The organism is Brevibacillus sp. AG (assembly GCF_028369215.1).
GTDB classification, from domain to species: Bacteria; Bacillota; Bacilli; order Brevibacillales; family Brevibacillaceae; genus Brevibacillus; species Brevibacillus porteri.
Window position 1 is genome coordinate 57,672 of sequence record NZ_JAQMYO010000007.1, and the last position, 57,671, is coordinate 115,342.

Genomic DNA, 57,671 nt, shown 5'->3' on the forward strand with positions numbered 1-57,671 from the left:
GCTTTTTTTCTTTTCCAAAAGCTTGCCAGAGCCTTTTTAGCGTAGCCGCAAAATTCTTGGGCTTACTCACTGGACCTCTGGCAGCACCATGTCCAAAGCCTCGTCCAGGTCTCGGTGAAAAGACAGGTTGTTGTTTCTGTTGACTCACCTTATTTCACCTCCCGACCGATTTGTGACTGAAAGATTTCCTGATAGACCTGACAAGAGGTCATCAACTCGTCATGCGTACCGATGCCAGCGACTTCCCCATTGTCGAGCACGATGATTTTATCCGCATCCATGACAGACGTGATCTGCTGTGCGATCAAGATGCAGGTAAGGCCAGCCGCATAGGCTCGAAGTGCATCCTTAATCTTTCCTTCTGTCGCCACATCTACCGCACTTGTACTGTCGTCGAGAATGAGGATGTCCGGCTTTTTCACCAATGCTCTGGCTATGGAAATACGCTGCTTCTGTCCTCCAGAGAAGTTGACTCCTCCCTGCCCTACCCGTGTCTCATAGCCTTCAGGAGTGGTGGAGATGAAATCGTGAGCCTGCGCCATACGTGCCGCTTGCTCGACCTCCTCGTAGGTCGCCTCTGCCTTGCCCCAACGAATGTTTTCCATCACCGTGCCTGTAAACAGCATGGTTTTTTGCGGCACGATCGCCATTTTTTCACGTAATCGCTTGGGCTCGATGTCTCGTACATCCATGTCATCTACCCGAATCGTGCCTTCCGTTACATCATAAAACCGTGGAATCAAGCCAACCAAACTGCTTTTTCCAGCGCCTGTCGACCCGATAATCCCGACGGTCTCTCCAGGCAGACAAGTAAACGAAATCTGCTTGAGTACCGGCAGTCCGCTCCCACCGTCATACGAGAAGCTAACCTGCTCGAAGTCGATGCGTCCCCTTTTGCTTGGAAGCTCATGAGGTTGTTCCTCTTTCCAGCTCATTTGGTTTTCTTCAGCAAATACTTCTCCGATGCGTCCCGCTGATGCTTTGGCCCGCACAAACATGTTAAATACCAAGGAAATCATCATGAGTGAAAACAAAATTTGCGTCATGTAGTTCGTAAACGCGATGATATGTCCGACTTCGATGCTTCCTCGTTCTACGCCAAGCCCCCCAAGCCAGAGGACCGCGACAATTCCGAGGTTCATCGTCAGCATGATCGCGGGACTGAAGATGGACATCACTCGCGTAGCCGATACCGATTTGGATTGCAGCTCTTCGTTTGCCCGTGTAAACTTGCCACGCTCAAAATCAAAGCGATTGAATGCCTTAACGACTCGTACGCCAGATAAATACTCACGCATCGTACCATTCACCCGGTCAAGTGCTTGTTGCACCTTCAGAAAAAAAGGAAAACCAATTTTCATATTCAAGAAAATAAACAATCCCACAATGGGTACGACAATTGCGAGAATCACAGCCAAATCCACGTTCAATTGGGTTGCCATAAACAACCCGCCGATGCACATCAACGGCGCTTTGACGAATATTCGCATCATGCCATTCACAAACATCTGCACTTGATTGACGTCATTGGTCAGACGTGTCACGAGCGAGGCTCTGTCGAACTTATTCAAGTTTTCAAAGGATAAGGACTGCACTTTTGAAAACAAATCTGCGCGCAGCTGCGCACCAAAGTTTTGCGAGACGTATGTAGCCAGCACGTTGCGGATCGATGCCGCGACTGCCCCCAACGCCGTAACGAGCAGCATCAGCCCGCCTGTCTTGAGCACGTAGTCCATATCCCGGTTTGCTATACCCGTATCGATAATGTGTGAAAGGAACGTCGGCTGCAAAAGATCACATACCGCCTCCAAAGCTAAGAAAAACATGGAAATCCCGGCGACTACGCCGTATTTTTTTATGTAGGTTGTATAGAAGCGCATCCGTTCACCCCATCTTTGTTTCTACGTACAAGATAACGCGTAGCTAGCGAAATGTCACGAGAGATTGTCAAAAGGAAAGTGTGGGGGCTTACAGGTTTTTTCTGTCCTCATCGTCGAAATCATAAGCGATCAATTTTTGCTCGAATGGGAGATGAAATGATGGCTCAATCGCTGTTAAAAGGTATGGAAGGAGTTTTTATACCTGTGACGGACCCGAGTGCGTCTGCAAAATGGTATAAAGAAAAGCTTGGGTGCAGTCCTTTGTTTGTGGAAGCGGAGGCGGTCACGATGCGGATTTCCGAGGAATCGAACACTGTCATCTGTCTCGTCCGCGTAGAGAACCATCAGCCGATGACATTTCCGGAAAATCGTTTTGGTGTCGGCAAATACTATAATTTTCTCCCCGCAGATATTGAGGCGGCACATCAACTGTTAACAGAGCGTGGAGTAAGGGTAACCCCGATTGATGAATTTGGGTCTACGAAGGTGCTGACGTTTTTTGACCCAGACGGGAATCCACTTGGGATGTGCCAGTATTGACAAAAAGGGCAAAAAGCTGGAATCCCTCTTCGATCCCATGCTTTTTGCCCTCAGTTCTTTTACTCCGTCTTTTATTCCTGTGGAACAGCGCCTTGATCCATATGCAAGAACTCCCACAGATGTCCGTCCAAATCTTGAAAGCTCCAGCTATACATGAAGCCGTGGTCAATCGGATCTTTCGATGGAGTTGCCCCCGCGTTTAATGCTTTATTTACAATCTCATCGACTTGCGCTCTGCTGTCCGCCGACAACGCGACAATCACCTCGGTGCTTCTCGTTGCATCTGTCAGTTCTTTTTTCGTAAACGTTTGGAAAAACTCTTCGACGAGCAGCATGGCAAAAATGTTTTCGCTGATCACTAGGCATGCTGCATTTTGATCCGTAAATTGCGGGTTGAATTCATAGCCGATTGCTGTAAAGAAGTCGATGGATTTGTTGAGGTCTTTTACTGGTAAATTGACGAAAATCTGTTTGGATTGCAATGCCATGTGTACTTCCTCCTCAGGTTTGTTTTTCCTTGATGTCTATATCCTAGCATTTCCGATTGCACGAGGCTTCTTATGGATTGCTATTTTTCCATGTAGGTATGTGGCTTTCCAATTGTGCTTCTGTGCCGATGAACGCTCAGGATAAGACCAAGGGCAGCAAAATGAGCCAAAGCAGTTCCTATGTCACTATAGCTGAGAAAAGGAATCTCAAGATTCACGATTGGCAGCATGCCTGTTGACATCAACATTGGCCAGAAGAAGTACACAGAGAATAAAGGTACGATACTGACAACGAGATGCTTCCCATACGGCTCGTCCACATCCTTGACGACCCGAGCCAATCTCATCATAAATAAGGCAACGGCTATAAAGATCAAGATTCCCCCAAACCAGCCATATCTATGGATAAAATAGGTGAACTTGAAATCCGATTCTAATGAAGGCATGCTCGGTAAAGGAGCATGGAAGCCCTTGCCCCAAAAACTCGCAGAGCGGATCACTTCCATCGATTCTAGATAAAAATATCCCCTTCCAAGCGGATCTTTGGTCGGTTGCATCCAGCCTAGCACCCTTTCTAAAGCGTAGCTATCCAACAAACAAGTACCCACAAAAACAACACCCGACGCAATCACTATGAAGAGTTTTTCTTTCCGTACTGTCTGTGTGTACATCAAAAGTATCATAAATCCAAATAGATAAAGCATGAGATTCACATGCGATCCAGCGAGAAGAAAAAGGCTAGCGGGCAACAAAACAAATACAATCAGGTTAGAAGCTGTCCCACGGAATCGCCACGTCCTAATAAGAAGCATACCCGCAGCGCTTATGAGAAACATATACATGGACATTGACACAAAATCGATCGGAATGGAACGCCAAATTTTCATTACTACTTTCCCATTAAGTGTAGTGCCATCAGCAATAGTAAGCAAAACCACAATCACAGTCAGCACATACAAATGAAACGAATACGGTAAAAGCTTGCGATAATCTGTGAAGGTAAAGGTGAGCATCGCCCCGATACCAAATAAGGCATAGAACCAGTAGCTGTCCAGTTTAAACTCGATAAAACTGACCTGCATTCCATACATCGTAAACAGCCCAACAGCCAGAAAAGCCACCACATACACCAGAAGCCTCCACTCCACTCTGGGCTTATGAATCTGATGCAGCTGCTTCCCGACCGCAGTAGAATCGCCCATTTGCAAAATGGCTTGCCGTACCGCTTCCTCCTCTTTCACACCCTCTTCCATCTGCTCATCCATCAAATCTAGAAGGTGACTTTCCAGCTCATCCCGAATTCTGCGATGCATTTCCGTTGCCCGCACATGGCGACATACTTGATCGAGATAGTCTGCAATCAATGGATGTGTATTCGTCTGCTTCATGCTCTTCCCTCTCCCAGCACCCGATCAATCCCATCGCGGAACGTATGCCACTCGAGCTTTTTCTCCTTCAATTGCCCGCGACCTTCTGCCGTAATCCGATAGTATTTACGCTTCCTCCCATCCTTCTCATCCCAATACGCTTCCACATAACGCTCCGCTTCGAGTGCATGCAAGATCGGATACAACGTCCCTTCTTTTAGCGTAAACAGACCATTTGACTCCTTCTCGATGGCTTTCGCGATTTCATAGCCGTACATTTCCTTTCGATCCAGCATCGTCAAGATTAAAATCACGGTACTGCCCTTTAAGAGTTCCTTATTGATTTTCATAGTGCCTCCCGATTTAATCGCAAATACCTAGATTAACAATACATCATAAATCTATGCATATGATTCTATCATCCAAATCTTGTCATTATCAACTTTTTTCTCTATGTTTATTATGATCCCTATTTTTTAAATGAAAGGACGTTTTTCCATGGAGCCAACTGTTCTCTCCCGCGAGGAAACACACGTAATTGGTTTTACTTTTACGGCGAATGTGACAGAAGACTTGGAACAGAAACACTCCGCTAGTACGACTGAAGCTTTGCGAGCTAGAAAAAGCGAGATTCACAATCAAGTTGGTAAGGGCGAATACCTAATCCAAATCTATCCTGACAAAAATGACTTCGATGCAGCCGTTGATCCTTTTACCACCCTAATTGGCGTCGCAGTTTCCAGCCTCGCCGATATTCCTGAAGGGATGGTCAGTCACACGATTCCTGCAGGGAAATTTGCAAAAGTAACACACAAGGGACCTGAGACAAACTTAGGCGAAACATATGGTTTTCTTTACGGGTCTTGGCTCTGCGAATCGGGATATGATTATGCCGGATTTGATTTTGAATATTGGGACGAGCGTTACAAGCCAGAGCAAGAAGACAATGAAATTGATATTTACGTCCCGCTCTTCAAATAAGAGACATAGCGAAAAACCAGGGAATCCGCTCCCTGGTTTTTTTGTTGTTCCGATGTTACTATCTACGCACCCACTCCCCTGTCAGCGCATCTACCATATAAAGCGGGGTATCGTGATAATAAATATGATAGACGAGGCGCGCCTCTATTTTCCCTGTAGCTGGATTCTCCATCAGCTTGTAGACCAATCGCAGTGGACGATGGGTGACGTATACGTTAGTCGCGTCCTTCCGTGGCATTGCCTTGTTTTTATCAGGAAGCGCTTTAGACTCCTCTGCATACGGGGGAATGATTCCGATCACCTGTTTCCTGTCCACATCAAAATGAACCGTATATCCCCCCATAATCGGTACTCCTTGATGGGACTTGAAGAATTGATATGTTTCGATGTTGCCTTTTCTCGCGCTAGGACCAAGTAGCAGTTCTTTGGTGTCTAACGGAAGGTATTTCTGAAACTGTTTAGCTGCTTCTCGAATGTTTTCCAGCTTCGGGTGAGGGAGCTTCTCCTCTTTCTCATGGATATTTCCATACCGATAGTCGAGAATATCCCCTGTTTCTGTTTCCACAGTCAGTTCCATTTTCTGTTTGGTTCGCGTCTCTACTTTGTACGTATGTACGCCCGAGCCTTGATGAACCACGAAGGAAAACGGAGGCTCGAATCCCCACTCCCGAAAAAGTCTATCTGCCTCTTTAATGTCCGGAGCTACCAGCTTTATACCTCCTGGTTTCACAGGAATTGGCGGTATTTCTACGAGACTGTAATCGGGATGATAGCGTTCTGTGGGATAAATTTCTCCTGTGATGGCATCGATATCACCTGAAAATGGAAACTCGTATTGCAACCGCCCTTCCCCCTCTGAATAGAGGAGCCGGGCACTTTGCCCAAAAATTTGCTCAGCCTGTTTCACTGGCATTGCCTTTTGGGGATCAGGAAAGACCATGCGTGTCGTATCGTTTGTCTGTATCTCTTTTATATGATGCCTGCCCGCCTTGTCTATCGTAAATATGTATTGGTCTTCCAGAACCGGAATGTTGTTAACCGTCTTGTTCATCACGACATGACCTATTTCTGTATTGGACAGCATGCCGTTTACCGCATATTGACTCGCATCTCGACCTGCCAATTCTTGCAGCAGCTTCTTCGCCTGCTCGTATACAGGATGGGCGGGTAGCTGCGGACTACTTGTTGCCGTCACCTGAGGGTCCACGCGTTCGTTTTGCCCCAACCCGGCCATGATGTACAGCCCAAAGCCAGAAGCGATCACGACTGCTGTCATCCCCGCTGTCAACGGATTCATGAACAGGCGTCTCCTCTTGCCGACCCGACTTGTTTCTTGTTCCAGCACTGTACGTAAACTCTCTACAAACTCCTTACGTGGGGGTGTACTTTTTTGCAGAGTCGCTAACCGTTCCAGCATATCTCGTTCATTTTGCCAATCCACTGTACAACTCCCCCTTCTTCGTATGCGACAGTTTGCCATGCAACAGCTTCAGTGCCCGATGCATCGTCGTTTTCACTTTTGATTCTGAACAATCCAGTATTTCGGCTGTCTCTTTGACGCTGTACTCTTTAATGCCACGCAGTATGACAACCATGCGGTAATGCGGTGGCAGTCCCTTAATCGCGGCAATCAATTCCTGCTCGTCCTCCCGGCTTTCCGCTTCCTGTGCCGGATTCCCTTCCGAGGCTGGCATCACGACAGACAGCCAGTCCCCTGACAACAGCTTTTGCCACTTGCGTTTTCGATAGTAATTCATCGCTGTATGCTTCGCGATCGCAAACAGCCATGTCTTCACGTCAGATCGCTCTTCAAATCGTTCAAGCGATCGAATCACTCGCAAAAAAACCTCCTGCGTCAAATCTTCTGCATCATTCTGACTGCCGGCAAAGTACAGCAAAAATTGATACACATCATGATAATGCCGCTCATAGATGGCCATGACCTGATGTTTCATTTCTTCATACAAAGAAGCTCCTCCATTCTCTTGCTGTCGGCTGATCGACTACTTTCCTATAGCGAAAATTTTCTCGGATACCAATTAGTGTCTTGAGTAGGAAAAAGGTTACAGCAGAATGTTTGAAAATGTTCAGGAATGCAACAGCGACGGATGGATCGGGTAGCCTATAATTTACATGAGTCCTGCTACTTTCCTGATAACACAAGAAGTAAGAACGGAGTGACCTGTATGTATAAACGGCTATTAGCTATCCCGATTGCCGCTTTGCTCCTCGTCCTGTCAGCCTGCGGCAATGGTGGACAAACGGGCGATTCAGCGGCATCGAAACCGACCAGATCGATCAATTACTTGGGCAACACTTATACAATTCCGGCCAGAACCAAAGATATTGTTTTCGTAGGCTTCCCTGCTTCGTATGAAGATTCTTTCTTGCTGGGAATTCCGCCCGTCGCAGCAACCATGGATAAAAACGGAAAGTTCCCTGCGGAATATCAAGCCATGATCAGAAATGCCAAGCATCTCCCTTATAATATTGCAGATAATCTAGGTGAGCTGGTTGCCCTCGAACCTGACGTCATCATGACAACCGACAAGACCTCCAAGGAAGACGTGGCCAAATTGCAAACCGCTGCATCCGTCATTCCCGTCTCTACGAACGGAGCTCATTGGCAAGAGAACTTGCGTCTGCTCGCTGATGTTCGTGGAAAAGATGCCAATTTGGATACTTTTGTAGGTAAAGTGAAGCTAAACGCACAGGAACTCCGCGACAAGCTCGCCGCCCTTCCAGAAAAGAAAGTGCTGACGCTGTGGTTCCAAGAAGGCTCCTTCTACGTCTATCCGAAGGATGAACGGTACAATTACCTGTTATATACGGACTTGGCTCTGCCTGTCCCAGATGTCGTCGCGAATGTGCAGGAGCGTACCGCGCTCTCAATAGATGCTTTGGCAAAAGAAGATCCCAACTACTTGTTTGTGATGGTCAACAAAGAAGACCAGCCCGCTTTCAAGCAGTTGCAAGAGCAGCCTGCATGGAAAAATCTAAGCGCAGTCAAAGCGGATCAAATGTATATGAATGCAGTTGAACCAGGATTAGCTGGTGGCACTGCCTACAGCAACCAATCGTTCTTAAATGCAATTCGAAAACAGATGCTAAAAATGAGTGAATAAAAAGATGGGCTTTGCTCATACTATACTCATCGAGCTCGGTGGTGTGTTCTCAATCAGGCTGTAGTCCTTTACGGAGGCGATGTGCCATGGATGATTTACACGATCACCTAGTGAGTAAGGAAAACCGCACACTGCTTTAAGCTTCTAACTTCATACTGGAGGTAGATGCGTCGCACGTGATGATCGGTAACACCTCAAAACTAACGAGCTCGATATATGCCGTCTCCTTTATGGGGGCGGTTTTATTTTTTTAAAAACCCTTTGTCGGGCTGTGTGGTGGGGAGGAAACAGGAGAAAACGCTCAGCTTCTTGTCCCACCCCCAGGGTAGCGTAAGCTGCCCGGCTCCATGAAAAAAAGCGAAACCCGCGTCCAAAGTCGTCCATTCAAGAGGTGTCTCAGAGGTGGACGCTAAAAGCTTGTTTCTCTTTTTTTTCATTGCGCCTCGGTCGGTGTACCAAAGATCTTCGCTTATTTCTCCTGTTTCCTCTACGAGCTTTCCGTGTTATCCATTTTTTTAAATCCTTAAAAGAATAAAGAACCTCATCTGTCACGACAGAGAAGAATATTTCCAGACGTAGCGACTTGTGGAGTCCTACCGAGCGGAGAAGGGATTTGCGGGCAAAAGAAACGCAACGTGCCCACGCGACGAAGCGGCTACCACTTTTGCGTTTCCCCGCGAATCCCTTCGGAGCGGACAGTCTTATCCCTCAGCAGGACGGAGCCTGGAGCCTAGACTGGAAATATTCTTCTCTTCACCGCAGCCACATACATAGGAATCTTTAGTTGTTGCTGTAGTGCCGGGATTGAGAGTAGAAAAGGCACTTCATCGGAAGCGCCTAAGATAAAATTACTTCATTGATTCTATTACTTCTAACAAATCTGCCTCATTGATGGAAGGAAGCTCATCCGCCTTAGTTATATTTTCAAATTCAGTGTCTGACTGATTTGATCGTAAGCCTTTGGAACTGGTCATTTTAAATAATTGATTAGGTGTGTTTGGAATATAAGTATATTTCTTCAATTCTTCATCATATTCTCCGCTCAAAAATAACAGATACTCACCTTTCTCTAACTCGTGATAGTCCGCGTCAACTACGTTAGCAAGCTCTTTATTGTCACCTAAATCTAGACCTATAAGGCGATAAAGTTCGATGCTTTCACCTTCAGTTATCTTGGCGTCAGAAAGGTTGCTATATAATTTATCTACTTGTACTTCGTACACATTATAAACAACAGTCCCCACTTTTTCTTGCCTAAACTCAGATGGTACTTTTCCTTTTATGATTACATTAGCTTTTTTGACTATTTCTTCTGTAGAGCTAAATGTTCTAGATAGAGCAACGCTATGAGAGTTTGAATGATTGAATTCTTTATACATCAGTGCAGAACCAACACCAGCAATTACAGCTGTCACAGACACAATCGCAATCAATTTTTTCAATGTTCACACACTCCTTTCTATTAATTAGTTGTTATCGTAGAGACCTCTAAGTTCTTTTTTGTCATACTTTGTAGGACCATGGATATCCCAGTCAAATACATCTTTGTTATCCATTATGGAATCTACACTTGTATCTTCAGGATGGGCAAGACCAAGTGTATGACCGAATTCATGAGTCATCGTTTTTATCGTATCATCCGTGTCTAGATCGTCACACATTGACTTTACAATTATTATATTGGCTGACGCATATGGAGACCGGTTCATCCGGCCTCTATCATCATAGGGTATTCCAAGTCCATATGTCCCAAGCCTATAAAGTTCCTTTTCGGTTCTTGAATCTGGGTGTTCAACAGAAATATAACCAGTTTCATTAGTGTCTGGTGGAGAAAGGTTTATATTGCTGATTGCGTTCCACTCGTCAGCAGCAGACCAAAGTAAATCCGAGTATTTTTCATCTAAGTTGATATCTGCGACTTGTGGAGTCCTACCAAGCGGAGAAGGATTTGCGGGCAAAAGAAACTTAGGCGTGCCCGTGCTACGAAGCGGCTACTACTTTTGCGTTTCCCCGTTAATCTCTTCGGAGCGGACAGTCTTAGCACCCAGCAGGACGGAGCCTGGAGCCTAGACTGGAAATATTCTTCTCTTCACCGCAGCCACATACATAGGAATCTTTAGTTGTTACTGTAGTGCTGGGAGGAAACAGGAGAAAACGCTCAACTTCTTGTCCCACCCGCTGGAGGATTGACTGCCCGACTCCATGTAAAAAGCGAAACCGCGTCCAAAGTGGTCCTTTCAGGATGCCTTTTCAGAGGTGGACGCTAAAGGGCGTGTTTCGCTTTTTGCATTCCGTCTCGGTCGGTGTACCAAAGATCTTCGCTTATTTCTCCTGTTTCCTCAACGAGCTTTCCGTGTTAGACGGGTTTTAAAAGCCTTAAAAGATGGAAGAATGCATTCTGCAACGACAGAGAAGAATATTTCCAGACGTAGCGACTTGTGGAGTCCTACCAAGCGGAGAAGGGATTAGCGGGCAACAGAAACGCAACGTGCCCTTACGACGAAGCGGCTACCACTTTTGCGTTTCCCCGTTAATCCCTTCGGAGCGGACAGTCTTAGCCCCCAGCAGGACGGAGCCTGGAGCCTAGACTGGAAATATTCTTCTCTCCTCTACAGCCACATAGAAAAAGACCCTTGTCCTAAAACAAAGGTCTTCTCCATTGAAAACATTATTCACCTAAATCAACGTTATGGTACACCTGCTGCACATCGTCCAGGTCTTCCAAAGCATCGATCAGCTTTTCAAATTGAGCTTGTACATCTTCTGTCAGCGTTACTTCGTTTTGTGGCAGCATGGTCAGTTCAGCTACTGTAAACTCATTAACGCCACCATTTTTGAGTGCTTCTTGTACAGCATGGAACTGTTCTGCATCTGCGTAAACAATGACAGCACCGTCTTCATCCAAAATGTCGCGCACGTCTACATCCGCTTCCATCAAGATTTCCAGCACTTCATCAGAAGTTTTGCCTTCCAAGCCAAATACCGCTGTTGGGTCAAACATATAAGCAACCGAACCGGATACGCCCATGTTACCGCCGTTTTTGTTGAAAGCGGCACGCACTTCAGGAGCTGTGCGGTTTACGTTGTTGGTCAGTGCATCCACGATGATCATGGAACCGTTTGGCCCGAAGCCTTCATAGCGCAGATCGCTAAACGTTTCATCAGAGCCGCCCTTTGCTTTATCAATCGCGCGGTCGATAATCGCTTTCGGTACGCTGTACGTTTTGGCACGCTCCAGGACGACCTTCAGAGCACGGTTGGACTCTGGGTCCGGCTCGCCTTGCTTTGCCGCTACGTAAATTTCCTTTCCGAACCTCGCGTAAATACGACTGGTGCTCGCGTCTTTAGAAGCTTTCTTCTCTTTAATATTGTTCCACTTACGACCCATAATCCCACTCTCTTTCAATATGGCAGATTAAAAATGATTACTCCGGATTCCTTTTACACACTAGCCTATTATACCTCAATCTTATGAAATATGTTAAGCAGTGGAAGAATTTAAAAGCACAGCCCCTGATTAGGAGAGCTGTGCTTTGCTTTTACGAATCTTACTTCTTGGTCAATCCTTCGTAAATCGTCTTGATATTCCATTCCATCATTTTGATGTACGTATCGCCATCTTCTCCCGGCTTTCCGAGAGAGTCCGTAAATACTTTGCCGACAATCGGTACACCAGTTTCATTCGATACCATCTCCATGCTGCGCGGATCGATACTCGTCTCTACGAACAGGGCCGGGATTTTTTTCGCACGGATCGTATCGACCACCTGTGTGACCTGCTCTGGTGTTCCTTGGTTCTCCGAGTTGATTTCCCAAATGTATGCTGCTTCAAAATCGTAAGCTTCGCTGAAATATTTGAACGCTCCCTCGCTCGTCACAAGCATACGCTGTTCTTTCGGAATCTGGCTGTATTGCTTAACCGCGTCCTCGTGCAAAGCAGTCAGCTGTTCGATGTACTTCTTGGCGTTTTGCTCATACGTTTCCTTGTGCGCTGGGTCCACCTTGATCAAGGCATTTTTTGCATTCTCCGCATACTTGATGCCATTGCGTACATCCAGCCAAGCGTGCGGGTCTTCTTCGCTCTCTTTGCCTTTGGTTGTCAAGTGCTTAGCCGCTACACCCTCACTGAGTCGGAACACGGGTGCATCCGGACCTGATTTGCCTGCTGTGTTCATGAGATTATTGAACCAAGAGTTGCCCGCCTCCAGATTCAAGCCGTTGTAGAAAACCGCGTCTGCATCCGTCGTTTTTTGCACGTCAGCAGGCAATGGATCATATTCATGTGGATTGGAACCAATCGGAGCGAGACTATGGATCTCTACCCGATCTCCCCCAACGTTTTTCACGATGTCATACAGGATGGAATACGTGGTCACGACCTGCAGCTTGTCACTATCTGATTTCGTGGGCTCGTTCGCACTTTGCGGAGCACCACACGCTGCCATTAATACGGTTGATACTAGAAAAACGAAAAACAGATTCCATTTCTTCATTACGATATTCTCCTTTACTTTGAGAGCTCGACTCGTTTTTGTCGGGCTCGGATTGATTTCCATACCACCCCGTGTTTTCGGGAGAAGAGAAAGGCCAGGAAGAATAACACAGTTGCAACCACGACAATCGTGGCACCAGAGGCCAAATTATAGGTAAAGCTAAAATAAAGGCCGATAACCGAAGACAGCATCCCAAAACCGCCAGCCAAAAAGATCATGATCGACAAACGGTCCGTCAAAAGATAGGCAGTAGCAGCCGGTGTAATCAGCATGGCCACGACTAACACGATTCCTACGGTTTGCAAGGAAGCGACAGTTACCATCGTCAACAAGGTCATCAGCAAGTAATGAATGAGGTTGTTACGCAAGCCGTAGGCAGCAGCAATAGTCGGATCAAACGAAGTCAGTAACAGTTCTTTGAAAAAAGCGTAAACTGTCACGATGACGACGATCCCGATGCCAACCGTCACCCACATGTCCGACGAACGTACAGCCAATACATTCCCGAACAAAATGTGATACAGATCGGTACTGCTTTTCAGCATCGTAACCATGATAATCCCGAGCGCAAAGGCGGACGTGAACAAAATCCCAATCGCTGTGTCGTTCTTGATGCGGCTATTTTGGCTCACGTAGCCAATTCCAACCGCGGTGAGTACACCCGTTAAAACAGCGCCCACGAAGAAATTGATTCCAAAAGCATAGGAGAGGGCCACCCCAGGTAAAACAGCGTGTGAGATGGCATCCCCCATCAAGGACATCCCCCGCAAGATGATAAAGCTGCCAATGACGCCGCAGATTAACCCAACCACTACGGACGTAAACAATGCTTTTTGCAAAAACTCATACTGTCCAATTGCCATCAAGAAATCCATTATGCAAGCACCTCGGTCTTTTCGAGAAATGGTAGTTGATAGGAATATGCTCTCGACATAACTTCTCGATTCAGCACTTCATCGACCGTACCGAACTTGATCAATTCTTTATTCATTAGAAGAAGCTGATCAAAATACGCATATGCTTTGGACAAGTCATGATGGACGACGACAATCGTTTTGTCCTGAAACTGCAGCTCTTTTAAAATGCGAATGATGGTGTCCTCGCTCGCCACATCAATCCCCACAAACGGCTCGTCCAGAAGCAGTAGCTCCGGTTTTTGCGCAAGTGCCCTTGCGAGGAAGACACGCTGTTGCTGCCCGCCGGAGAGCTCCCCGATTTGCCTGTCGCGGAAATCCTCCAACCCTACTCTTCTCAAGCATTCCAACGCCCACACTTTTTCCTTTTTTTTCGGAAATTTGAACAGTCCGACACTTGGGTATGTCCCGATCAGCACTGTATCCATGACCGTGATCGGAAACGTCCAATCAATCATGCTCCGCTGTGGTACATAGGCAATTTTCTTCCGGAATTCATTTGTCTCTTTCCCAAAAATCCGCACATTCCCCTTATCTCTCGGAATGAGGTCCAAGAGCGCTTTGATCAGGGTTGACTTCCCTGCCCCGTTTGGACCGATGATTCCAACCATGCTCCCTACTTCAACTTCAAACGAAACATCCCGAACAACTTCATTCCCAAAATAAGAGACATGCAGGTCCCTTACCGTGATAGCAAATTCCATAATTCTTCCCTCCAATAATAGCCCGTTATATGTTCCCGTCCAAAAACCGATGGTGAAACGGGTAATTCCTCTATGCATATATGCCTACACACAACAATGTAGTCTTGTACCAATAATATTCACCCAAACAAACTAATATGCACCCGTATAAAAAAGTTGCCCTAATGCAAAATTAAATGATTTCCATTATCATGTCAATATATTCTTTTTTCTGAAATACAAAAAAAGTGCAGCCTCTGTTTAAAAGAGACAGCACTTCCAAAACATTCCTATTTCGTTCATAATGAAAAGCTTTTTTTCTATAAAAATAAATAAACATATGTGAAACAACAATAGTTATGTTAATATGAACATTATCTGTTTGATAGAAATCTAAAAATTAAAAACTAACTAAAAATAAGAAAGAGGTGGATCGTATGCAGGATCAAAACTTGGCGAGAGGTCTAAAAAACAGACACGTACAACTCATCGCGATCGGCGGTGCAATCGGAACAGGATTATTTTTGGGCGCAGGAAAATCGATTCATTTGGCCGGCCCATCCATCTTATTTGCTTACTTGATTACGGGCATCATCTGCTTTTTAATCATGCGCTCACTCGGGGAGCTCCTCTTGAGCAATTTGAATTACCATTCTTTTGTGGATTTCGTCAAAGACTATTTGGGGAACATGGCCGCATTTGTCACGGGCTGGACTTACTGGTTTTGCTGGATTTCCATCGCCATGGCCGACCTGACAGCTGTTGGTCTGTATACGCAATTCTGGTTTCCGGAAATACCGCAGTGGATGCCAGGCTTAATTGCCCTCGTGATTTTGTTAATCATGAACCTAGCTACGGTGAAGCTTTTTGGAGAAATGGAATTTTGGTTCGCGCTCGTAAAGGTCATCGCAATTCTCGCCCTGATTTTTGTCGGCGTCTTTATGATCATCAAGGGCTTTTCTACGAACGCAGGTGCGTCCAGCTTCACGAATCTCTGGAGTCATGGCGGTATGTTCCCGAACGGCTTCAATGGGTTCCTTCTCTCCTTCCAGATGGTTGTGTTCGCATTTGTTGGGATCGAGCTCGTCGGTCTAACAGCCGGTGAAACAGAGGACCCAAAACGAGTCATTCCAAAAGCAATTAACCAAATCCCGATTCGGATTTTGATTTTCTACGTTGGCGCTCTCATCGTCATCATGAGCATCTATCCTTGGAACGCGATCAACCCGTTGGAGAGTCCATTCGTGCAGGTCTTCGCAGCGATTGGTATTGCAGCCGCTGCCGGTATCGTCAACTTCGTTGTACTGACATCCGCTGCTTCCGCATGTAATAGCGCCATTTTTAGTACAAGCCGGATGGTTTACTCCCTTGCCAAAGAAAAGAACGCACCTGTGCCTCTTACCAAACTGACTGCCAACAAAGTCCCGGCAAATGCACTACTCTTTTCAACAGTTGTTATCCTTATCGCCGTTGTATTGAATTACGTCATGCCAGAAGGCGTATTTACGCTGATCACTAGCGTGTCAACCGTTTGTTTTATCTTTATTTGGGGAATTACCGTCATCTGTCATTTGAAATATCGCAAAACGAGACCAGATTTAGCAAAAGCGAATACATTTAAAATGCCGCTCTATCCTTTTGCCAACTACCTGATCCTGGCATTCCTTGCCTTCATTCTGGTCGTCCTTGCACTCGCGGAAGATACACGAGTCGCCTTGTTCATCACACCTGTATGGTTTATTCTGCTCGTCGTGATTTACAAACTGCGGAAAACGAAGACAAATGAAATAGAGGTAGCAGAACACTAAGCAGCGCCTCCTGTTTTCACTTTCAACATCGGTGAAAATAGGAGGTGTTTTATTTTGGTATGTCCTCGAGTTGTTCCCCTTCAAATACCCCTTCGATCACAAGCCCTTTCTTGCATTTGAGATAGTACATAAACGGAAAATAGGATACGAAGCCAAACAGAACTGCGCCCATCCCATACAGCAACGGTACAGAAAGCAAATGCAAGATTCCCGCTACCCATCCCTTTACCTGCATACTGAAGAGCAAAGCTTCCGAAGCGCTCAACTGCCCCATTACGAGTAAAAGTAGAAAACGGAAGGCCCCATCCAAAACCCCGATCGAAACCCCTGCTCCCACGCACAGCTTTAGGTAGGACGTTATTTTTATGTATTTGACCTTTACTCTCGTCATCCACTGCACCCCTTTTTCAAATTTTTTTCTAAAAGAAAACTAGCTTCCTTCCGCTTCGATGTGTACTATATGTAAAATACCAAATCCAGCATGAGGTGATAGTAAACATGACACAGCAGCATTCGTCCTATGCAAGACCTCCACTCGCAGATTGTATTCCTGATCTCGTTGCCTTTTCCAGAGGGGAGAAAAAAGCGACCCTCTTCATTCATAATGGCACGCTCGTCAATGTTCTCTCCGGTGAAATCTTGCCGAATATGTCCGTCGCTGTCGTTGGTACCCGTATCGCTTATGTCGGTCCTTATGTGGAAGGGATGACAGATGAATCCACCAAGATGATCGATGCAAAAGGAAAGTATATGGCACCTGGACTGTTGGACGGGCACTGTCATATCGAGAGCAGCATGCTGTCCGTGACGCAGTTCGCCAATGCGGTACTGCCGCTCGGAACGACAGGCGGCTTTTTCGACGCCCATGAGATCTCGAATGTTCTCGGTCTACCTGGTTTGCGAATCATGCTGGATGAGGCTAGACAAACACCGATGGCTGCTTACATGCAGGTCGCTTCCTGCGTGCCTTCGACGGATGCATCCTTTGAAACGGCTGGGGCAGAATTCGGACCAGCGGAGGTCGCAGAAGCATTGAGCTGGGGACCGGATATGATCGCACTCGGAGAAGTCATGAACTTCCCTGGCGTCGTGTACGGTGACCCGAAAATGATTGGAGAGATTCAAGCGACACTGCGGGCAGGAAAAGTAGTGGATGGTCACTATACATGGCCTTCAAGCGATCCGCGTCTGGCTGCTTATGCCGCTGCGGGTGTATCCGGTTGCCATGAGTGTGTGACCAGCGAAGATGTCGCACAGCGCGTACGCCTCGGCATGTATGCCAAAATGCGCCGCGGCTCTGCCTGGCACGATGTTGCAGCAACGATCAAAGCACACACCGAACAGGGAATTGACTCCCGCCGGATGATGCTCGTGTCCGATGACCGCATCTGCGATTCGTTGAAAGAAGAAGGACATATGAACTTCATCGTCCGACACGCGATCTCGCAAGGAGTGAAGCCCGTTACTGCCTTCCAGATGGCGACCATCAATACAGCAGAGCGATTCGGTGTCGCAAGAGATGTAGGCTCGATCGCACCAGGTATGATCGCCGATATCATTTTGCTCGACGGAAATCTGGCTGATGTGAATGTCGTGATGACGATCGCGCGCGGTGAAGTAGTAGCAGAGAATGGTGAAATGACGATCGAACTACCTCCGTTCCCTTACCCTGCGTTTGCTGTCAACTCAGTGAAAATCAAGGCTGATCTCTCGCCATCTGACTTCATCATCAAGACCCCTGTTCCATCTGGGTCGATCAAGACGCGCGTCGCAGTTGTCCGCGAAAATCATGTAGAGACGGATGAAGTAGTTGTGGATATAGCTGTCGCAAATGGTGAGCTTCAGATTACGCCAGAGAGCGCCTTGTGCAAAATGGCTATTTTCGAGCGTCATGGGAAAACTGGCGGCTCTGCCATCGGGATTGTCGGCAATGTCGGATTTAACCAGCCAGCAGCGATTGCCATGACTGTCGCCCATGACTGCCATAACGTACTTGTCATCGGAAACGACGATGAACGGATGGCACAAGCAGCAAATGCTGTGATCGGCATGCAAGGCGGTATCGCTGTCGTGACTGGAGACGGCAAAATCGTGGAGCTTCCGCTGCGTTTAGCCGGACTGATGTCGACTGAGCCTTATGAAACAGTTGTGAAGCAATCCATGGAGATTAGCCAAGCGTTAGTGAAGGCTGGCTGCACGATGAACTACGCCTTTATGACATTGTCTTTGCTTGCTCTGGTCGTCATACCGACCTTGCACATATCGGATACGGGCTTGATTCGCATTTCAGATGCGGGATTTGAGCGGGTATCACTGTTTGTGGAATAACGACGACATCCCCTCTTTTGCGAATGTGCAGGAGGGGGTTTTCTCTTTTGGCTACCTTATTCTTCGACCAGTTGAACCACTTTGCATAATTGATAGAAATAGAAAACCCCACGCATTTGTACGCGATTCATCTGATCTAGATAGCGCAACGTTTCCAAAGCGATGTTTCGCGCCTCTCTCACATCCTCTTCATTCATGTTCGCGATGGCTTCCTTTAGCTCCACAACCGATAAGGAATAGACAGCAGGTCGCAGCGTACGAAGCAGCATGATTTTGCGGATTTGCGAGCGATTGAAGAGACGGTAGCCATTTTTCTCATCACGGGAAGTCGCAATGAGCCCAACCTTTTCCCAGTGACGAATGGTTGAGCTGGGCAGTGAAGTCATGGCTGCTACCTCCCCAATCGTCATCCATTCGCTGTTTCCAGCTTCCTCGTACTTTCCTGCTCCACCGTCTTCGAGCATTGCCAAGTTTCGTTCGGCTAACTGCTTGTCCCTCTGTAGATTGGCCTGAGCCTGATTCACACGCCACAGAGCAGCCTGCAAATGTCTATCCTGGATCAGTCGCATGACCTGCGCCGTCTCTTCCATCCCAAAGCCGGGAGACATGGCTTGAATACAGGTAAAATAAGCGACATGTTCCTCCGTATACTTCCGGTAGCCACTCACTGACCGCTCCACAGGCGGAACCAGCCCATGTGCTTCGTAATTGCGCAAGGCGCTCGTGCTCAGCTTCAGCTTACGTGCAATATCAATGGGGCGCATGGCAACCACCAGCCTCCTACCCGACTTTCTTCGATAAAGATTAAAGCTTAGTTGTAAAGTTATTTCAATCTTAACCCGATTTATTCCTTTTTATTTGGCTAGACCTTCGAATTAGCACGAATGTTGTAAGATGAATGTGACAAGTGGAAGGAGGCGCATTACCCCATGCACAAAGCTGAATTCGAACGGCAACTGACAACGCTCATTCAAAAGGGCTATCCTGAAATGGCGGGCATGACAGCAGATGTGTTTAGGAAAAATCTGGCCCCGCTGCAATCACTGACAGAAGCTCTCCCCATTCCAGAAGACGATCAGAAAGAAGGCCTCGTCCCCTTTGTTCTCGTTGTGAAAGGCGATTGGTTCGACGGAGAAAAAGCGATGCAAGCCATTGAGCGGCAAAAGAAAGCTGGCTTCAGTGTCATGGATGCAGAAGAAATTCGGCGGTTTACACCCATCGAGGGCATCGAGATTCCTACAGGAATGGCTTACCTAATGACCGGAATTGATACAGGAAAAGAGACGTTGAATGTCACTCCGAATGACGCGATGCCCATCCTCTTGGAGCAACAGCGTTCTCCGCTCACGCTGGAGGAAGGGATTGCCCTGATCACTCACTTCCCGGATCTGGTAAAGAAAAACAACGGCTTTTCTCTACTCGGATCGCGTTGTGGCGACCGACGCGTAACGGCCATGTGGATCAGTGAAAATAAACCGAAGCTAGGTTGGTGCTGGAATGGCAATCCTCATACGTGGCTCGGATCGGCTTCCTGCCAAGCTCGTTTGGACGAAAAAAAACCTTGAAGCTCATTCAAGGTTTTTTCTTTCTTATTCTTTTTCATTCAACGTAACGCCATTTATTTTCAAATGAGCGCGAAACATTTCCAACATCGAAGGCATTGCCTCTTTTTCTGGCCATGAATCCGTTTTCCACAAGCTTGCTTGTTTAAATGCGCGCGGGCAATGGAGGAAGCACTCCTCTACCTTCACGATCACGCCGATGCCGCTTGTTTTACCCTTCCATTCTTGCGCGGCGAGTAGCTCTGCATCTTTTGTAATGCGAGCTGATCCGTTAATACGCAACACTTCTTCCAGACCTGGAATCAGGAAAATCATACCCACCTGCGGATTCGCAATGATATTCAGCAAAGAGTCGACCCGTCTGTTCCCCATTCGCTCGGGAAAGATAATATGGTGATCATCCAGCACTTTAACGAAACCCGGCTCGTCGCCTCGTGGGGAAACGTCACATCTGCCTGAAGCATCTGCTGTAGACAAGAAAAACAACGGCGACATAGACACATAATGGATCACATGCGACTCCACCTGCGCGATGCTTTTTTTCACAACCGCCTCGTGCGGTTCTCCTACCAGGCTTTTTAGTTCGTCTGCACTGGTTATGAGATCTTTTACTTCCAACGGATTCCACATAGGTTCTACTCTCCTCTCTCTGTGTATATCCCTGTGTATCATCATAAGTCCCTTGGGAATGGAAAATCAATGTTTGCAGCAGCAAGTTTTTAGTCTGCCGGTGTTTTGGCTGCTCGTTTACTGATGAAATCTTTGTAAGCAACAATCTTACGTTCTAGCATATCATCCACATCGATTAACGTTTTTATTTGTTGCTCAATATAGCGTTTATGTTCTTCTAAAAGACCCAATCGAGCTAAGGTCGTATGTTCTCCTTCTACAAATAGGGAAGCGTACTGCTTTATTTTTGAGATCGGCATTTGCGTTTCTTTTAACTTGATAACGAATTGCAGCCATCGAATATGTGAATCGTTATATCGCCTGCCACCGTTTTCATCACGATCAGGAATAATTATTTTTTCCTTTTCATAATAACGCAACGTATGTGTGCTTATCCCTAATAGCTGTGCCACTTCACCAATTGTGTACATAGGAAACCTCCGCATTGATCTAATACCCTTGACTTAGAGTTTACTCTAATCAGTATAATCAGCTCATCGTTACTTCTCAATGAAAGCTAGTGAATAAAATTCAGGAGGGATTTTCATGAAATATACGGTTATTACGGGAGCAAGTTCAGGAATTGGCTTTGAAACCGCTCTGGCATTTGCTGCTCGCGGAAAAAACTTAATTTTAGCAGCTCGTCGAACGGAGGAATTAGAAAAGTTACAATCAAAAGTGGCTGATATCAACGCAAAATTGGATGTCGTCATTCGAACCGTTGATTTGAGTGTGAGTGCAAATGTGCATGATTTTTACGACAGTCTAAAGGATTATGAGATTGAGACCTGGATCAACAATGCGGGGTTCGGAAACTTTGCTTCTGTTGGGGAACAAAACTTGAATAAAATTGAGTCTATGCTTCACTTGAATATCGAAGCTCTCACGATTCTATCTTCTCTTTATGTTCGTGACTATGCACATGTTGAAGGAACGCAAATCATCAATATTTCTTCAGGCGGAGGCTACAAGATTATTGCTGACGCCGTCACCTATTGCGCAACGAAGTTCTATGTAAGTGCCTTTACGGAAGGTCTCGCACAAGAATTGAGGGAGCATGGAGCAGCCATGCAAGCAAAAGTCTTGGCACCTGCTGCAACAGAGACCGAATTTGCGAAGCGTTCCTTTGATATTGATCAATTTGAATATGCTGGTGCAGTTCCCAAGTTCCATACAGCTACTCAAATGGCAGGTTTCTTGCTCGATTTATATGACAGTGAGAAGGTAGTAGGAATAGTGAATGGAGCGACATATGAGTTCGAGCTAAAGGATCCGATCTTTACGTATGTGTCGAAGTCAAGAAACTAGTCGAGACGTTATTTTCACAAAAAAAAAAAGAGGATGCGTAAGCCGCATCCTCTTTTTTTGAATTACACCATGACTTTGCAAATGTCGTTCGTAAACTCTACCGGGTCTTGAATCGGCAAGCCTTCGATCAAGAGAGCCTGATTGTACAGGAGAGCCGTATACAGATTAACCTTTTCCTTGTCTGTGTCAAATGCACCCTTCAACGACTGGAACACCGCATGGTTCACATTGATCTCCAGTACCTTGTCTGCCTTCACATTCGAATTGTTCGGCATCGCATTCAAGATTTTTTCCATTTCGATCGTCACTTCACCCTCAGTCGACAGGCAGACAGGGTGTGACTTCAAGCGTTTGGAAGCTTTCACCGCTTTGACTTTTCCTTCGAGCAGCGATGCCATATAGTCGAACAGCTCTTTGTTGTTCTCGTTTTCGGCTTCAGCTGCTTTTTCCTCTTCGCCCGGCTCGATTCCCAGATCCCCGCTCGATACGGATTTGAATTCCTTTTCCTTGTAGTTCATCATCATTTTGATCGCGAACTCATCGACGTCATCTGTGAAGTACAGGATTTCGTAACCTTTCTCGGATACGAGCTCTGTTTGCGGCAGCTTTTCGATTCGCTCGATCGACTCGCCAGATGCGTAGTAGATGTACTTTTGATCTTCTGGCATTCTCTCTACGTACTCTTCTAGCGTCACCAGCTTTTTCTCTTTGGAAGAGTAGAACATCAACAGGTCTTGCAAAGTTTCTTTATGTGCTCCGTAATCGCTGTACATGCCGTATTTTAACTGTCTGCCAAACGAATTGTAGAACAGCTCGTATTTTTCCCGCTCTGTTTTCAGCAAGCTTTGCAGCTGGCTTTTGATTTTGCTCGTGATGTTTTTCGCAATCAGCTTCAATTGACGGTCATGTTGCAGCATCTCACGAGAAATGTTGAGCGACAGGCTCTCGGAGTCAACCATCCCTTTGACAAAGCTGAAGTAGTCTGGTAGCAGGTCCGCACATTTGTTCATGATCAGTACGCCGTTCGCATACAGCTCCAGACCTTTTTCATACTCCTTCGAGTAGTAATCAAATGGCATGCTCTCCGGGATGTACAAAATCGCCTGATAAACAACGGCTCCATCTGCACTGATGTGGATGTGCTTGAGCGGCTTGTCGAAGCCGTAATGCTTGCTCGCATAAAACTGCTCGTAATCCTCAGTCGTCAGCTCGCTTTTATTTTTTCGCCAAATCGGAACCATGCTGTTCACGATTTGTTCTTCCGTCACTTGTTCGTACTCGTTTTCGCTGCCCTCTTTTGGCTTATGCTGCGTAACGTCCATTTTGATCGGGTAACGAATGAAGTCAGAGTACTTTTTGATAATCGCTTGTAAACGGTACTCTTCCAAGAAGTCGTCGTAATTCTCTTCTTCTGTATTCTCCTTGATTTCGAGAATGATCTCGGTCCCGACGGAATCTTTGTGATAAGGCTCGATCGTGTAGCCATCCGCACCACTGGACTCCCATTTGTACCCCGTGTCGCTGCCCAGTGCTTTACTGATGACCGTAACCTTGTCGGCAACCATGAAAGCCGAGTAGAAACCTACGCCGAATTGACCGATGATGTTGTAGCCATCTTTCGCGTCGTTTTCTTTTTTGAACGCCAACGAACCACTCTTCGCAATGACACCCAGATTGTTTTCCAGCTCATCCTGCGTCATCCCGATCCCTGTATCTGTCAGGGTCAGCGTTCTCGTGTCTTTGTTAACCGCTACTTTGATGTAATAGTTCTCTTTATCGAACACCAATTGATCATCGACGAGCGATTTGTAGTAAATTTTGTCAATCGCGTCACTCGAATTGGAGATCAACTCGCGCAAAAAGATTTCCTTTTGTGTGTAAATAGAATGGATCATCATTTCCAACAGACGTGTAGATTCTGCTTGAAACTGCTTTTTTTCCATGAAATACCCACCCTTCCGGACTTCTTATATATTCCTTTTTCAATGTTAGCACTCTCATCTCGCGAGTGCTATTCACTATTTTTATAACAGTCTTAGATTTTTCTGTCAATATGAACCAGCTAGAAAGAAAAACCGCCAGCGTGACGGTTTTCGAAAGACTGCGCCTATCCAGGAAGTAATCCAACTTTAACAAAATGGAATTTCATCTAGTCAACTTGGTAAAATGGTCGGGACATATTAGTAAAAAGCAGCATGGTAATAGTCTTGGTTTCACTCAAATTGAGGGTTAGAGGTACGCTTGACCAGTTGGATTAAGGAAACGAATTGCAATAGATGAAGAGCAGCTTTATGATGATAAAAAACAGAGGTGTCCATTCCATGTATTTCATACCATTTACTGATGAGTTAATCTCAGAGGCTGGGCAACTATTGTCCAAACGTCATAAACTAGATCGAGAAATCCTTTCGGTACTACCAATTGAATGTGAAGATGAAAATTATGCAACGACTGCTGTTAAAACGATATGGTCAAAACCAAACAGTAGCGGAGTCGCAGCAATTGAAGATGGTAAATTAATCGGATACCTAATTGGACAAAAGATTGAAAACCCTCTTCGAGATCGACATGTCTGGATGAATTTGGAGGGGCATGCAATTTCTCGCAATACCTCCGTTGAATTATATAGAGATCTTTATTCAGAGGCTTCTCAACAATGGGTAGATGAGGGATATTTCAGTCATTTTGCACTAATTCCTGCCAGTCAACCGGAATTACTTCATTCTTGGTTCCGTTTAGGATTTGGCTTTGAACAAACACATGCATTACTCTCATTACTTGATCGGGAATCTCCCCTTCCCTTGAGCATTCCAGAGGTTGAAATTCGCTTGGCATCCCCAGAAGACCGTAGTTTGGTAGAGGATATTGCAAATATTATTAGAACTCATCAAAATAAGGCACCCGTTTTTGGTTATTCTTTACGTGATGACCCTCAGGAATTACGTAAAGGCTATGCAGGTCTCCTTGATGATCATGATGTCGATTTCTGGATCGCCTTAAAAGATGGAAAAATTGTTTCTTTCCAAGGATATTTCCCCTTAGATAAAAGTGATGTAAATTTGAATGTACCGGATCGTTGTGTTGAATTAGGAGTTGCTGGTACTCTAGATCAATATCGCGGACAAGGTATCAATTATGCACTTACACTACATGGACTTGCCCATGCGAAGAAAAAAGGATATGTCTACTGCATGACAGATTGGAGAGAAACGAATTTACAATCTTCACGTTATTGGCCCCGTCAAGGCTTCCTTCCTGTTTCTTACAGAGTTTCTCGCCTTATTGATAGCAGAATAACTTCGGTGATAGAGTAATTTCAAATTCCCGTCCTCTCCTATTTTGAAATACGGTATTCAAATAATCGTTTCACGAATCCATCTAATTTTTTCAAATTTCCTTCTAAGCTGATCGGTACGGAGTGAAGTGATAATGAACCATCTCACGATCCCCAGATCGAGACAAAGAGAGAACGAAGAAGAAACCCTCGGGTCAATTGCCCAAGGGTCTCCTTTATATGCTGCTTATTATTTCACCGGAATATAGCCCGTTTTTTCTACTAATTCTTGTCCCTGTGGAGACAAAATCCATTCGATCAGTTTCTCTGCATTCGGATTGTCCGTCCCAGCTGTCACTGCGTAAAACTCGGCCGCAAACGGATACGCTCTGTTTTTTATCGTTTCCTTATTAGGCGCAACCCCATCAATTGCGAGTAGACGAATGTTTCCGTTTCGCACCATTTCAGTGGCATAAAACAAGAACGAGTAACCGATGGCATTCGAGTAATTTTTATAGTTGGCTGTTTGCTCGATGATTCCACCCATTCCTGTTACCACGTCTTCTTGTGGCGCGGTCATGAGCTCTTTATCCCCCATGATCTTCTGCAGCATCGTCTGACTCCCGCTATTTTCTGGACGCTGAAAGGCGCGAATGCGCTCATAGCCGCCCCCGACTTCATCCCAAGAACTGATGTCTCCCACATAGATGTCCTGAATTTGCTGGGTAGTGAGTCCTTGAACAGGATTCTCTGTATGGACGAAGAAGACAAAGGCTTCCCTACCGATTGGTGTCAGCTTAAGCTCTACTCCTTTTTCTTTTGCTGCTAGGAGCTGCTCCTCAGAAGGACCTGCTACAAAGATGACATCGACCTTGCCATCCAGTAAGTTTTCGTACGCTTTTGGCGTCTTACTTACCATGACTTCGCTGTCGTAGAGGTCGTATGTCTTGTCGGGATAAACAGCCTGCACAAAGGAGGCATAGAGAGGATACAAAGCCGTCGCCCCATCTATTTTGGGCAAATCAGACTGTAACGACAGTGTCGCAGGTTGATCAAGTTTATTGACCTTGGAATCTGCACCAAACGGTTTATACTGTTCCAGATCGACCTCTGCCTCACTGACCACAGGAATGCTGTTATGGTAATAGCTACTGATCTCATATCCTGCAACCGGCAGCGTACAAAAGAGAAAATAGACAAAGAGGGCTCGGTTCCATAGCCGACTCTTTTGCGGGGCGAACATTTGTCCGATGATGTAGATGATAAAAACGACCGTCGTGACAGCCACGAGAAGGGAATAAACTCTTCCCTGTGCGTTCAGGGCAATCATCACCACCGCCACGACTCCAATCACAGTGATGATCGCACCCAAAACGATGCATCCAAAGATTTTCCCTACCAATTCTTTGTTCATTCCTTCTCCTCCCAATTCTCCTACCGTTATTATAAATGATTGGAAGAGATTAGGAAGGAGAAGCATACCAAACTAGCCAATTCACTCGACACCTAACCATTCCTTGTAATTTGTCGCCCACTTTTGCAAATCATTGATGAACAGGCTGGCGTGATATCCATCACAAACCGCATGATGGACTTGCAAAGAAACAGGCAATAACGTTTTGCCTTCTTGTTCGAAATACTTTCCACTTGTAATGATTGGCAGCAAATATCGCCCATCTCCCGAAATATTCAGATTAAACCCACTGAAGCTAACCCAGGGAATACACGAGACAGGGAAAGTATAAGGCGGTTCCAATTCTTTCGCTACAAGACCTTTGTTGTCCCCGTACTGTTTCATATCCGCTACGTAATTTCGATAAAACACAGGGAACTCGTCAGCGAATTCCGTCCACATCGTAGAAAAAGTTTGATCGTCCTGGTGAAAAAAAGTATAGCTGGGTATCATGCTCTCCCAATAGCCCAAGTCGCCGTCGGTATGAAAGGAAGTCCGAAATTCACGATGCACATTGACAACATTCGTCACCATATACAGAAAAGCCGGGTACAGCTTCATCCCCTTTTGCCGTAGAGCGGGGAGCAACTCCGTTATATCAATATTGGCAGTCATACTGAAGGTGCAATTCACTCGGTTCAGATAATGCTCGAAATAAGGCTTTCTGCTCCAATTATCTAGATCAATTCGCTGAAATTTCATTGGATATCCCTCCTAAAATCGAAAACATGATGATTTTAGGAGGTGATTCTGCGTGTCCTTTTCATAACACCATCCCCTTCTTCACCCCTCCAGCATACCATTTGCATCTCTTTCTGACATCAGCCTGTGTATAGCTGAAATGTTTAAGCAGAAATAGTGAGAAGAAAAGGTGACACGAGTAAATAGCCCCTCATTTTGAAAGAGGAGCCTCCCATTTGGAAGGCTCCTTTTTAGCCACTTCATCCTTACTCCATCTACATTTTGCTCATATCCATATACAGCACATTCCACCGATGACCATCCAAATCAGCGAAGCCTGCCCCATACATTCCCGGACCATGCTCCCGCGGCTTACTGAAAACAGTGCCCCCAGCCTCTACCACTTGGCCCACCAATTTATCCACTTCTTCTCTGCTCTCGGCATCGATCGAAAACAACACTTCCGTGCCGCGATTCGTATCTGCCAGCTCATTTTGCGTAAATGATTGGAAAGTAACCTCAGGGAACAGCATAATCAGCATATTTTTTTCGCCGATGACCAAGCCTGCTACATCTCTGCTGTTCTCATGGCGAGGATGAAAAGAGAATCCGAGTGCGGCAAAAAACGATTTGGACTTTTCGAGATCCTTGACAGGCAAATTGATCCAAAGCTCTTTTGTCATGGGAATTTCTCCTTCGTGTTTTTAGTTGGAGGATACTTGTTATTCTCCTTTAAGAATAGCAGAATCATGCTCGAAGACTTCTTCCCGATTGCTATTTTTAGTCAAACCGTTCATTTGTATTATCCGATATTGACACTCGGAATTAGAACCGATAAAGTATTGGATAAACTTGGTTGTACAAGTGCGAAAATTCAAAAAATAAAAAACGAGGTGGGCACATGGCAAACGAGCTGATTCAAGCAATTACCCTGTTAAAACAAAAAGAATGGGTGGATCTCACGCACACATTCGGTCCGGAATCTCCGCACTTCCACGCCTTTGACGCCGCCGAATTCCAAACGCTGTTCACCCATGACGACGGCTTCTTTGCTCAGCGCTTCTCATTTCCTGGACAGTACGGTACGCACTTGGATGCACCGATTCACTTTGTGCGCAACAAGCGTTATCTGGACGAGATCGAACTGAAGGAACTCGTATTGCCACTTGTCGTCATCGACAAATCAAAAGAAGCCGAAGCCAACAACGACTATTCACTTTCCGTGGAAGACATTTTGCATTTTGAATCCGAGCATGGTCAAATCGAGAGCGGTTCCTTCGTCGCCTTGCGTACAGATTGGAGCAAGCGCTGGCCAGATGTGGAAGCCTTCAACAACAAGGATGCAGATGGCAACAATCACGCTCCTGGCTGGTCATTGGAGGCTTTGAAATTTTTGTTCGAGGAAAGACAAATCAAAGCAGTCGGTCACGAAACCTTCGATACAGATGCGACTATCGATTACCGAAAAAACGGAGCGCTTTTGGGTGAGTATTTCGTGCTCGATCAAGACACCTATCAAGTAGAGCTACTCAAAAATCTCGATAAGCTCCCGGCCAAAGGTGCTGTTATTGTAAATATTACACCGAAGCCTGAAAAAGCCTCAGGGTTTCCTGTTCGTTCGTTTGCGATTTTGCCTTAAATCGAAAGCCGAGGAAACGCCAGGTATCATCACCGATCGCCTGTCTTTCACTCGGCTTTTCCTCTGAAAATGCCCTACGTATCCAACGAGGATTTGCGGATAACCGCCACACTGGACTCCCTCACAATCAGTCGCGGCTCGAACTGTACGCGTTCGTACGCTCCTGCCCCCTGCTCTCGAATCCGTTTCAGCAAAAGCTCAGTCGCCAGTCGTGCCACCTCTTCTCCCATGATCGAAACAGAACTGATCTGCGGAGTCGTAATCGTCGTCCACACATTGTTGTCAATTCCCACGATCGCGACATCTTCTGGCACGCGGACTCCAAGCTCCTTGAACCGATTCACGATCCCGATTGCCACCATGTCATTGACCGCATAGATAGCGTCTGGCATGTTTTTCAGGCTATAAAAGTAATCAGCAGCACGAAGGCCCGTCTCAAACGAGAAGTCTTCACCAAAATACACCAGCGAAGGATCGACGTGCTGTAGCGACGCCTCATAGGCAAAATACCGCTCCTCGATCTTGTCCTTTGGCGCACCTGCGTAAGCGATTCGCGTACGGCCAATTTTGATCAGATGCTCCATGACGAGTCGACCTTCTTGACGGGCCATGCTGACCACATCTGCTTTCACATTGTCTTCGAGCTTTTTCCCATAGTTAATAATCGAAACCGGAACACTCGCTTTGTTAATCATCTGGACCAACGTCTTTGGATAGGCGAGCGGCATGATAATCAACCCGTCTACATGCAGCTTTTTGACCTCACGCACAGTCTCGAGCTCCATTCGGGCATTTCCTGCAGTATTTATTTGTACGACGCGGTAGCCATGCTGCTTGGCCGCTTGCTCGACCGACCAAGCGATATCTGGAATGATCGCATTGCGAATGTCAGGGACAGCCAGTGCGATTTGATAGGTTTGGCGCACCTTAAGACTTTGCGCAGAAGTGTTCGGAATAAACCCCAGCTCGTCGATCACCTGCAAAATCAACGCTTTCGTCTTCGGACTGATCCCCCCACTGTCATTGATGGCCCTCGATACCGTTGCGATTCCTACGCCCGCCTTCTTCGCTACGTCTTCTATTGTCACTTTATTTTTTGTATCCAACGCCTTGCTTTCCTTTCCATATCGGAATCGTTTTCTATGTTTCCGAGCTAAAATGTGTTTTCCTACCACTATTATAGCATACACAAAACCAATGGTAACGAGGCGTGAGCAAAACATGGCAGGCAACAACGCACCTGTTGCACAACACGTTACATCTTCTCAACTTTGCTAGAATCAGCATCCTTCCCTCAACCGATTGCACACCACCCACAACTCTTGCCTAGAAAATCAAATTGACAAGATGCCAAACTTATGACATATTATTTTTCGGAAACGTTTCCTATTTTACTCGCTGAATTTCATATAGAATCCAAATCAAACGAGGAGATGGCAGATATGAAAGCGTTACGTTGGCACGGTTTGAAAGACCTCCGTTTGGAAACCATTTCGGAACCGATTGCGTCCAAAGGTAAAGTAAAAATCAGAGTCGAGTGGTGCGGTATTTGCGGAAGCGACTTGCATGAATACGTTGCTGGCCCTATCTTCATCCCACAGGGAGCTGAACATCCGCTTACAGGCGAAAAAGCTCCTATTGTAATGGGGCATGAATTTTCCGGTCAAGTCGTGGAAATCGGGGAAGGCGTGAACACCATCAAGGTTGGTGATCGCGTCGTTGTCGAACCGGTTTTCGCATGCGGAACATGCGCTGCGTGCAGACAAGGCAAATACAATCTTTGTGAAAAAATGGGCTTCCTCGGTCTGGCCGGCGGTGGCGGTGGCTTCTCGGAATACGTGGCTTGCGATGAGCACATGGTCCACAAAATCCCAGACAGTCTCTCTTATGAGCAAGGCGCTCTTGTGGAGCCATCTGCCGTAGCCCTTTACGCTGTCCGTTCAAGTCAGTTGAAAGCTGGCGACAAAGCTGTCGTATTCGGTGCCGGTCCTATCGGCTTGCTTGTCATCGAAGCACTGAAAGCAGCAGGTGCGGCTGAGATTTATGCAGTGGAGCTGTCCCCCGAACGTAAAAACAAAGCAGCTGAGCTGGGAGCTATTGTCATCGATCCAAAAGAATACGACGTAGTTCAGGAAATTCACAACCGAACAAATGGCGGCGCAGATATCGCCTTTGAAGTCACAGGCGTGCCTCCTGTCCTCACGCAAGCCATCGAATCTACCAAAATCGCTGGACAAATCATGATCGTCAGCATCTTCGAAAGAGAAGCGTCAATCAAACCGAACCACATCGTCATGAAAGAGCGCAACATGACAGGCATCATCGGCTACCGCGACGTTTTCCCTGCTGTCATCAGCCTGATGGAAAAGGGCTTCTTCCCGGCAGACAAGCTGGTCACCCAGCGCATCAAGCTCGACGACATCGTGGAGCATGGCTTTGAAGCACTGCTAAAAGAGAAAAACCAGGTGAAAATTCTCGTTAGCCCGAGAGCATAAGCGAAAACGATTCCATAAATATTGTGCTGTTTCCTTCCACAGAAGGAAATACGCCATTCCGCTACAAAAAAACGGAGAGAAAGCAGGGTTACTTCCTGTTTTCCACTCCGTTTTTTCTCGTTACCCTCTTCGATTTTTAACCTTGGGGTACCACCAACAAAACGCGGATTTCGTACGTTATCAAGACCTAAATTATATAAAGTGATAAAAAATAAAGGATGTTACATATTAGTCATGTATAATATGTGACATCCTTTTACTTGTTGTTAAACAAACGCGCGCCCGATTGTTGAAGATCGTTATTGAACTAATGCCCCCGTTAGCTGAACAAGATAATTATATAAAGTACTGTTAACTTTTTTAATGAAAATCTCGGAACTGTAATATTTGATTTACTTCACCAATTTGTGGGTTCTACCATTCTTCTCTATCATGATTTTCCATATAAAATTGTTCAACAACACTGACAATCATAGTTAGCTAATTATTTATACAACAATAAAGAAATTCCATCCTATTAATAATGCAAATAATAAAGTTAACAAAGTAATTGTAAGAAAATAAAATACTTTACGTTTTTTAGAACTTACTATTTTTCTCATATATTTGATAGAGAAGAAGGCTGCAATAACTGTACATACGAGTAAAGGATAATTCAGTAAAAGATGAGGTTTGACCTCCGCAAAGGTACGGAATTTATTCATCATAATTCTAGTAATACATATTAGATTGTTTAAAACAGTTATTGTACCACATAATATTAACATTGAATAGTAGAAATTAATTCTTTTATCTTCTAATTCTAATTGTTTCTTTCTATTTTTAAATTTAAGAATGAATAAAATCATTGGTGCAATTAAGAAATACAGAGTTGTACTTAATAATACTAAAACACTAGCAATTAAAACTGGGATTGTTCTATCAGGTGGTAGTTCAGATAAATCCATACCATGTCCTACAATTATCTGTTTCACTTTGCCTTCTTCCATTTTGAATTGTAAAATGGGATACGCATTTCTAAAAACAGGGAAATTTTCTTTAACAAGTTCATAATAATATGGTTTCGTCTGTACATAAGTACCTTTATATTGCCCTAAACTCATTGTGATTTCATTTTTGTTCGTTGCACTAACAGTATATAAATTTTGATAATTTGCAAATTCTAAAAAATTCCCCTCTTGCCGTTGAAATGGAACATATTTTCCATCTACTTCATTTGAAGAAGGTAGTTTTAGATAAGGAACTTTACTCTCTGTATGCTTTTTACCAATTAACAATTCTTGTACTCCAAATAGAATGTCCATTTCAGCACTTGCATTTGTAAGGATTACAATTCCAAATCTTTCTTCAGGTACTATCGCAAATTGACTTGAAAATGTTGCAGTATTACCTCCATGACCAATAGTACGGTATTCTCCCACATATTCAAAAAAACCATGTGCCGTTCCAACCATTTCTCCATCTAAACTGTAACTTGGTGAAAACATAGTTTCTAATGTGTCTGAATTATCAAATAGTGGTGACTTTTGACCTTTTTCTGGAGTTATTGCAATTGCATATTTTGCCAAATCTTCTACCGTACCGTTTATAGAACCTGCTGGATAATGAGAAACATATGACCAATTACCAAGTATGAAACCTCCTTCTGGATTTGGTAAATATCCCTTTGCTTTTGTTTCTAAAAGTTTTTTATTATCATCAAATGTTGTATTTCCCGTTGTATTATTCATCTCAAGTACATTAAATAAATGTTCCCGTTCATAATCATGAAATGGCTGTTTACTTATACATTCCACTACATAACCAGCAAGAGATGCTCCATAGTTACTATACGAACTAGCTGTTCCCACTTTATAATACTGTTTAGATTTATCAAGTAGTAATGCTTCTTCAAGAGGGAATAATCCATCCTTTGAAAAAGCAATTGTATTAAAGGCGTAGTCTCCAAATCCAGCAGCATGATTCATAAGATCTCTCATTGTAACAGTTTGTTGGAAATTAAGTTTTTTTGCAAAGTCAGAAGGTAGATATGTTTTAATATCCTCATCTAAATCAAGTTTACCTTGTTCAACTAATTGCATTGCAGATGTCCAAGTGAATAATTTACTTATGGATCCCCATTCAAAAACTGTCTTTGATGGATCAACTGAAATTTGCTTTTCAACATCCGCATATCCATAGCCTTTTGAGAGAATAATTTGACCATCTTTCACAACTGCAATTGCAGCCCCTGGTGTTGTTTTGTCTAAATACTTCGATACATATTGATCTATCTTTTCTTCCATCTCATTCAATGGAATACCCGAAGGTGTTTCCCCGTTAATTTTCTTTAATTCCGCTGCAAAACTAAGTTTTGTACTTAGTCCAAAAACAGTCAAAAACATAATAATACTAACTGTTAATATCAATCCTATTCTTTTTATCATTTTCGTATCCCCTCTCATAAAAGTATTAGTCTTAGATTAACGCCCTTAGAGAAAAGCTATAAAATCAATATCTTTAAGAGCATTTAACTCTGCATAACCAAACTTTATTATCGTTATCGATAATGATAAAGTAAGAGTTGAATGATTGCAATAATTATTCTCATTATTTATAATAGGAATGAAAAATCGGATGAATAAGAGGGGATATTATGGTCAATAAAGTTGATGTTTTAATGCATCCCGTTAGAATGAAAATTTGCCAATCATTAATGAGAAATAAAGAAAATGGATTAACACCTTTAGAAATGGTCAAAATCATTAAAGATGTACCTCAAGCAACTCTATATAGACAGTTACAAATTATGATGGATTCTGGAATTATTCACGTTATTAAAGAAAAAAAAGTGAAATCAGTTTCTGAAAAATATTATGCTTTAAAAGAAGATGAGGCTAGAATCGATGCGGAGGAATGGAAAAAAGCATCGCAACAGCAGAAACTTGATTATGTTACTTACTACCAATTATCTCTTTTGTATCAATATCAAAGTTATCTTAAAAAATTAGAAGAGCAAAACAATTCAGAGGATAGTGCTACTTTTTCTTTAGCCGCGTTAACGTTAGATGATGAAAAATTCAAGCAATTCCAAAATGAATTAAACGAATTAATTATTAAGTACTACCATAATACAAGTGAAAATAATGCAGAAGATACTCCAGTTCGAACAGTTGCTATTACAATTATTCCAGATGCTTAAGAGACAATAATGCCTCTTAAGCATCTAGCATTGCACCTTAGTATTCTACGTTCTTCTTCAGCTAACCTGCCCCGTTACTTTAAGTACAAAACTTCACAATCTCTTCTAAAATCTAACATAAATATCCAATTTTCATTAAAGTGTTATTCAATTAAATGGCCCTTTAGCTGAATAAGGAGGGAACGATGTTCCCTTAGATTTTTTTATAAACCTCTGCATAAGCAAATTTTAACTGCTCACGTAGTTCTTTATTTTCTTCATCCAATTTCTTAATTTTACGTTTTAAAGATACTATAATTGCATCTTTATTATTCTCATCCATCTCACGTTTTATCTGCTTTGGAGTTGAAACTTGGGCTTGCTGCTCTCGTAACGATTCAATTCGTTCTCGTATTTCTGGTACTCCACCTTGCTGTCTGGTTGGAGCCAGCGCGATCTCGCGAATGTTTTCTTGCCCGCAATCGAGCTGATATTTATAATCGTACCCGTCTTCCGCTCGTATGCTTCAAAATGGCTTCGATGACGATATCCCAATCCCCACGTGGAAGCTCATGCCCTGTCCCTTCCAACGTGAGCAAGACTGCTCCCGGAATGTTGTTCGCAAGATGTAAGGCATGCGCGAAAGGGATGAGTAAGTCTTCTGTACCGTGAATCACGAGAGCTGGCACAGCGATTTCAGCTGTCCGCAACAGGTACGGTTCACTGGCCGTCACAAAGGCGTGGTTGTTCTTACTCGCATAATGGTTGCTTCTGGCGATATCGATTTGGGCCAATTCACGAACGCGCGCCTCGTCAAAAGGATGCTTGGAACCGATCAAAACTTTCGAACTCGCCACTGCAGCTGCTAAAACCTCGTGTTCATCCTCCCAATTGATCTCACCCATATTGCTGAAAAACTCCATCAGCTTCTCATCGATTGGTGGTAGGTCAGGGGCAAAATTCGACGTTGCATGCAAGATGATCGTGCGAACTCTTTCGGGATGTCGCAATGCAATGATTTGCGTCAACATTCCGCCCATGGACATACCAACGATGTGCGCCTGCTGTACACCAAATGCATCTAGGACGTGAACAGCGTCATCCGCCATATCTTCAAATGTATAGCCTGGTTGCCCAACCTCGTAGGTCGTGGAGCGTCCGACATCCCGATTATCAAAACGAATAACAAAGCGTCCAGCCTCGGCTATTCGCTGACAAAATTCTTCCTCCCACCAAAGCATGGACATCTGGGCTCCCATAATCAGCAAAATCGCCGGATCTGTGGGCTTCCCAAAGCTTTCCGCACATATTTCTACACCGTTCACTTTTAAAATCTGTTCTGCCATTGTATGTTTTCCTCCTCAACGAATGGAAATAAAAAAACACAGGCTAGACTGCCTGTGCTTACGTCATCGAAAAAGGAAGAAGAAACGAAAACCATAAAATCAGATACCAAAATCTGATTTTACAAAGATCGGTTCCATTCTCTTCGCAGATCATGCAAATAGAGGCGGTCATCACGCTTGCCTTCCTCACTCCATTTGCCCATGATTCAATTGGGTTACCGTAGCGGCAATCCATTTTTCGATTCGTATGCACACAACATAGCCTTTTCACGCTATTTCATTGATTGTGTTGTGCGAATAAAGTATCGAAAAATTAATTTGCCACACGTACCCCTCCGTGCCTGATAAGTTGTGACCATCCTACCACATGCTTTTTCTTCTGTCAACGATTGGCAGTTTCAACGGTTGTTCGTATCCCTGGCTCCGCAAAAATCGTTTCAACATCTCGGGTAAGCCGCAACTCAACCACTTGATCACATGCCAGCTTGGAAAGAATCTGGTCATGCGTGATCATGACGACCGTTTTGCCTGCTTCAGCCAGCTGTTTCACCCATGCGGCCACCTTCAGCACTCCATCGCCGTCAAGTCCGCTTGTCGGTTCATCCAGCACAATCAGTTCTGCGTCAGAGCAATAAGCGGCTGCCATCGTGACCCGCTGCTTCTCTCCACCGGATAATGACGCCGGATGCCGATCGCGAAGCTCGCGCAAACCGAAAGCATCCATCGCTTCATACGCCTTTTCGCGGAGCTCTTCATTCAAGGTTTTTCCCAACACGATTTCGTTTCCGACACTGTCTGCGTAGAGCTGGTAGTCCGCATCCTGCATCACCAAATAGCTGACAGCTCGTCTTTTGCTAGCGGACAGTGAACGACCTTGGCTGACAATCGTTCCTTTTCGCTCACGAAGAAGACCACATAAAATTTTGCATAGCGTCGTCTTGCCCGTACCGTTTTCTCCAGTCAACGCTGTTACGCTCCCCTGTGGAAGCGAGATGTCGATATCGGTGATTCCGTCGTTTTTCTTTTTATAAAAATAGCTAAGCCCTCTACCCTCCACCATGAATTCGGACATTTCTGGCTGCTCACGTTTCTTCGCTGTCTCGGGAAGCGTCATGTCAGGATGGCGCAGACCATACATGCGCACGTCATCATGAGACAACTGGCAGAACTCGTCCTTCGTCCACGTACGTGCGATTTTGCCATTTTCCATGCAGACAAACAAATCGACAACGGGTAGAAAAGGAACGAGCCGATGCTCGCTGATGAGCAAGGTGGTACCGTTTTGCTTGAGCTTGCTTACGATTTCAATCAGGTTTTGCGTAGAGGAAGCGTCCAGATTCGCAGTAGGCTCATCCAGCAAGAGAAGTGGCGGTGTCAAAACGGATGCAGCCGCTATAGCCACCCGTTGCTTTTGCCCGCTGGACAGCTTATGTAAAGAGCTATCGAGCAAGTGGGAAATCCCGAGCTGGCTCGCCTGCCTATCCATCCGGCTTCGAATCTCGTCTGGTGCCATCCCGATGTTTTCTGCGGAAAACGCCAGCTCATCCCGGACGGTTTCCATAAAAAATTGGCTGCGGGGGTCTTGAAATACGACGCCCATTAGCCGGGTACGTTCCTCGGGCAGCATGCTCGCAGGACTTTTGCCGCCAACGCTTACCTCACCCGTGAGACGTCCGGCATAAAAATTCGGTGCGAGACCATTGACCAGCCTCATAATCGTACTCTTGCCGCAGCCAGACCGCCCACATAGTACGACACACTGTCCAGCTTTTACAGATAGGCTGATCTTTTTCACGCCGGTCTCCGTGTCATGTCCCCCATCTTCCTGACCATAATGAAACGTAACATCGTTTAGCTCGATCACGAAATCATCCCTCCCGTCCAGTAAATTACCGAGCCTATCAGCGCATACACCCCGACGACGATGCCATCCGTGATCTTGAAGCCAACCGGGTAGATAGAGGTCCGCGCATTTGTGCACTCGATACCGCGGAGCTCAGCAGACGATGCCAGCTCTGACGACAGCTTCAGGCAACGGACGACCAACGGCATAAAAAAACATTCGTAGGCCATGGCCGGATGCTTTAGTACGCTGTACCAATGTGGAAAAATCCCTCTGGCGCGGATACCGTCACGAATCGCTTTCATTTCCAAAATGACTACGGGGAAAAAACGGATCAAAATGCAAATCATCACCAAAATCGTTTTGGGGACTGACATCTTCTCAAACGCACTCATGATACTGCCAGGTGGCGTATAGATCAGAACCGTGCCGATCATGATGACAGGCATCATCCTCACCATCGTGTAGACAATAAGCTTCATCGTTCCTAATGCCAACACATTCGGCATGAAAAACACAAAAGCCATGCACACGCAATAGAACACGACCAGCTGAAACGCCTTTCTGGACAGGTGATTCCATACCAAGTACACTACACTTAGTGCCACCAGTAAGTGCACCTGTATATCATCACGAACGGACATGGCCAAGATACTCGCTATTACCAGCACCAACAGATGCGTTCTGGGTCCAAGACGTCTCGTACGCGCTGTTTCTTTTTCATAAGCTTTTTCCTTCATCCGACAAACACCCCTACAACCGAGATCACACACAACCTTATAAAGGGGACATGGAACATTGCTGAAGTCCTCCTTACAAATCGTAATGATAATGATGATCATAATCTCTAGCAATACGACAGGTAGACATACGTCTTTTCGAAGTATGTTTTCGTCCGATCACGGCATGGGTGGTGACTATAATGAAAGATATTTTGACGGAACTGCATACGCCGTGTTTAATGCAATGCGGCTTTTATCGTGACGACGACCACGGTCCATACAATCACGAGGGTGTTTGCTTTTCTGTTTTGCCAGAGAAAGGGCAGGGGCGCTACTGGACTTATACCCGTGACAACCTGTTTTCGATTTCGATCCAAGATTTCGTCTTTTACGAGGATTTGTTTCTGGAGTTCCAGCAACCCAAGTACCTGAGCTTCAATTATTACGATTCCGTCTCTGGTGAAGAATTCAACCCATACAAACGATTGTCATGCGGCTGCATCCGCGTCCATATCGGCTATAACAATTTGTATCGGGCCAGTTATCGCAAAAACATTCCCATTCGCTCGACGGCTATTGAAATCATGCCGGAGTATTACGAGGATTATTTGAAAAGCAAATATCCAGTAGAGTATAAGGATCTGCGCTCGTCCTTTATTACGGTAGATGGGATGACGAATTTCGCGGAGCTTGTTTTCGTGCTCCGACAGATACGGAATTTTCGGGGAACGGGAATTGCCGCAAAGCTGTACTACGAGGGAAAAGTCGCAGAAGCAGTATCACTGATCGTGGAGAAAGCCAAAGCACACAAAAAAACGCATCCAACCAAAAGCATATCCCAACAGGACTTGGACGGCCTGACAGCTGTTACCGCCTACATTGACGATCACTTCGCATCCGAAATACACTTGGAGCACCTCGCCCGGATCGCCTGCATGGGACTCACCAAGCTGAAATACACCTTTAAGCAAGCGAACCAATGCACCATCACCGCATATATCCAAAACAAACGAATGAATCACGCCGAGCAACTGCTTACGAGCACCGATTTACACATTAATCAGATTGCGTATATCGTGGGCTACCATAACTCCAGTCGCTTCTCCCAGCTGTTTCGTAAAAGCACCGGGTTGTTGCCCAACGAATACCGGAGACTCACGGTTATAACCAAATAGCATTATGGAAAAAGCTGTAGCCGATGATGTGGCTACAGCTTTGCACTAAATAAACAGTTTTCGCACTCGCTCATCCCGCAGCCACAATCCGCCCCACATCAAAATCGCGAGGTAGACAGCAAACAGCGTATGGGAAAAGAGTGGCGCGTCTACACGGATCTGGGTAGCGATGACCCCACCGAAAAATCCAGTTAACAGAAGTGCACCCAAAACTGCTGTCCGTGGTATCGCATACAACACCGTTGATACAAGGGCGAGAATTCCAATCAAGCCAATATGATGCTCCGCATAGCCGAGTACGAGAGTTCCCTCTACGACAGGAGCAGGCTGGATGAGTTTGAATACGCCGTCAAAAAGCATAAAAAGAATGACAAGTCCGCTCATAATCCGTGCAATCCACAGTCGTGTTTTTGAAATTTGACTCCGCATGGGGGTCCCACCTTTCATTTTTTTCCTAAGCAGATCGTAGCACAATCAAAGCGGCGACATTTCTTCTGTATTGCTCTTTTGAGGATCTCCTCATCAGCTCAATAAAAAAGATGACCCCTGCTGAAATTCAGAAGTCATCGTTAAGTATAAGGAACAATTTTATTTCTTCTGTCCCTAAAATTTTATAAAGGTAATCGTAAATTTTGTATAGCTACTTCTCTCACTCTCCACTTTAATCAAGGCATGATGTGCTTCGATAATGGCTTTGACCAGCGCCAATCCAATCCCTGACGAGTCATGCTTCTTTGAACCTCTTGCTTTGTAAAATCGATCGAAAATATGCGGCAATTCCTCAGTTGCAATTCCTTCCCCAAAGTCTTGAATCACCAATTCTGTAAAGATCGGCGTATCTTTGACTTGAATCATGATTTTACTATCGGGTTTGGAATGCTCGATCGCATTCTTCAGCAGGTTTAACAAAGCTTCCTGCATCCATAGTTTATCGTGAACAACGATTATTTCCTCCGGGGCATCCCAGTCAATCGACATATGCTTATCACTGATCATGCTCGCCAAACGATCCAATACTTCCTCGATGGTCTCCACCAAATTTGCTGGTTCTTTATCAAATGATATGGCTCTGGCGTCGATTTTCGCTACCTTTAGCAAATTTTGAATCAAGACATTCATTCTGGAGATTTGAACTTCATTGTTCTGCAGTAGTTGAATTTGCTGCTGCCTGGGCAACTCTGCATTCAACATCATTTCATTGTAGATGGATATTGTGGAAAGAGGCGTTTTTAATTGATGGGAGATATCTTGCAGCATTTGTCCTAAAAACTCTTTCTCTTCCAGTAGATCCTGCATGCTTTTTCTAATAATATCTTTCATAGAACGAAAGGAAGCCGCTAGTTTGGCGAGATCCCCTTCTTTATTTTCATTGATGACAACCGAGTAATCCCCATCGATTATTTTTTTGGCTGCGGAAGTAAGTTGTCTAATTTTATGGAAGACCCTCTTATGCTGCATATAACTTGCCCCAAACAGCATCAATCCGAAACAAAGCAATCCCCAAATAATAAATTGATTATGGCTGAAAATATGTTGATTTAAAAGCGGAAAAAGCTCTGTTTCCAAATCTTCATATAATCCGTACTGCCTAAATATCTCTCTTCCTTTTTCCTGATACTCACTTGAATCAGAAGAGTGCATCGTTAAGACTTTCATAATTTCTGCTTCATTCTCGGGATTTAGTTCAACCAATCTAGCAGTAATTTCACCCCAGCTTGAAATGTAATCGCGTTTCAAATCATCATAAAACATTTGATGTGCAATAAACTGGTAAATGGTAAATAGAGATAACAGAACAGCCAGTATCGTTATATACCCTTTCCATTCGGTATTCTTCATCATCTTACTCTCTGTTCACATCCTTATTCCACCGATAACCCAATCCTCTTTGGGTGACGATAAACTGTGGATTCTTGGGGTCATCTTCAACCTTGTCTCTTAAACGCTTAATGTATACAGATAACGTGTTTTCATCAAAAAAAGCATCTTCTCCTTCCGATACTTTCATGAGGATCTCATCTCTTTTTAGAGCTTTATGAGGGTTCATCATGAAAGTTAGCAGAAGCTTATATTCTAGATTCGTTAATGGAATATTTTCATGATTTTTATAAGCCTTGATTAGGTTCGTATCGATTTTTACATTCTCAGACGCTAAGATCATGGGAGAAGTTTCCGACCGCCTTTGTTTGCGCATTTGCACTTTCACTCTGGACATGAGTTCCTTGACTCGAAAAGGTTTCGTTATATAATCGTCCCCACCAATATCCAGACCCATTACCACATTTGCTTCTTCATCCAGCGCGGTTAAGAAAATAATAACCGCTGACTCTTTTTGTTTTTTGAAATGCAGACATAAATCATAGCCGTTTCCATCTGGAAGGCCAATATCGAGGATAGTCAAATCAAAAGTATGATGATCAAACTCGTGTATCGCTTCTTTTACGCTAGAGGCTCTGACCACCTCATAACCTTCATTCTTCAATGAAAATTCGATGGCTAGACCGAGAGCTTCATCATCTTCAACAAGCAAAATTTTATTCAAGAAGTCCCCTCCTTTTGACCAATCCGAATAGCCCGACTATCAAATAGCCAGGCCTTTTTCTGTGAAAAACGTCTCAACGCTTTTCATAAAAAGTGGGTGTGACCGCTTGCGGTCAGCAAAACAGTCATGACCGTTTTTTATTATTGTTCCCTGATAATATCGATAATATTATCTTTTTGAATTTTTCTCAGTGGGATTAGAACCGCTAAAAAACTGATGAACAAAGCGGAAACAAATGTAATGATACAAGCTTCATAGGGGATCATCCATTCGATCCTCACGATACCAGAAACAGCCAAATAGATAATATAAGAAAGTATACAGCCGAAAAAGATCCCTTGCAAACTACCCGAAAAACCGTAAATCAGCGCTTCATAGATGATCATTTTTTTCAAATCCCTTTGTGACATGCCTATGGATTTTAACGCAGCCAATTCTTTTCGCCTGATGATAATGCTGATCGTAATCGTATTGAGGATATTGAGACTGCCAATCAAAGAAATGACCGCAATAAAACTATAGACCAGCACTTTTATTACCAGCTCTGAATCCCTCTTTACTTTATTCTCATCCATGTGATTCGCAATGGTACTGGAGTATTTGATTCCGACAGTCTGCTTGATGTCAGCAACAGTAGCAGAAGACTGAGTCGTATCCTTCAAATTGATTTCAAAACGGTAGTCCTGTTCCTTCACTTCGGATATATTTTCAAGCGACTTCAATCGCTCCAAAATTTGCTTTCTTTCTAAGGAAGAATCATCTTTATCCTGTTCCAGATAGATGGTCAGATCCGATGTAGCGGATAAATCTTTCACATATTTGGATGCAAAGGCGATATCCATCAAAGACGAGAAAGTAATAAACAATACGCTGGATATAATGATGGATAGAATCGTAATGGTATACCGATTTTTATTTCTTTTGACATTTTTCAAGGCCAGGCTCAAAGGAAAAGAGAACGGCTTTTTCAACACGTTTTTGTTATGTTTTTTGATCGCCTCTTTCTTAATAGATAACCTGCTGCTGATTGCCAGCAATGGGGATATTCTGCCAGCAAAAAAAGCCGGGTAATAACTGGACCCTAATACGGCCGTCAGGGTAATGATCGAACTGATGAATAAAATCTGCCAATCGATATGAAAAAAAGAAACACCTGCACCATCTTCTAAAAGGATCGAGAAAATGAATTGGAGAGCAGCAACCGCTAATATGCTGCATACTAGCCCAATCGGTATGGCGATGACAGCCATCACAGCTGCTTCTCTCATCACGATTTGTCTAATTTGCTTTCGTGTAGCACCGATGCTTCGGAGCAAGCCGAATTGCTTCATCCGCTCTACAACGCTGATTTGAAAAGCATTGTAAATCACAACAACCGTCGCGATCACAACAATACTGACGACGATGACGAGCATGGCGAAAATCGATTGGTTCGATCCCGGTTTCAAAACTTTGATCAATTCGTCATTGATCACAATATTCTCGTCTTCCGTAAGTGATTTTATTTCCTCTACAACCTCTTGAAAGTCCGCTTTCTCGTTTATTTCAAGTAAAATCCTGCCTTCGCCAATAGCAAAATCATGTTTATAGGTTAAGAAACGGCCCACTTTATTTTTCTGAGTGAACGCGCGATTATCCAGCAAACCAACCAGTTGATAGGTTTTACCATCCAATTCAAATGAATCGCCGATCTGAAGACCATTTTTTATAGAAGGAAGCGCCCATGAATCAACAGCTGCTTCCTGATCATTGGTTGGTAATTTACCATCAGCGAGGCTGTACGTTAAAAACTCCAAGGCACGATGATCGGCGAAATTCATTTGCACCGAAACTTCTCCAACTGGAACACTGTTGCCTTGAGACATCACACCAAACGATTCAATCTGGGGATTATATTTGATTTTATTTAATAACGCATTATCGTAATTGGAAATACCGACATGAAAAGAATGCCCGTTTATCTTTTTAATGTTCTCAATTTGGGAGATTTGTGATCCTTTCATAAAAAGGCCGATCGTGGAAATTAACGCTACAGAGAGTATGATTCCGACCAAGGTCAAAATGGTTCGTTTTATATTCCCTTTTAAATACTTGCTGCTTAATTGTTTATAACTGCTGATCAAAATCATTCACCCCCAGTCTTTTGGCTAATTCGCAGCAAGCCGTTGATCTGAAATGATCGCACCGTCTTCTATCGTAATAACACGGTCAGAAGCCGATGCAATAGTAAGATCGTGCGTAATCAATACGATGGTTTGATTGTATTTTTTTGCAGTCAATCTTAATAAATCCATGACTTCCTTCGTATTTCGCGTATCCAAATTACCTGTGGGTTCATCCGCCAGAATCAAATGCGGCCGATTAATTAAGGCCCTGCCGATGGAAACTCGTTGCTGTTGGCCGCCCGATAGTTCGGAAGGCAAGTGGTCTTTTCGTTCATGGAGCCCCAGGATTTCAATAATTTCATCCAAATACGTCATATCGATCGGTTCGTCGTCCAATAACATGGGCAACGCAATATTTTCCTGGACATTCAATACGGGAATCAAATTAAAGAACTGAAAAATAAACCCGACTTTTCTTCTTCTGAATATCGAAAGCTCATCATCTGTATAATCATAAAGATTATGGTCCCCAATAAATACTTGCCCTGAACTTGGCCGATCCAACCCTCCTAAAATATGCAGCAGTGTACTTTTTCCAGAGCCGGAAACACCTACGATTGAGACAAACTCTCCTTGCTGAATAGAAAGGTCAATCCCTTTTAACGCATCTACCCTGTTGTTGCCTTCCCCATAACTTTTTACTACATTTTCCATCCGTACAACTTCCATACAGCTCATCCTCTCATCACTCAAACTCAATCTTGTACATCTACAAAATTTACTTTGTCTGCGCTATCTGCATAAACGTTCCCGATTTCCTGTAAGACCTGGTTCACGTTATCTTTATTCTTATAATCGAAGCCGCCATTTCCAAACTGGATCAAGGAGAGCGTTGACTCTGCTTCAGTTAATTGGTTGTAAGTTTTGTCGTCAACAATAACAAGATCCGCTTGTGGTATATACCCGATCCACATTTGATGGTTCACATACGCTACAGGTACCATCTGACCGTTCAAATCGATTTGGTTATTCTTCATGTCTGCATCACTTAAAGAGTAAAACAGATTTTGACCATTCGATAATTCTTTGATGCTGGTAACAGGGTCTGTAATAATAGACGTGCTTTTTGGATCTTGTCTGGCTCTGAGAATCCCCTTCTTGACGAATTGCTCAGCTGTGGATCGATTCACAACCGAATACTTAATATCTCGGCTATCAAATTCTTGACCCGTTTCCTTCTGATCTTGCTCTGTCAATTTCGTGATTTTTGTTGTTGTAACCAATTTCAGTTTGTAGTCGCTTGTTTGTTTGGTGTTATCTTTATACAACTCTTTGACCTTATTCGTATCTTTCTCTGTGCCGATAACGAGAACTCCATTGACCGATTGCGATGGACCTTCTACATATCGTTTTACGCCAAACCCTATGCCTACAAAAAGAGCGATAACCAACACGAAACCTATTATTTTTTTCATCTGAACATCTCCTTGAAAATGATTTATGTCTGGATTATAGACGAGACTCTCATGCAAATGAATGACTCCTATCTAACGATTTCGCCCTCTCTCTTACATTTTAGTAAGAAATCAAATGAAAAGGCTGTCCCTCAGTCATTGTTCATGACTTTTGGGACAGCCTCTTTACATTCGTCTCAAAGATTAAACAGGAAGCGTCACTCTGTAACCTGGTTGGTTCTTAGGATGGTTTTGATTCACGAACACACCACGGTCATTTTTCAACACGATTACTTCAAAGAATGGACGGAAACGATCTTCCGAAATACCAAATGCAGTCAAGAACTTGCCAAACAGCTCTTGCTCTTCACGCTCAGGTTGGCCATCTGCCAGGGAGGAATCGATCAGGTTAACCAGGATGCACATTTTTTGAGCATCTGTGAGCAATGGAGTTACTTCGCCCAGGAATTTCTCGATAGAGTTATTGCGTGTATATTTCATTGCGTTTTCGAGCAACTGTCTGTTATTAGCACCTACACCAATCACGCCGTTGCTTTCTTCACCGCCTAATACAGCGAGCAATTGACCGATTTCCTCGTGGTCCATTTCTCCATCCGATTTCATCATGTAAAGCAAGGAGCATGCGAATCCAAAATGAGGGGTCATTTCTTCCCCTTTGTCTGTCTTAAACATATCAAACAAGCCCACGCAAAATACCTCCTATGTATGCCTAGATAGTATAATTTTACTATCCGCTGGATAATGTTAGCAACACTTGTCTGGGTAAGCAATTTTTCTGGAAAACAAGGAAAGGAAGTGCCAGCCTGCGCCGACACTTCCTTTTCTCGCTCTTATTTCAATTGTTGCACGTCATAGCCTTTTGCCCTCAAGTGATCGATAACCATGCCTTTCATCGAGAAGTGGGCAGCACCGACCACGACAAAAGAAGTCGTTTCCCCTTTTTTCTCCAACACTTCTGCGAGTTTAATAGCCATGTTTTTGTCTCGCTCACCGAGCAGACGCTGATTCACTTCGCCTTCACCGAAATCGCCATGCGTCGTCATGATCTGGGTAAATCCATTCAGATCGCCTTCTACCCATTCTGTCTGCATGTCTTTTAAGAGTTTTGTGCTTTCTTCCAGCCCTTTTTCGGCCATAACACTATCTAACATGATGTTCAATTCTTTCTCCTGCTGCTCTGCAGGAACACCTGACAGCAAGTCCGCTTGCAGCTTAATACCTTCCAGCTCGTTGATCGGCTTCTCATCCAGCATCGCCTTCGTCAGGAAGTACCTGTCGATGCCGGATAGCATTGCGAACTGAACATCCGTTTCGCCGTCCACGTAGCCAAGCGTTGGCACAGACAAGGAAACAGCAAACGGCTTGTAGGCGTCAAAAGAATTGGCTGGCAGTTGCAGCTTTGCAAGCAATTTTTGCACCTTTTGATACGTCTCAGCGGATACATGATCCTTCAGTGTCGTGCCATCGGTGTATACCATTTTTTGTGTCATATAATCAGTGTCACCGTTGATAATATCGGCTTCCACCCACAGTTCATCCGACTCTTCATACGCTTCCCGAATGTCTTTTTGCATCGGGTACATATCTGCGATCCCCATGTGAATCGAGCCAAGCAAGTACATGGTGTTTTTGCCGTTGGTCACTTTCCACATGAGACCTTCGGCACCGCCGCCTACCGTATCGTATGCGAACTCGACCAGTCGGCTGGCCATCACCGTTGCTTGTTCAACCGTGCTTGGCTGATTCAGCTCGAGACCAGCGCTTGTCCCTTTGACCAAGCCTTTTTTCTTCATGTAGTCAATCGGGTTATCCCCGGTCATTTCGAATGCTGCTGGCAGTTCGTAGTTCGCCATGAGTTTGTATAAAGAAGTAATGACTGCTTCTCTCGTAATGACCTTATCAGTCGGAAAGGATAAGGAAGCGTTCTTTTTCTTCAGTCCCAGAAGATCCAGCTTTTTCGCTGTCCCCTCCATCAAGGTAATAAATTTGTCAGCAGGAATTGATTGCTGAAAAGAACTCTCTTGATACCACTCCAACGGAAAAATTCCGTATTTCTCCCCTTCGTTCAGCGTTGTTACCGACCAAGGGCTGATTGGGAGAGCTGCGGGCGTCTGCCCGTGGACTGGAAGCACATACCCTAGCAAAAGCGCCAAACTGAGTGCACCTGTACCCGCCAAGCGAGTCAGCTTGCTCCAGCGTTTGTTTAGTTTCATGAAACTTTCTCCTCTCGATTCTAAGCTGAATGATTTTATGCCATTCTATCTTAGTGGTAGATTATACCACAATTTTCTGGAAGAGATAACCGAATGATAGAAAAGAATAGAAATGCGACCATTTTCACTATACATAAAAAGCATCGACATTGATCGTCGACGCTTTCGCAATGAATCCGCAAGTTATCGATTCGGTTTGGTCAAATACAGACGCATTGTTAGCGGAGCAAATATGACAATGAACAGAGATCGACAAAAAGGACTATTTTTGTTTGCTCTTAGCACCCCATACAGGGGATTCAGAGCAAAGTGCCTTATATCCCCATAGCTAAAAAGCAAGGGGTTTTACGGCACGAGTGATAATGCACGAATCCTGACATCATGTGTGTCAGGATTATAAAAAACTCACCCTCTTATTTTACAGGAGGGTGAGTCCTTTTTTGAAATCGTTATTGAACGGATGCTTCTTCAATTTCTTTATACGCCCAATGACCAGGTGCAACATCCGGCCATCTTTGCGGGCCGGCTTGGTTCTGCGGCACGCGATTCAGCACACGATTGAGAATAGTTACAGCTTCGGCACGAGTCAGCGCTTTCTCTGGCTGGAAGGTGCCGTCGGGATAACCTGTCATGTAGCCTTTGGCAACAACCGCTGCAATGATTGGAGATGACCAGTGATCTCCCCTCACATCAAAAAAGGCAGTGCCCCCTCCCGCACCTTGCAAGGCCTTGTACTTAAAGATGACCGCGGCTATTTCCGCTCGGGTAATGTTGGCCGATGGACGGAATGTGCCATCTGGGTAACCGCTCATCATACCCGCTGCACTTGCTTGATGAATCGAATTTACTGCCCAGTAGTTGTCGGCTACATCGAAGAACCTTCCCTTATTCGCAGAAGACTGGCTCACCATTCCAGCGTTCAGTAAAATGGCAGCCATCTCCGCACGTGTCACTGTACGATCCGGTTGAAACGTTCCGTCAGGATAGCCATTCATATAGCCACGTTGACTCTTGCTTTTTATATTGGTTGCAGGGAGAACCACTTTCTTATCTGCAGGGCTACCACCAGTGAAAAAGATGGTTGTCGGCGTGGTATAGGAACCCTTTCTACTGTCTTTATCCCGATCCCGGTCTCTGTCTCGATCATCATCCTCTAGATTTCTCCATGCTTTTCTCAAATCGTACAGAGCGTCATCTACTTCAGACTGCGTAGCATGTGGATCGTCAATGACATCCCACGCTTGTTCAAGCGCATCCTCCAATTTGCGCCAGCTCGATCTGGTGTAGTCGTCTTCATCCAAGTCTTTGTCCTCGATCTCTCTCGCTTTGGCCCTCAGCTCTCTTTTATAGACAGCGTCATCTTGTCTCTTCAAATCTTGTCTCGCTTTGATCAATTTCTCCAGGGCAACATCTACGACAATCTGGCTCGAATGCGGATCATCCAGCACAAAGTAAGCATTCCCTAGTCGATTCTGCAACTCTTTCCAACTATCCCTTGTGTAATCTTTTTCTTGCAGCTTTTCCACTGCAATTTCCTCTACTTTCGTTTGCAGTTTACTCTTGTCGATTGTACCTTCCTGCTTCTTCAGCCCTTCTCTTGCTAGGACTAACACGGACAAGGCACCATCGATTTCTGCTTGGGTGGTGTTTGACTTCGTCAGTACGACTTTTGCAGCATCCAACGCATACACCAGCTTGCTCCAGCTGTCGGGCGTATATTTTTCCTGGATTAAATTCTCGGCGTTAATTTCATTGACTTTTCCTTGTAAGTGACGAAGATCTACAGTGGATTCTACCGCGGCAGGTGTTTCCTCTTCACTTGCTGCTTGGCTTACAGGCACGAATATGGATGCTTGGAAGATCAAGCAAAAGAGGCTAAAGAAAACAAGACTCGTTACTGCTCTTGGAAAACGTCCCAATTCCCATCCTCCGTTCTTTATGATGACCCATCTGATCATCTTTTTCCAATCGTTTACATTATATGATGGAGACCGATCAGAGGATTCATATTTTTAGAGGCCAACAATCAAACAAAAAACCAAGTAGCCAATAGAGCAGCTGCTTGGTTTTTATTTTCTGGTGCTAAGCAGAAATAGGTTTTTCCGGGCGTTTCTTTGTCTGACCGGAGATTGAAAAATTCGTCCACATACGCAGTAGTCGTTCCACTGGGCCATAACGGAACCGCTTTAGATACAATGGGCTTATGAAAAGCTGTCCCACATAAATCACAATCGCTAATCCGCAGCCAGCCAATACCCCGATCCTTCCGAACCATCCGAGTCCATAGCCATAGAAGATCGTCGTACAAATGACGGTTTGCAAAAGGTAATTCGTTAAGGAGAGTTTACCCACGGCTTGAAATCTTGGCAGCCAAGTTGATTTCGTACTTCTGGAAAAGAACCAAACAAAGGTGAAAATGTAACCGATGGCAAGGATGGTCCCCCCCGATATCTCACCGACGCCACTCCACCAAGTTCCCGGCAGATACACATGCAGCACTTTTAACAAAAGTCCCGCTGGCAAGAAGATCAGCATGTTTCGGAGATACGAGGTTCGTTCTTCCTCTGGCTTCTCGAACCACCTGCGCTTCGCAGCATACATCCCAAAAAGGAACATGGGTGCGCTCATAAGCGGCGCCATCAACAATAAAGCAACCATCATGTATTCTGGCAAACCAAGCGGATCTTCACTGCTTCTGTGATGCACGATTTCCTCGTATGTGCCCGTGCCATAGACGGTCATGGTTTTGACGACATAAGCTTCCATACGGGCAGAATCGGTAATACCCGTAGGATCATTCGGATCATCTGGAGCAAGCCCCATTAAGCTGATGAGGCAGAGTAAGACAATCCCCCAAATGAGCAGAGTTTTCGGTTTACGGTTCATGAACAGCAACAGAAAGAAGCCCATCATGCCATAAAACCCCAAGATATCCCCTTCCCACAGGAAGTACGAATGAAGGAGACCAAGTCCGATCAGCATCAAAAATCTGCGGGTAAGGTAGCGTTTTTGCTTCAAACCTTTGGCAGCCAAGCTTTGCTGCATCTTGATCATGCCAAAACCAAACATGAAGGTAAATATCGGCATAAAGCTGCCTTCCACAAATATTTTCACAAGCTTATAAGCTGTCATTTCATAATCGGGGAGGGCGTATAAATCCATTTCTTGGCTTCCCCAAATCCCATACTGGAAAATCAGCATATTCGCCATCAAAATCCCTACTAAACTAAATCCCCGCAAGCCATCGATAATTCGGACGCGGTTCTGTTTTAGCTCCATGACTATCACCTCATGCCTGATTGTATCGAGCTAAGCTTAATGGCTTCTAAAGGGCACCTTATCGTTACCTTAATTTTACATCCCTTTTCTATTGTTTACCCAAACAAAGATAGATGACTTAATTTTGAATAGTATCGTAAACTCGTCCAATCGCTCCCCCATTGTCCAACATAATTTGAGGTATCAAAGTAAACAGGGGGGTGATATTATTGGCACGTATTCTCGATAAAGCAGCCGTTCAGCCACGCCGTAGATTCAACTTGGCAAATTCCTTTACCATCAGACGCTCGCCAGGAAGGTCTCTCCTCGCCACTATCCGAATCAGAATCCCATCTAGGCATTCCCAACCGAATCGTGTTGAATTAGTTGCTACGGTTGGTGTTCGGGGGATTACCGGTATTGCGCAAATCCTCTTCCGTATATTTCGTGATGGTAGAGAGATTTTCAACACCCTCCAAGGTATTGAATCTACTGGTTCTGAACAAAACTATGCTGTCACCTTCCAGGCAATCGATCGAAATGTACGAGCTGGTACCCATATTTACACAGTAACCGCAGAAAATCGAACGGCAAATACCAGAGCTGATGTTGTTGGGCCTGTTACGTTTAGTGGACTCGCAGTAAAAACGAGAACAAGAACCTGAATGCGTTAAAAAGCACCTGAATAAGGTGCTTTTTTTGCATATGCGCTGATTCTTTTTCCGAAAACTAGCAACAATTCTGTCGATCAAACGTACAACTCTTAGAAGATACATAATTTAACAATGTAATCGAGGTGTTAACAAGCATGGAAGCATCAATCTCAATTGTCACCTACCGCCCTGAGCTGGCCGCAGCGGTCGCAGATATGTGGAATGCCAGTCGAGATAGCTGGGGAGGCGGAAATTCGATTACGACAGCGGAACAAATTAGACAAGAAGAAGCAGCCTCTGACGCTATCACCGTCTATCTCGCTATGGAAGGTGAAACGGTCGTTGGTTATTGCAGCCTGGCCGAATATCGGGAAGATACCGGTGCACTCTACATCCCGTTGCTCAATGTACGTCCCGACTATCATGGAAAAAAAGTCGGCCGGATGCTGCTTTCATGCGCACTGGAGAAAACGATTGAGCTGGGCTGGCCGCGACTTGATCTGTATACGTGGGCAGGAAACACGAAGGCTGTTCCGTTGTATAAGAAGTTCGGCTTTTTCTGGGAAGACCGGGACGACGCCACCCATCTGATGAACATGATTCCTTCTGTGCTCCGTACCGAAGCGATCGCTCACTATTTTGAGGAGCTTGACTGGTATCAGGACTCCACGCGGGAGATCGTTGTAGAGCCAGATGGACGCAAGGAAAACGGCTTTGATTACTTCACATACTCCTGGGCAAAAGGAGAAAAGAGCTTACGCGTGGAGTTTGAGCGGCGGGGTCGAGGCCTGCGCCTCATCGAGACGGAGGATTATCTCGTGTCTGCCGAAGCAGAAAAGCTGGAGCTGGTCTTTGGACGGGAGTATCAAATTCACTACCGGATCGTCAACAAATCAGGCAAGCCGTTACAGATTTCGTTAAACGGGCAACCGAGTGACACGATCCGCTTTGATTATCAGCACGAGCTGGCTGTAACAGGTGAAACGACGCTGTCAGCTACCTTTTTTGTCGATCCAATCACAGAAGAGCAAAGCATCTGGCGCACGCATCCGCGTGTTTGTACCCAGCTACTGATCAACGGCAAGGCAGCGCTGTTCGAGGTAGGAATCCTTCCCAAGTTTCCTGCTACCCTTTCCTTGCATGTACCTGGCCTCTCCTATCCGGGACAGACAAAACTGTTTTATTTGGACGTGGAAAACAACTTTGCGGAAGAAGCGGAATTTTCATTCAAGCTGCCCGCTTGCTCATTTTTCAGCTTACAAGAGCACCTTCACATACTGAAACTGTCCGGCAAAGAGCGCATTTCGCTTCCACTTAACGCTGACCTGTATGAACACGGCTTTTACGAAGCCAACGTACAGGTGGAGGCAAAGCTCGCAGATGGCAGATCGGTTTCTTTTGCCAAAAAAATCGGAGCTGCCTTTACGGGACTTGGTGCGATGGTGTCGGGAGAAACGGAACAGGCTTGGCAAGTTCACCATGGCCGCCATACGCTCTACTTGAACAAAGAAGATAATGAGATGACCGTTGTCGGCGGGACAGGTGGGGCGCCAACCAACTTCCTCTATCCCAAGCTCGGCAAACCGTTTTCTAGCGAGTTCTCGAAGAAGCGTGCCGAGAATGTTGCGTTTATCGTGGAAAAGGGAGCAATCGGCATCCATGCAACGTATCGCTCCGGGGCATACCCACAAATTGCCCTGGTTAGCAAAACGCTCCTGTTCGGAGATGGTACCGTTGAACACGGATTGGAGATAGAAAACCACTCTGCTGACAAGCTGACTACTGAGCTTTGGCTTAACCAAGGATTTAGTCACAGTTTTCATCGCCCCATTGTGCCGTATCAAGGTCGTTATGTTGAAACACCATCCTCCTATGGCAGCGATATGGATTACTGGGATGCAGAGTTAGTCAGTGAAAACTGGCTATTTACACAGGATGAAACGGCCCCCTGGGGAATGTGCTGGCCTCCTGAATACCGTTTTGACATTCAAGGCTGGTATGTCACACTCGAAACCAATCTCGGCATGCTTGCTCCACATGAAAAAAAATCGTTTGGTCCCTTCCACTTCTCACATGGGGGCTATGCTGACTGGAAAGAGTTCCGTGCCTTTGCCCGTAAAGAACCTATGCCAGCAGACCTGACCTTGAGCTCTCATCTAGAGTTGAGCGCTAATGGGCAAAATCCTTTTGTCACAAGCAAGGAACTGGATGTACAGGTGAAAGAATACAAGCAACAATATTTGGACGGAGAACTGATCGCATCCCTTTTGAGCGAGTCAGCTTCCGAACAAGCGCAGAGCTTTACAGAAGATGAGGAAGAGACGGAATCTGGCTTCTCTTTCAAGACGCCGGAAAAACCATATGACCTCGTGCAAGTAGAGGGACGTTTTGCCACGCATGTGTCGCATTTGCAGAGCGCGATTTTCCCAATCGGTCAAGGCAAGGTCATACAGGAGCAAACAGTGGAAGAGGGACAGCAGGTCTATATCGCCGACAATGGACGCTTGCGGATCAAAGCCGCTCCAGATTTTGCTCCGACGCTCTACTCGCTTACAAGCAATGGGCAGGAGTGGCTGGACAGCGCCTTCCCTGAGCGGAAGCCGAAATCTTGGTGGAATCCGTGGACTGGTGGAATCGGCAACTATATGGAGGAGTTAAGCACATTTTCCCTGGTTAAGGAAGAGCGTACGGCTTCCTTTGTCGAGCTAATCGACAACAAGCAAAATGCGTGGCAGGGAATCAAGGTGAGCTACCATGTGAAAAAGCAGGAGAAGTATCGCGGGTTGACTTGCCATCAGTATTACTTGCTGCTGCCAGGAGTACCTGTCCTCTGTCATACAGTAGAGATCGAACAAAATACTGGAACGTACTTTGCTGGCAAAGAATTAGCCACTGACATCTTTTTGCAGCCAGGAACCGAGGACGAGGCGGTATGGCTGAAAACCGTTGGTACGAATGGTGAGGAGCTCAGCTACAAGCTGGCACAAGGTGAATTGGATGTCCTTGAAGTTTCCGATTATGTCCTCGGGCGAGCTTCCAGCAACGATCAGATGCATATCGTTACTGACCTCGATACTGCGGACCTCCAAGTATACGCAAACAAGGAAGTGGCCGTAGCTTCTGTCATACGCGAACTGAATCTGCCAAACAACAGCTCTACCTTTACTCCGCCTGTCTTTTTCCTGTTTGCCGACAACACGCTTCCTTCCAATGCCTTATCTGACTTACGGACGATACGCTTTGCCAAATAAGGGAGGGCTTCTAATGAAAATCATTGATGCGCACATGCATTTATCCCATATCGAGGAGTTCAAGCGGACAGCGGCGGAAAAGTCGTTTGTCGATTACTCCGTCGCTGGTCTCTTGCAAGAATATGCAGAGAATGGCGTGGTCCTTGGGATAGGCATGGGCTTGACAGAGACTCAGCCAGACGGCTTTCCCGATGTGGAAGCTGTCACTCCCATGGGACTAGACCTGACAGACGAGTTGCCGCCACAGTTCGTCTATTGTCTGGGAATCAACCCATTCAAGCTGGATGAAACGGCAGTGGCACGCTTGGAAGTTGACCTGCAAAAGCCCATCGTGGTCGGGTTGAAAATCTATCTGGGCTACTATCCCTTCTACGCCTATGATAGCGTCTACGATCCCGTCTATGCGCTCGCAGCCAAATATCAGGTACCTGTCGTCTTTCACACCGGCGATACGTACTCGGAGCGCGGGCTCTTAAAATACTCCCACCCTCTCACACTAGACGAGGTGGCTGTGAAACATCGAGACGTTCATTTCATGATGGCCCATTTTGGCGATCCGTGGGTACTCGATGGGGCAGAAGTCGTTTATAAAAACCGCAACATGTTTGCAGATCTCTCCGGCTTAATGGTCGGTGACGCAGCCAATTGCAAGCGACTCGCTGACTCCCCTCTCTTCTTCTCTCATCTGCGACACGCGATCACCTATTGTGATCATTACGACAAATTTTTGTTCGGGACAGACTGGCCGCTGGCGCCAGTGAAGCCGTATATCCAATTTGTACAGGAGCTAATCCCAGCGGAATATCACGAGGATGTGTTTTACAAGACAGCATTGAAGGTGTTTCCCAAAATCAAGCCGTTAGTTGAATAGACGATACAAATCCCATGTCTCTTCCCCTCGAAGAAGCATGGGATTTTTCTTGTCTGTGCCCTGTGCCCTCTTCCCCATTAATCTCCTCTCATTTGTTCAATAAAACTCCTTCTATTTGCGACAAAAAACGACAGTTTTCGTATTATGATAGAATATGCGAGTTTGCTTATACAACATCCGTAACGAACAACCATGAAGCTTTCGCTAGTAAAGATAGAACACGCATTTTAATGGGGGAGGACATGTTTCCTTGAAGAAAAAAATTGCCTGGGTTACAGACAGTACCGCACTCATACCTGATCACATCCTGGAAGAGCATGACATCTACGTCGTTCCACTGGAGATTATCTTTGAAGATGGCACTTTTGAAGACGGCATTGATTTAGCGCCTGAACAGCTTTATCAAAAAATTGTGCAGGCCAGTTATGCTCCCAAAACGTCACAGCCTTCCTTAGGAAAATTTGTGACACTCTACGAACGATTAAAGGAAGAGTATGAATGCGCGATTGCTGTCCACCTCTCCTCTGATCTGAGTGGGACCTACAATACTAGTGTAACGGCATCCAAGATGGTAGACTTCCCTGTCGAGCCGGTAGATTCCAAGCTGATGTCGTACCCGATTACCTCGATCATCTTAAACGGAATCGAGCAAGCCAAAGAAGGAAAAGGCTATCAGGAGATTGCGGCTTCCTTGCGTGAGGAATACAAAAAGTTTGAGAACTATATCCTGGTTGGCAGTCTCGACCAGTTTTACAAGGGCGGCCGAATGACCGGTTTGCAATATTTTATCGGCAATCTGCTTCAGATCAAGCCGATTTTCCAAATTAAAGATGGGCTGTTTGGAGTATATGAAAAGGTTCGTACCGAAGGCAAAGCGGTCAAGCGTATGCTGGAACAGTTGGAGAAAGCCAAGCAGACTTACACCGTGAAGCACGTGCAGATTTTGCATGGCAACGTCTTGGACAAAGCGCTGGAACTGAAAGAGAAAATTCAGAGCAAGTACTCCGATGTCGAGGTGTTGGTTGGACCGATCAGTTCCACGATTGGGGCGCATGCTGGGATGGGGACGCTGGCGTTGGCTTGGCGGAATGAATAAGAGTTAAATGGGGCAGTCTCACATGCCGATTTTTTCGGCAAAGAGCTGCCCCCTTTGACTTTTATTTTGGCACAATTTCATCATGTTCCAACCTTGATCACGACATTCCCCTTCTTCCGCCCTGTCTCCACATACCTATGTGCCTCCGATACTTGTTCCAGCGAATAACGTCTGTCAATCACCGCTTTTATCTGCCCTGCCTCCATTAACTCTTTTAAGAAATCCAAATCCTCCGTCCGCACCTTTGCAATCCCTTGCCCATCCACTGTCAGG

53 protein-coding genes and 1 pseudogene (2 of these 54 cut by a window edge) are annotated in these 57,671 nt (G+C 45.1%); 16 read left to right on the forward strand and 38 right to left on the reverse strand.

Annotation, left to right across the window (positions count from 1 at the left end; all coding sequences use genetic code 11):
• Together POF51_RS19025 and POF51_RS19030 are read right to left on the reverse strand one after the other, a co-directional pair.
• Positions 1-148 carry the 5' end (the start) of an ABC transporter ATP-binding protein gene (locus POF51_RS19025; protein ID WP_271755904.1) on the reverse strand. Its footprint begins 1,694 nt before the window's first position, so the window shows 148 of its 1,842 coding nt (coding positions 1-148); the start codon lies at positions 146-148; its stop codon lies off the left edge, out of view.
• A 1-nt stretch (position 149) separates the two neighbouring features.
• On the reverse strand, positions 150-1,880 hold the full coding sequence (locus tag POF51_RS19030) for an ABC transporter ATP-binding protein (protein WP_271755906.1): 1,731 nt from the start codon (positions 1,878-1,880) through the stop codon (positions 150-152).
• 159 nt (positions 1,881-2,039) lie between these two features.
• Between POF51_RS19030 and POF51_RS19035 the strand changes: the two genes are divergently transcribed.
• Positions 2,040-2,420: a VOC family protein gene (locus tag POF51_RS19035; RefSeq protein WP_069845832.1), complete on the forward strand. Its 381-nt coding sequence runs from the start codon at positions 2,040-2,042 to the stop codon at positions 2,418-2,420.
• A gap of 71 nt (positions 2,421-2,491) precedes the next feature.
• Here the strand turns inward: POF51_RS19035 and POF51_RS19040 are convergent, their stop codons facing one another.
• The 3 genes from POF51_RS19040 to POF51_RS19050 form a co-directional block, all read right to left on the reverse strand.
• Positions 2,492-2,908, reverse strand: a complete 417-nt coding sequence (locus tag POF51_RS19040; protein WP_069845833.1) for a VOC family protein — start codon at positions 2,906-2,908, stop codon at positions 2,492-2,494.
• An 80-nt stretch (positions 2,909-2,988) separates the two neighbouring features.
• A complete protein-coding gene (locus POF51_RS19045; protein ID WP_069845835.1) occupies positions 2,989-4,296 on the reverse strand; it encodes an FtsW/RodA/SpoVE family cell cycle protein in 1,308 nt (435 codons plus the stop codon).
• Positions 4,293-4,625, reverse strand: coding sequence for a PadR family transcriptional regulator (locus POF51_RS19050; protein WP_048031793.1), 333 nt, complete (start codon positions 4,623-4,625; stop codon positions 4,293-4,295). Before POF51_RS19050 ends, POF51_RS19045 begins: the two co-directional genes overlap by 4 nt.
• Before the next feature lie 148 nt (positions 4,626-4,773).
• On the opposite strand from POF51_RS19050, the gene POF51_RS19055 reads away from it, so the two are divergent.
• Positions 4,774-5,256, forward strand: a complete 483-nt coding sequence (locus POF51_RS19055) for a GyrI-like domain-containing protein (RefSeq protein ID WP_069845837.1) — start codon at positions 4,774-4,776, stop codon at positions 5,254-5,256.
• Positions 5,257-5,314: 58 nt separating this feature from the next.
• Here the strand turns inward: POF51_RS19055 and POF51_RS19060 are convergent, their stop codons facing one another.
• Together POF51_RS19060 and POF51_RS19065 are read right to left on the reverse strand one after the other, a co-directional pair.
• The gene (locus tag POF51_RS19060) at positions 5,315-6,697 is read right to left on the reverse strand and encodes a hypothetical protein (RefSeq protein WP_069845839.1); all 1,383 of its coding nucleotides are present in this window, start codon (positions 6,695-6,697) and stop codon (positions 5,315-5,317) included.
• Positions 6,681-7,223 carry an RNA polymerase sigma factor gene (locus POF51_RS19065; RefSeq protein ID WP_069845841.1) on the reverse strand — a complete coding sequence of 181 codons (543 nt, stop codon included), beginning with the start codon at positions 7,221-7,223 and terminating at the stop codon, positions 6,681-6,683. Before POF51_RS19065 ends, POF51_RS19060 begins: the two co-directional genes overlap by 17 nt.
• Before the next feature lie 219 nt (positions 7,224-7,442).
• Here POF51_RS19065 and POF51_RS19070 point away from each other — a divergent pair, with 219 nt between their 5' ends.
• Positions 7,443-8,381, forward strand: coding sequence for an ABC transporter substrate-binding protein (locus POF51_RS19070; protein ID WP_069845843.1), 939 nt, complete (start codon positions 7,443-7,445; stop codon positions 8,379-8,381).
• 848 nt (positions 8,382-9,229) lie between these two features.
• On the opposite strand, the gene POF51_RS19075 is transcribed toward POF51_RS19070, so the two are convergent.
• From POF51_RS19075 to POF51_RS19100, 6 genes are all read right to left on the reverse strand, one after another.
• A complete protein-coding gene (locus POF51_RS19075) occupies positions 9,230-9,823 on the reverse strand; it encodes a hypothetical protein (RefSeq protein WP_069845847.1) in 594 nt (197 codons plus the stop codon).
• Between the two features lie 24 nt (positions 9,824-9,847).
• Positions 9,848-10,339, reverse strand: coding sequence for a hypothetical protein (locus POF51_RS19080; RefSeq protein WP_244521709.1), 492 nt, complete (start codon positions 10,337-10,339; stop codon positions 9,848-9,850).
• Between the two features lie 710 nt (positions 10,340-11,049).
• Positions 11,050-11,769 (reverse strand): YebC/PmpR family DNA-binding transcriptional regulator, encoded by a 720-nt coding sequence (locus tag POF51_RS19085; protein ID WP_017250864.1) that lies wholly within the window; start codon positions 11,767-11,769, stop codon positions 11,050-11,052.
• 160 nt (positions 11,770-11,929) lie between these two features.
• Positions 11,930-12,874, reverse strand: coding sequence for a metal ABC transporter substrate-binding protein (locus POF51_RS19090; RefSeq protein ID WP_017250863.1), 945 nt, complete (start codon positions 12,872-12,874; stop codon positions 11,930-11,932).
• Between the two features lie 14 nt (positions 12,875-12,888).
• Entirely contained in the window at positions 12,889-13,749 is an 861-nt protein-coding gene (locus POF51_RS19095; protein ID WP_017250862.1) for a metal ABC transporter permease, read from the reverse strand.
• On the reverse strand, positions 13,749-14,492 hold the full coding sequence (locus tag POF51_RS19100) for a metal ABC transporter ATP-binding protein (protein ID WP_017250861.1): 744 nt from the start codon (positions 14,490-14,492) through the stop codon (positions 13,749-13,751). The genes POF51_RS19095 and POF51_RS19100 overlap by 1 nt, the downstream gene beginning before the upstream one ends.
• Before the next feature lie 416 nt (positions 14,493-14,908).
• Between POF51_RS19100 and POF51_RS19105 the strand changes: the two genes are divergently transcribed.
• Positions 14,909-16,279, forward strand: a complete 1,371-nt coding sequence (locus POF51_RS19105; protein WP_026043272.1) for an amino acid permease — start codon at positions 14,909-14,911, stop codon at positions 16,277-16,279.
• 49 nt (positions 16,280-16,328) lie between these two features.
• Here the strand turns inward: POF51_RS19105 and POF51_RS19110 are convergent, their stop codons facing one another.
• The gene (locus POF51_RS19110) at positions 16,329-16,670 is read right to left on the reverse strand and encodes a hypothetical protein (RefSeq protein ID WP_069845849.1); all 342 of its coding nucleotides are present in this window, start codon (positions 16,668-16,670) and stop codon (positions 16,329-16,331) included.
• A gap of 107 nt (positions 16,671-16,777) precedes the next feature.
• Here POF51_RS19110 and POF51_RS19115 point away from each other — a divergent pair, with 107 nt between their 5' ends.
• Positions 16,778-18,607, forward strand: a complete 1,830-nt coding sequence (locus POF51_RS19115) for an adenine deaminase (protein ID WP_069845851.1) — start codon at positions 16,778-16,780, stop codon at positions 18,605-18,607.
• Positions 18,608-18,663: 56 nt separating this feature from the next.
• Here POF51_RS19115 and POF51_RS19120 read toward each other — a convergent pair whose 3' ends face one another.
• Positions 18,664-19,371 (reverse strand): MerR family DNA-binding transcriptional regulator, encoded by a 708-nt coding sequence (locus tag POF51_RS19120; RefSeq protein ID WP_069845853.1) that lies wholly within the window; start codon positions 19,369-19,371, stop codon positions 18,664-18,666.
• Positions 19,372-19,536: 165 nt separating this feature from the next.
• On the opposite strand from POF51_RS19120, the gene POF51_RS19125 reads away from it, so the two are divergent.
• Positions 19,537-20,172, forward strand: coding sequence for a DUF5701 family protein (locus POF51_RS19125; RefSeq protein ID WP_271755912.1), 636 nt, complete (start codon positions 19,537-19,539; stop codon positions 20,170-20,172).
• A gap of 24 nt (positions 20,173-20,196) precedes the next feature.
• Here POF51_RS19125 and POF51_RS19130 read toward each other — a convergent pair whose 3' ends face one another.
• Both POF51_RS19130 and POF51_RS19135 read right to left on the reverse strand, forming a co-directional pair.
• Positions 20,197-20,799: an MSMEG_1061 family FMN-dependent PPOX-type flavoprotein gene (locus POF51_RS19130; RefSeq protein ID WP_069845857.1), complete on the reverse strand. Its 603-nt coding sequence runs from the start codon at positions 20,797-20,799 to the stop codon at positions 20,197-20,199.
• Between the two features lie 89 nt (positions 20,800-20,888).
• Complete coding sequence (locus tag POF51_RS19135; RefSeq protein WP_271755913.1) at positions 20,889-21,269, reverse strand: MerR family transcriptional regulator; 381 nt, start codon at positions 21,267-21,269, stop codon at positions 20,889-20,891.
• Between the two features lie 115 nt (positions 21,270-21,384).
• On the opposite strand from POF51_RS19135, the gene POF51_RS19140 reads away from it, so the two are divergent.
• The gene (locus tag POF51_RS19140) at positions 21,385-22,146 is read left to right on the forward strand and encodes an SDR family NAD(P)-dependent oxidoreductase (protein ID WP_069845861.1); all 762 of its coding nucleotides are present in this window, start codon (positions 21,385-21,387) and stop codon (positions 22,144-22,146) included.
• A gap of 62 nt (positions 22,147-22,208) precedes the next feature.
• On the opposite strand, the gene htpG is transcribed toward POF51_RS19140, so the two are convergent.
• Positions 22,209-24,089: a molecular chaperone HtpG gene (gene htpG / locus POF51_RS19145; RefSeq protein ID WP_069845863.1), complete on the reverse strand. Its 1,881-nt coding sequence runs from the start codon at positions 24,087-24,089 to the stop codon at positions 22,209-22,211.
• Positions 24,090-24,467: 378 nt separating this feature from the next.
• Here htpG and POF51_RS19150 point away from each other — a divergent pair, with 378 nt between their 5' ends.
• Complete coding sequence (locus tag POF51_RS19150; RefSeq protein WP_069845865.1) at positions 24,468-25,460, forward strand: GNAT family N-acetyltransferase; 993 nt, start codon at positions 24,468-24,470, stop codon at positions 25,458-25,460.
• Positions 25,461-25,670: 210 nt separating this feature from the next.
• Here the strand turns inward: POF51_RS19150 and POF51_RS19155 are convergent, their stop codons facing one another.
• The 3 genes from POF51_RS19155 to POF51_RS19165 form a co-directional block, all read right to left on the reverse strand.
• The gene (locus POF51_RS19155; protein WP_069845867.1) at positions 25,671-26,834 is read right to left on the reverse strand and encodes a PstS family phosphate ABC transporter substrate-binding protein; all 1,164 of its coding nucleotides are present in this window, start codon (positions 26,832-26,834) and stop codon (positions 25,671-25,673) included.
• An 81-nt stretch (positions 26,835-26,915) separates the two neighbouring features.
• The gene (catA, locus tag POF51_RS19160; protein ID WP_069845869.1) at positions 26,916-27,575 is read right to left on the reverse strand and encodes a type A chloramphenicol O-acetyltransferase; all 660 of its coding nucleotides are present in this window, start codon (positions 27,573-27,575) and stop codon (positions 26,916-26,918) included.
• A 254-nt stretch (positions 27,576-27,829) separates the two neighbouring features.
• The gene (locus tag POF51_RS19165) at positions 27,830-28,237 is read right to left on the reverse strand and encodes a VOC family protein (RefSeq protein WP_069845871.1); all 408 of its coding nucleotides are present in this window, start codon (positions 28,235-28,237) and stop codon (positions 27,830-27,832) included.
• 218 nt (positions 28,238-28,455) lie between these two features.
• On the opposite strand from POF51_RS19165, the gene POF51_RS19170 reads away from it, so the two are divergent.
• A complete protein-coding gene (locus tag POF51_RS19170; RefSeq protein ID WP_271755916.1) occupies positions 28,456-29,193 on the forward strand; it encodes a cyclase family protein in 738 nt (245 codons plus the stop codon).
• Between the two features lie 74 nt (positions 29,194-29,267).
• On the opposite strand, the gene POF51_RS19175 is transcribed toward POF51_RS19170, so the two are convergent.
• Positions 29,268-30,299 (reverse strand): LacI family DNA-binding transcriptional regulator, encoded by a 1,032-nt coding sequence (locus tag POF51_RS19175; RefSeq protein ID WP_069845875.1) that lies wholly within the window; start codon positions 30,297-30,299, stop codon positions 29,268-29,270.
• A 336-nt stretch (positions 30,300-30,635) separates the two neighbouring features.
• Here POF51_RS19175 and POF51_RS19180 point away from each other — a divergent pair, with 336 nt between their 5' ends.
• Entirely contained in the window at positions 30,636-31,688 is a 1,053-nt protein-coding gene (locus POF51_RS19180; protein WP_007723812.1) for a 2,3-butanediol dehydrogenase, read from the forward strand.
• 488 nt (positions 31,689-32,176) lie between these two features.
• Here the strand turns inward: POF51_RS19180 and POF51_RS19185 are convergent, their stop codons facing one another.
• Positions 32,177-34,114 (reverse strand): serine hydrolase domain-containing protein, encoded by a 1,938-nt coding sequence (locus tag POF51_RS19185; protein WP_271755917.1) that lies wholly within the window; start codon positions 34,112-34,114, stop codon positions 32,177-32,179.
• Between the two features lie 209 nt (positions 34,115-34,323).
• On the opposite strand from POF51_RS19185, the gene POF51_RS19190 reads away from it, so the two are divergent.
• A complete protein-coding gene (locus tag POF51_RS19190; RefSeq protein ID WP_069845879.1) occupies positions 34,324-34,869 on the forward strand; it encodes a helix-turn-helix domain-containing protein in 546 nt (181 codons plus the stop codon).
• 193 nt (positions 34,870-35,062) lie between these two features.
• On the opposite strand, the pseudogene POF51_RS19195 reads toward POF51_RS19190, so the two are convergent.
• The 4 genes and pseudogenes from POF51_RS19195 to POF51_RS19210 form a co-directional block, all read right to left on the reverse strand.
• Positions 35,063-35,266: pseudogene (locus tag POF51_RS19195) on the reverse strand (DUF6262 family protein); the annotation flags it as partial.
• Positions 35,267-35,342: 76 nt separating this feature from the next.
• Positions 35,343-36,194, reverse strand: coding sequence for an alpha/beta fold hydrolase (locus tag POF51_RS19200; protein ID WP_271755918.1), 852 nt, complete (start codon positions 36,192-36,194; stop codon positions 35,343-35,345).
• A 382-nt stretch (positions 36,195-36,576) separates the two neighbouring features.
• A complete protein-coding gene (locus POF51_RS19205) occupies positions 36,577-38,058 on the reverse strand; it encodes an ABC transporter ATP-binding protein (RefSeq protein ID WP_069845885.1) in 1,482 nt (493 codons plus the stop codon).
• On the reverse strand, positions 38,055-38,777 hold the full coding sequence (locus POF51_RS19210; RefSeq protein WP_069845887.1) for an energy-coupling factor transporter transmembrane component T: 723 nt from the start codon (positions 38,775-38,777) through the stop codon (positions 38,055-38,057). The genes POF51_RS19205 and POF51_RS19210 overlap by 4 nt, the downstream gene beginning before the upstream one ends.
• A 182-nt stretch (positions 38,778-38,959) precedes the next feature.
• On the opposite strand from POF51_RS19210, the gene POF51_RS19215 reads away from it, so the two are divergent.
• A complete protein-coding gene (locus POF51_RS19215) occupies positions 38,960-39,934 on the forward strand; it encodes a helix-turn-helix domain-containing protein (protein ID WP_069845889.1) in 975 nt (324 codons plus the stop codon).
• A 45-nt stretch (positions 39,935-39,979) separates the two neighbouring features.
• On the opposite strand, the gene POF51_RS19220 is transcribed toward POF51_RS19215, so the two are convergent.
• From POF51_RS19220 to POF51_RS19265, 10 genes are all read right to left on the reverse strand, one after another.
• Positions 39,980-40,363: a DoxX family protein gene (locus POF51_RS19220; protein ID WP_069845891.1), complete on the reverse strand. Its 384-nt coding sequence runs from the start codon at positions 40,361-40,363 to the stop codon at positions 39,980-39,982.
• 174 nt (positions 40,364-40,537) lie between these two features.
• The gene (locus tag POF51_RS19225; RefSeq protein WP_069846583.1) at positions 40,538-41,773 is read right to left on the reverse strand and encodes a HAMP domain-containing sensor histidine kinase; all 1,236 of its coding nucleotides are present in this window, start codon (positions 41,771-41,773) and stop codon (positions 40,538-40,540) included.
• Between the two features lie 4 nt (positions 41,774-41,777).
• Positions 41,778-42,476, reverse strand: coding sequence for a response regulator transcription factor (locus tag POF51_RS19230; RefSeq protein ID WP_069845893.1), 699 nt, complete (start codon positions 42,474-42,476; stop codon positions 41,778-41,780).
• Positions 42,477-42,616: 140 nt separating this feature from the next.
• Positions 42,617-44,599: an ABC transporter permease gene (locus POF51_RS19235; RefSeq protein WP_069846586.1), complete on the reverse strand. Its 1,983-nt coding sequence runs from the start codon at positions 44,597-44,599 to the stop codon at positions 42,617-42,619.
• A gap of 24 nt (positions 44,600-44,623) precedes the next feature.
• Positions 44,624-45,310, reverse strand: coding sequence for an ABC transporter ATP-binding protein (locus POF51_RS19240; protein WP_017250832.1), 687 nt, complete (start codon positions 45,308-45,310; stop codon positions 44,624-44,626).
• Positions 45,311-45,336: 26 nt separating this feature from the next.
• Positions 45,337-46,056, reverse strand: a complete 720-nt coding sequence (locus POF51_RS19245; RefSeq protein WP_069845895.1) for a lipoprotein BA_5634 family protein — start codon at positions 46,054-46,056, stop codon at positions 45,337-45,339.
• A 183-nt stretch (positions 46,057-46,239) separates the two neighbouring features.
• Positions 46,240-46,743, reverse strand: a complete 504-nt coding sequence (locus tag POF51_RS19250; RefSeq protein ID WP_017250830.1) for a tellurite resistance TerB family protein — start codon at positions 46,741-46,743, stop codon at positions 46,240-46,242.
• Between the two features lie 143 nt (positions 46,744-46,886).
• On the reverse strand, positions 46,887-48,269 hold the full coding sequence (locus POF51_RS19255) for a TraB/GumN family protein (RefSeq protein ID WP_069845899.1): 1,383 nt from the start codon (positions 48,267-48,269) through the stop codon (positions 46,887-46,889).
• A gap of 449 nt (positions 48,270-48,718) precedes the next feature.
• Positions 48,719-50,188: an S-layer homology domain-containing protein gene (locus tag POF51_RS19260; protein ID WP_271755919.1), complete on the reverse strand. Its 1,470-nt coding sequence runs from the start codon at positions 50,186-50,188 to the stop codon at positions 48,719-48,721.
• A 163-nt stretch (positions 50,189-50,351) separates the two neighbouring features.
• Complete coding sequence (locus POF51_RS19265) at positions 50,352-51,548, reverse strand: DUF418 domain-containing protein (protein ID WP_069845903.1); 1,197 nt, start codon at positions 51,546-51,548, stop codon at positions 50,352-50,354.
• A 209-nt stretch (positions 51,549-51,757) separates the two neighbouring features.
• Between POF51_RS19265 and POF51_RS19270 the strand changes: the two genes are divergently transcribed.
• The 4 genes from POF51_RS19270 (at position 51,758) to POF51_RS19285 (ending at position 57,398) form a co-directional block, all read left to right on the forward strand.
• A complete protein-coding gene (locus POF51_RS19270; protein ID WP_069845905.1) occupies positions 51,758-52,192 on the forward strand; it encodes an exosporium protein C in 435 nt (144 codons plus the stop codon).
• Between the two features lie 143 nt (positions 52,193-52,335).
• Positions 52,336-55,431 carry a GNAT family N-acetyltransferase gene (locus tag POF51_RS19275; protein WP_271755921.1) on the forward strand — a complete coding sequence of 1,032 codons (3,096 nt, stop codon included), beginning with the start codon at positions 52,336-52,338 and terminating at the stop codon, positions 55,429-55,431.
• Positions 55,432-55,444: 13 nt separating this feature from the next.
• A complete protein-coding gene (locus POF51_RS19280) occupies positions 55,445-56,302 on the forward strand; it encodes an amidohydrolase family protein (RefSeq protein WP_069845910.1) in 858 nt (285 codons plus the stop codon).
• Positions 56,303-56,552: 250 nt separating this feature from the next.
• Positions 56,553-57,398: a DegV family protein gene (locus tag POF51_RS19285; RefSeq protein ID WP_069845912.1), complete on the forward strand. Its 846-nt coding sequence runs from the start codon at positions 56,553-56,555 to the stop codon at positions 57,396-57,398.
• 80 nt (positions 57,399-57,478) lie between these two features.
• On the opposite strand, the gene POF51_RS19290 is transcribed toward POF51_RS19285, so the two are convergent.
• Positions 57,479-57,671, reverse strand: partial view of an NAD(P)-dependent alcohol dehydrogenase gene (locus POF51_RS19290; protein ID WP_069845913.1) — the final stretch only. It continues 722 nt past the right edge of the window; the window shows 193 of its 915 coding nt (coding positions 723-915); its start codon lies off the right edge, out of view; its stop codon occupies positions 57,479-57,481.

Bases quoted from the DNA above. Each gene is read 5' to 3' on its own strand.
- POF51_RS19240 (WP_017250832.1), bottom strand. From the start codon at position 45,310: ATGGAAGTTGTACGGATGGAAAATGTAGTAAAAAGTTATGGGGAAGGC.
- POF51_RS19215 (WP_069845889.1), top strand. From the start codon at position 38,960: ATGAAAGATATTTTGACGGAACTGCATACGCCGTGTTTAATGCAATGC.
- POF51_RS19130 (WP_069845857.1), bottom strand. From the start codon at position 20,799: ATGTGGAATCCGTTGGAAGTAAAAGATCTCATAACCAGTGCAGACGAA.
- POF51_RS19150 (WP_069845865.1), top strand. From the start codon at position 24,468: ATGTATTTCATACCATTTACTGATGAGTTAATCTCAGAGGCTGGGCAA.
- POF51_RS19265 (WP_069845903.1), bottom strand. From the start codon at position 51,548: ATGGAGCTAAAACAGAACCGCGTCCGAATTATCGATGGCTTGCGGGGA.
- POF51_RS19255 (WP_069845899.1), bottom strand. From the start codon at position 48,269: ATGAAACTAAACAAACGCTGGAGCAAGCTGACTCGCTTGGCGGGTACA.
- POF51_RS19280 (WP_069845910.1), top strand. From the start codon at position 55,445: ATGAAAATCATTGATGCGCACATGCATTTATCCCATATCGAGGAGTTC.
- POF51_RS19105 (WP_026043272.1), top strand. From the start codon at position 14,909: ATGCAGGATCAAAACTTGGCGAGAGGTCTAAAAAACAGACACGTACAA.
- POF51_RS19045 (WP_069845835.1), bottom strand. From the start codon at position 4,296: ATGAAGCAGACGAATACACATCCATTGATTGCAGACTATCTCGATCAA.
- POF51_RS19165 (WP_069845871.1), bottom strand. From the start codon at position 28,237: ATGACAAAAGAGCTTTGGATCAATTTGCCTGTCAAGGATCTCGAAAAG.
- POF51_RS19070 (WP_069845843.1), top strand. From the start codon at position 7,443: ATGTATAAACGGCTATTAGCTATCCCGATTGCCGCTTTGCTCCTCGTC.
- catA (WP_069845869.1), bottom strand. From the start codon at position 27,575: ATGAAATTTCAGCGAATTGATCTAGATAATTGGAGCAGAAAGCCTTAT.
- POF51_RS19095 (WP_017250862.1), bottom strand. From the start codon at position 13,749: ATGGATTTCTTGATGGCAATTGGACAGTATGAGTTTTTGCAAAAAGCA.
- POF51_RS19090 (WP_017250863.1), bottom strand. From the start codon at position 12,874: ATGAAGAAATGGAATCTGTTTTTCGTTTTTCTAGTATCAACCGTATTA.
- POF51_RS19155 (WP_069845867.1), bottom strand. From the start codon at position 26,834: ATGAACAAAGAATTGGTAGGGAAAATCTTTGGATGCATCGTTTTGGGT.
- POF51_RS19220 (WP_069845891.1), bottom strand. From the start codon at position 40,363: ATGCGGAGTCAAATTTCAAAAACACGACTGTGGATTGCACGGATTATG.
- POF51_RS19110 (WP_069845849.1), bottom strand. From the start codon at position 16,670: ATGACGAGAGTAAAGGTCAAATACATAAAAATAACGTCCTACCTAAAG.
- POF51_RS19275 (WP_271755921.1), top strand. From the start codon at position 52,336: ATGGAAGCATCAATCTCAATTGTCACCTACCGCCCTGAGCTGGCCGCA.
- htpG (WP_069845863.1), bottom strand. From the start codon at position 24,089: ATGGAAAAAAAGCAGTTTCAAGCAGAATCTACACGTCTGTTGGAAATG.
- POF51_RS19135 (WP_271755913.1), bottom strand. From the start codon at position 21,269: ATGTACACAATTGGTGAAGTGGCACAGCTATTAGGGATAAGCACACAT.
- POF51_RS19140 (WP_069845861.1), top strand. From the start codon at position 21,385: ATGAAATATACGGTTATTACGGGAGCAAGTTCAGGAATTGGCTTTGAA.
- POF51_RS19035 (WP_069845832.1), top strand. From the start codon at position 2,040: ATGGCTCAATCGCTGTTAAAAGGTATGGAAGGAGTTTTTATACCTGTG.
- POF51_RS19245 (WP_069845895.1), bottom strand. From the start codon at position 46,056: ATGAAAAAAATAATAGGTTTCGTGTTGGTTATCGCTCTTTTTGTAGGC.
- POF51_RS19120 (WP_069845853.1), bottom strand. From the start codon at position 19,371: ATGCGCCCCATTGATATTGCACGTAAGCTGAAGCTGAGCACGAGCGCC.
- POF51_RS19055 (WP_069845837.1), top strand. From the start codon at position 4,774: ATGGAGCCAACTGTTCTCTCCCGCGAGGAAACACACGTAATTGGTTTT.
- POF51_RS19180 (WP_007723812.1), top strand. From the start codon at position 30,636: ATGAAAGCGTTACGTTGGCACGGTTTGAAAGACCTCCGTTTGGAAACC.
- POF51_RS19040 (WP_069845833.1), bottom strand. From the start codon at position 2,908: ATGGCATTGCAATCCAAACAGATTTTCGTCAATTTACCAGTAAAAGAC.
- POF51_RS19225 (WP_069846583.1), bottom strand. From the start codon at position 41,773: ATGAAGAATACCGAATGGAAAGGGTATATAACGATACTGGCTGTTCTG.
- POF51_RS19115 (WP_069845851.1), top strand. From the start codon at position 16,778: ATGACACAGCAGCATTCGTCCTATGCAAGACCTCCACTCGCAGATTGT.
- POF51_RS19185 (WP_271755917.1), bottom strand. From the start codon at position 34,114: ATGATAAAAAGAATAGGATTGATATTAACAGTTAGTATTATTATGTTT.
- POF51_RS19100 (WP_017250861.1), bottom strand. From the start codon at position 14,492: ATGGAATTTGCTATCACGGTAAGGGACCTGCATGTCTCTTATTTTGGG.
- POF51_RS19210 (WP_069845887.1), bottom strand. From the start codon at position 38,777: ATGAAGGAAAAAGCTTATGAAAAAGAAACAGCGCGTACGAGACGTCTT.
- POF51_RS19125 (WP_271755912.1), top strand. From the start codon at position 19,537: ATGCACAAAGCTGAATTCGAACGGCAACTGACAACGCTCATTCAAAAG.
- POF51_RS19085 (WP_017250864.1), bottom strand. From the start codon at position 11,769: ATGGGTCGTAAGTGGAACAATATTAAAGAGAAGAAAGCTTCTAAAGAC.
- POF51_RS19050 (WP_048031793.1), bottom strand. From the start codon at position 4,625: ATGAAAATCAATAAGGAACTCTTAAAGGGCAGTACCGTGATTTTAATC.
- POF51_RS19190 (WP_069845879.1), top strand. From the start codon at position 34,324: ATGGTCAATAAAGTTGATGTTTTAATGCATCCCGTTAGAATGAAAATT.
- POF51_RS19170 (WP_271755916.1), top strand. From the start codon at position 28,456: ATGGCAAACGAGCTGATTCAAGCAATTACCCTGTTAAAACAAAAAGAA.
- POF51_RS19200 (WP_271755918.1), bottom strand. From the start codon at position 36,194: ATGGCAGAACAGATTTTAAAAGTGAACGGTGTAGAAATATGTGCGGAA.
- POF51_RS19030 (WP_271755906.1), bottom strand. From the start codon at position 1,880: ATGCGCTTCTATACAACCTACATAAAAAAATACGGCGTAGTCGCCGGG.